Source organism: bacterium, from assembly GCA_035308905.1.
Taxonomy (GTDB): Bacteria; Sysuimicrobiota; Sysuimicrobiia; order Sysuimicrobiales; family Segetimicrobiaceae; genus DASSJF01.
In genome coordinates this window covers 170,837-214,734 of the sequence record DATGFS010000022.1, presented here as the reverse complement: position 1 = coordinate 214,734, position 43,898 = coordinate 170,837, and the positions used below count along the sequence as shown (strand labels likewise).

Below are 43,898 nucleotides of genomic sequence, written 5' to 3'. Positions count from 1 at the left end.
TCCACGCGCTGAGCGCCGACCTGAGACTCCGAGCGCGGTCCTGCCCGTCCAACCCCGCGGTGCGCCGGGCGTCGGTCCGTGTTGACGTCGGTTTACGAGAGGTTTGGCGCACGATTGCGGAAGGAACGGCGGTGGGAGCTTCGCATGGTGCGCTGCATGACCCGTTTATACACGATTACCCGGGTTCGCAGACACTTGATGCAGAAATCCTTAACGTGTCGCGCCGCGACGGGCGCTCCGGCAGGCGGCTAGGCGCGAGGCGCGCCGTCGGCGGGCGCGGCGCCGGGACCCCGCCGCACGAACTCGCGGATCCGGCGCTCGAGCTTGGAGCGGGGCATCAGTACCTTCCGGTCGCAGCGGAGGCAGCGGAGTCCGATGTCGGCGCCGAGGCGCACGATTTCCCATTGGTCGCCGCCGCAGGGATGCGTCTTGCGCGTGCGGACCACATCGCCGAGCACCAGCTTGAGGACCGGCATGGGTCGTTCAGCGGGCCGGCGCGGCCAGCACGTCCGTCGGGGCGAAATCGTCGGTGAGGAGCGGCACGTCCCCGGTCTCGATCGGCCGCTCGACGAGCGTCGCCGCATCCTCCGCGAAGTGCGTGATCGTCACCCGGCCCGCCGCCGCCGCGTCCTGCGCGCGCGCGTGGACCGTGCGGGCGTCGAGGCGCGGTCCCGCGGTGCCGACGACGATGATGTTCTGCAGCGATTCGCCGGCGTCGCCGTCGACGGGGAAGATGTAGACGGCCGGGAACACGGACGCGAAGGTTTTGTCGATCGCGCGGAAGAGCCGGCTCTCCGGGCCGCGCAGCGCGCCGATCACGTTCGCGGCGACGGCGCCTCCCGGGGCGAGCCGCCCGGCCGCCTCCTCGTAGAACTCGCGGGTGGCGAGGTGAAACGGAATGGTGTCGATGAGGTACGCGTCGAGGACGATCAGGTCGTAGCGATCCGTGGTGCGCCGCAGCCACAGCCGCCCGTCCTGTACGTGCACGGTGAGCCGCGGCGACCGCGGCAGGCCGAAGTAGCGCCTCGCCGTGTCGGCCACGGCCGGATCGATCTCGACCACGTCGATGGCGACATCCGGATAGTCGTGAAAGAACCGCGACGGCGCGGTCCCGCCGCCCATGCCGACGAAGAGGACGCGCTTCGGGTGCGGGATCAGCGCGAGCGGCAGATGCAGGTAGTCGGTGTATGAGAACACCGTGCGCAGCGGCGCGGCGCGGTCGCGCCCGCTCTGCCAGTAGCGGTCGAGGCGGAGGTAGCGGATCACGCCCTCGTCGCTTACGGTGATCCGGTGGTAGACCGTGTCGCGGGCGTACACGACGTCCGGGCCGTCCGGCGGGACGGCCGACGTCGCCACGGCGAGGAGGACGAGCGTGGCGGCGGCCGCGGCGGCCGGCACCGCCCGCCGCGCCCAGAGGAACCCGAGGACCGCGAGCGCCATCTCCACCGTGCCGAGGAGCTGGATGATCGAGCGGACGCCGAGCCACGAGATCAGCACGAACGTCGCAAGCAGCGTTCCCGCGATGCTGCCGAGCGTGCTGAGCGCGTAGAGCATGCCGGCGACGTTGCCGATGCCCTCGACCGTGCGGGCCTTGAGACGCACCGCGTACGGCGAGACCGTCGCCATCAGCACCGCCGGCACGAAGAACAGGGTCGCGCTGCCGAGGAGCGGCCCCCAGCGAGGTCCCAGGTCGCGGCCGGCGATCTCGCCGAGGACCGCGCCGGCGACGTGGGGGATCGGAAAGGTCGCGGCGCCGCCCGCCAGCACCAGGGCGAGAAACGGACCCGGCTGCGGCCACCGCGTCGCGATGCGGCCGCCGAGGTAGTAGCCGAGGCTCAGCGCGGCGAGAAAGACGCCGATCAGGCTGCCCCACACGTAGACGGAGTTGCCGAAAAACGGAGCGACGACGCGGCTCGCGACGATTTCGAGCGCGAGCAGCACGCCGCCGCTCACAAACACGATGAGTTCGAGGATCGAGGCCCTCCCTGTCTCCCTGCCGGGGCCGGCTTTAGCGTTTGGCCGGAGCCGGAGTGGCCTTCCTCAACACAATCTCCGCCCCCTGCGCGTCGGCGAGGACCGTGTCGCCGTCGCGAAAGTCGCCGGCGAGCAGGTGCCGGCTGAGCGGGTTCTCGATGCTGCGCTGAATCAGCCGCTTGAGCGGCCGCGCGCCAAAGTCGGGGTTGTATCCCTCCTGCGCCAGCAGCGCGCGCGCCGCGGGCGTCACGTCGAGCGTGATCTTGAGGCCGGCGAGGCGCTTCACCAGCGTCGCCAACTGAAGCCCCACGATCTGCTCGAGATCGCGGCGGCTCAGCGGACGGAACACGATCGTCTCGTCGATCCGGTTCAGGAACTCGGGCCGGAACGTGCGCCGCAGCTCCTCCTGGATCTGCACCCGCACGAGCTCGAACGCGGCCAGGTCGTCCGGATCCAGGTTTCGGAGATAATGGCCGCCGAGGTTGCTCGTCATGATGACGATCGTCTGCCGGAAGTCCACGGTCCGGCCGTGGCCGTCGGTCAGCCGCCCGTCGTCGAGCAGCTGCAGCAGCACGTTGAAGACGTCCGGATGCGCCTTTTCGATCTCGTCGAAGAGGATGACCCGATACGGCCGGCGGCGGACGGCCTCGGTCAGCTGCCCGCCCTCGTCGTACCCGACGTACCCGGGCGGCGCCCCGAGGAGGCGGCTTACGGTATGCTTCTCCATGTACTCGGACATGTCGATGCGCACCATGGCGTCCTCGCTGTCGAAGAGCAGCGCCGCGAGCGCCCGCGCGAGCTCGGTCTTCCCGACGCCGGTCGGGCCGAGGAACAGGAACGAGCCCATCGGCCGGCGCGGATCGGCGAGTCCGGCGCGGGACCGGCGGATCGCGTCGGCCACGGCGCGGACGGCTTCCTCCTGGTCCACCAGCCGCTCGTGCAGCCGGTCCTCGAGGTGGACGAGCTTCTGCATTTCGCCTTCCATGAGGCGGGTCACCGGGACGCCCGTCCAGCGGCTCACGACCTCCGCGATGTCTTCCGCGTCGACTTCCTCTTTGAGCAGCCGGCCCTCGCCGAGCTCCGCGAGCTTGGCCTCCTGCGCCTTGAGCCTGTCTTCGAGCTCGCGCAGCGTGCCGTAGCGCAGCCGCGCGGCGCGCTCGAGATCGGCGGCCCGCTCCGCCTGCTCGATCTGCGTGCGGGTCTCGTCGATCTTCTGCTTGATGGCGCGGAGCTCGGCGATCAGGGTCTTTTCCTGATCCCACCGGGCGCGAAGCGCCTGGCTCTGCTCCCGCAGGGCGGCGATCTCCCGCTCGATGCCCTGGAGCCGCTCGCGCGAGGCGGGGTCGGTCTCCTTGCGCAGGGCCTCGCGCTCGATCTCCAGCTGCATGATCCGCCGGTCGGCCTCGTCGAGCGCGGCCGGCTTGCTGTCGATCTGCATCTTGAGCCGGCTCGCCGCCTCGTCGATCAGGTCGATCGCCTTGTCGGGCAGGAACCGCTCGGTGATGTAGCGCTTGGAGAGCGTCGCCGCGGCGATCACGGCGCTGTCGGTGATGCGCACGCCGTGATGCGCCTCGTACTTCTCTTTCAGGCCGCGAAGGATCGAGATCGTGTCTTCGACGCTCGGCTCGTCGACGAACACCGGCTGGAACCGCCGCTCCAGGGCGGGGTCCTTCTCGATGTGCTTGCGGTACTCGTCGAGGGTCGTCGCCCCCACCGCGTGCAGCTCGCCGCGCGCCAGCATCGGCTTCAACATGTTGCTGGCGTCCATCGCGCCCTCGGCGCCGCCGGCGCCGACCACCGTGTGCAGCTCGTCGATGAAGAGGATGATGTCGCCGGCGCTCTCCGTCACCTCGCGGAGCACCGCCTTCAGCCGGTCTTCGAACTCGCCGCGGTATTTCGCGCCCGCGATCAGGGCGCCCAGGTCGAGCTGGACGACGCGCTTCTTCTTCAGCGTATCCGGGACGTCGCCGCGCAGGATGCGCTGGGCCAGCCCCTCGACGATCGCCGTCTTGCCGACGCCGGGATCCCCGATCAGCACCGGGTTGTTCTTCGTGCGGCGGGCCAGCACCTGAATGACGCGGCGGATCTCCTCGTCGCGCCCGATCACCGGATCCAGCTTGCCCTCACGGGCCATCTTGGTCAAATCGCGCCCGTAGCGCTCCAGCGCCTGATACTTTGATTCCGGAGACGCGTCGGTCACGCGCTGTCCGCCGCGGATCGCCGCGAGCGCGGTGTAGATCTTCTCGCGGTCCACGCCGGACTGCGCCAGGAGGCGGCCGGCGCCGGTGTTGCGGTCCCCCACGACACCGAGCAGCAGGTGCTCCGTGCTCACGTACTCGTCGGTCAGGCGCTGCGCCTCTTGCTGCGCGGACTCGAGCGCGCGCCGCAGCGACGCTCCGATCCCCGGCTCGCCGCCCTGCCCGTAGACTTTCGGCGTTTGCGCGAGCGCCTGCTCGGCGGCGGTGCGAAGCGCGTTCGGATTCGCGCCGAGGCGCGTCAGGATCGCGACGGGCACGCCGTCGGTCTGCCGCAGCAGCGCGAGCAGCAGGTGCTCCGCCTCCACCTGGCCGTGCTGGTGCTCCTGCGCGATGGTCAACGCGCCTTGAATTGCCTCCTGCGCCTTCTCTGTGAACTTGTCAAACCGCATCGCCATGATTGGTCGCCTCGCTAGGTCTTGGTCGCGTCTTCATGCAGCCGCCGCATCTCTTCGAACAACTCCCGGTCGCGGTCCGTGAGCGGCTGCGGCAGCACGAGCCGCACGCGCGCCAGCTCGTCGCCGGCGCCCCCGCCCCGGACGTGGGGCATGCCCCGTCCGCGCAGGCGGAAGATCTGGCCGTCGCGCGTCCCCGCGGGGATCGTGAGGGTGACCGGCCCGCCGAGCGTGGGGGCTTCGACCGCGCCGCCGAGCGCCGCGGTCCACACGGGCACGTCGACCGCGGCGGCGATGTCGTCGCCGTCGCGCGTGAAGACCGGGTGGGGCTGGACCTCCACGCGGAGGTACAGGTCGCCGCCGTGCCCCGCGCCTGCCCCGCGGATGCGCTGGCCGCCGCGGACCCCCGCCGGGATAGAGACGTCGAGCGTGCGCGCGGGCTGCCCGTCGGCGGCGGGAATCGTCACCGTCCGCTTGGTGCCGCGGAACGCTTCTTCGAGCGTGACCTCGACGGCGCCCTCGACGTCCCCGGCCGGCGCCTGCTGGGCCTGCGGCGCGGACCAAGGATGCGCCTGCTGCTGCCGGAGCAGCTCCTCGAGATCCACGCCCGCGGCGCCGCCCCTCGTCCGCGGGCGGCCGCGGCGCGCGCCGGTGCCGAAGATCCCCTCGCCGAACCCGCCGCCGCCGAGCCCGCCGAAGAGCTGCTCGAAGAACTCGCTGAATTCTCCCGGGTCGCCGCTCGTGTACACGCGAAACGCGCCGCCGTCCCGGCCGCCGCCTGCGCGCGCGCCTGCGCCGCGCAGGATATCTTCCCACCCGCCGCCACGTTCGCGCAGTTCCAGGACCTGGTCGTACTTCGCCCGGCGCTGGGCGTCGTTCAGAACCTGGTACGCCTCGTTGATCTCCTTGAAGCGCGACTCGGCGTTCTTCTTGTCGCCGGGGTTGACGTCAGGATGGTGCTGCCGCGCCAGCCGCCGGAACGCCTGGCGGATCGCCTTCTCGTCCGCGTTCCGCGGCACGCCGAGGATCTTGTAGTAGTCCTTGAACTCCATCGTGAACGCTCCCGGCGCTGGATCCTACCGGCCGCTCTGCTCCCGGTCCGGCTCGCCGACGACGGCGACCTTGGCGGGGCGCAAGACCTCATCGTTGAGGAGGTAGCCCCTGAGCACCTCACCGGCGATCGTCCCGGCCGGCTGGTGGGCCTGCTCCGCGGGCACCACCGCGACCGCCTCGTGCAGCCGCGGGTCGAACGGCGCGCCCGCCGCTTCGATCGGCCGGACACCGATCGCCCGCAGCTGGTCGAGGATCTGGCGGTGCGTCATCCGGAGGCCGTCGAGCAGCGACTTGGCCGGGCCGTCCGGCACGCCCGCGAACGCCATCGCGCGCTCGAGGTTGTCGAGCACGCCGAGCACGAGGCTCAGCATCTGCCGCCGCGTCCGCTCGATCGCGTCCTGCCGGTCGCGCGCGGCCTGCTTCTTGTAGTTTTCGAGATCCGCGGCGGAATGGAGAAACTGCTGCCAGTTCCGCCGCGCCTCATCGCCCGCCTGCCGGGCCCGGGCGCGAAGGTCCTCCATCGAGAGCCCCTCGAGATCGTCCGCACCGTTCGGGCGCGAGGAGTCCGGCCGTGCCTGATCGGCCTCGCGGGCCGGATCCTCGCGCCGCGCTTCGTGTTCCATCGTCATCGCTCCGTTCGCGCCGCGGCGTCGGTTACGATTTGTCGGACGGCTTGAACTCCGCGTCGATCACGTCGTCGCCGCCGCCCTGTCCGCCACCCTGCCCGCCGCCGCCCGTGCCGGCCCCGGCCCCGGCGCCCGCCCCGGCCGTCTGGCGCTTGTACATCTCTTCGCCCAGCTTGTAGCTGGCCTGCTGCAGCGCCTCGGTCGCCCGCTTGATGCGGTCGGTGTCGCCGCTCTTGACCGCCTCTTTGAGCTCGGTGAGCGCGGCGTCCACCTTCGCGCGGTCCTCCGCCGGTACTTTATCGCCGACTTCCTTCAACATGCGCTCGGTCTGGTAGGCCAGCGAGTCGCCGCGGTTCTTGACCTCGGCCTCGTCCTTCCGGCGTTGATCCTCCGACGCGTGGGCCTCGGCGTCCTTGACGAGGCGGTCGACCTCCGTCTTGTCCAGCGTGCCGGTCCCGGTGATCTTGATCGACTGCTCCCGCCCGGTAGCCTTGTCCTTGGCCGACACGTTCAGGATGCCGTTGGCGTCGATGTCGAACGTCACCTCGATCTGCGGCAGGCCGCGCGGCGCCGGCGCGATCCCGTCGAGCTGGAACTTGCCGAGGGTCCGGTTGTCGCGGGCCATCGGCCGCTCGCCCTGCACGACGTGGATGTCCACGGCCGTCTGGCCGTCCTCCGCCGTGCTGAACGTCTCCGTCTTCCGCGTCGGGATCGTCGTGTTCCGCGGGATCAGAATCGTGTTCACCCCGCCGAGCGTCTCGATGCCGAGCGAGAGCGGCGTGACGTCGAGCAGCACGACCTCGCGCACGTCCCCGGCGAGCACGCCGGCCTGAATCGCCGCGCCGACCGCGACGACCTCATCCGGGTGCACTTCCTTGTTGGGCTCCCTGCCGGTGAGCCGGCGCACCAGCTCCTGCACGCTCGGCATCCGGGTCGCCCCGCCGACGAGGATGACCTCGTTGAGGTCCTTCTCGGTCAGCTTGGCGTCGGAGAGCGCCTGCTTGAACGGCCCGATGCACCGCTCCACCAGGTCCGCGGTCAGCTCGTCGAACTTGGCGCGCGACAGCGTCATGTCGAGGTGCTTGGGGCCGGTCGCGTCCGCGGTGATGAACGGCAGGTTGATCGACGTCTGCACGACCGTGCTGACCTCGATCTTCGCCCGCTCCGCCGCCTCGCGCAGCCGCTGCAGCGCCTGGCGGTCCTGCCGGAGATCGATGCCCTGCTGCTTCTTGAACTCGTCCGCCAGCCAGTTGACGATCCGCTCGTCGAAGTCGTCGCCGCCGAGGTGGGTGTCGCCGTTTGTGGCCTTCACCTCGTAGACGCCCTCGCCGATCTCCAAGATCGAGACGTCGAAGGTGCCGCCGCCGAGGTCGAACACCAGGATCGTCTTGGCGTGCTTCTCCTCGAGCGCGCGGCCGTAGGCCAGCGCGGATGCCGTTGGCTCGTTGATGATGCGCAGGACCTTGAGGCCGGCGATCTCGCCGGCGTTGCGCGTCGCGGTGCGCTGCGCGTCGTTGAAGTACGCGGGTACGGTGATGACGGCGCCCTCGATCTTCTCGCCGAGGTAGCTCTCCGCGTCCGTCTTGAGCTTTTGGAGAATCATCGCGGAGATCTCTTCGGGCGTGAAGGTTTTGCCGGCGGCCGGGATGTTCACGACCGCGGCGCCGCTCTTGCCTTCCTCGACCTTGTACGAGACGATCCGGCGCTCCGATTCAACCTCGCTGTAGCGGCGACCCACGAAGCGCTTGATCGAGTACACCGTGTTTTCGGGGTTGAGGATCGCCTGCCGGCGCGCCATCTGGCCGACCAGCCGCTCCCCGGCCTTCGTGAAGCCGACCACCGAGGGCGTGAGCCGGCTGCCCTCCGCGTTCGGGATGACCGTCGGCTCGCCGCCGATGATCGCCGCGATCACGGAGTTGGTGGTACCGAGATCGATCCCCACTACCTTTGCCATGTGACTGCTCCTCCTGTGCGGGCGGGGCGGGCGCCGGCGTGTCTTGGTGTACGCCGCAGGCGCGGCCCCGCCGCCGCCGCGTTTACTGCGCGACCTGGACTTTCACCGTGGTCGGCTTGGCCCGCTCCGACTTCGGGATCTTCACTTCGAGAACGCCGTCCTTGTACGTCGCCTTGGCGTCGCCGCCCGTGACCTCCGTCGGGAGCGCCAGCGTGCGGACGTACGAGCCGTACCGCAGCTCGCGCCGGTAGTAGGCGCGGTCCTGCTTCTCCTCGTCCCGGCGCACCGTGCCCTTGATCGTGATCGCCTCGTTGGTCACGGTGACGTCCACGTTCGACGGATCGACAGCCGGCATCTCCGCCCGCACGACGACCTCATCGCCCGTCTCATACATCTCGACGGCCGGCTTCCACGCCGCCGCCGGCAGGCCGTTGGTCGATGTCCGCGGGCCGCGTTCCACCAGCAGCACGTCATCGAACAGGCGGTCCACCGCACGCCGCAGCGTGCCAACCTCTTCAAACGGATCCCAACGCATGATGCTGCTCATTTCGATCGCTCTCCTTTGCCGCGCGCCCTATGCGCCGCTGATTGAGATGTGCCGTGGTCTTCCACTTGATCCGGCGACTCGTCGTCGCTCCACACCCATGTCATCTCCTCGTGGGTGCGCTCCTGGATTTCCAGGACCAGCCGCACGCCCGCGAGGTTGAGACCGCGCTCCTCGATCAGGTAGCGGATCAGCCGGCCGCGCTGGATGTCGCGCTCGGAGTACAGGCGAATGCGGTGCCGCCGAGACGGCGACATGAGGCCGTGCTCCTCGTAGATCCGCAGCGTCCGCGGATGGCAGCCGAGGAGATCGGCCGCGATGCTGATCACGTACACCGGCATGTCCGGCCTACGCTCTTTCACACCCGGTACGCTCCTCTGCGCGTTCTTCCGATCTGCCTTTAGTGACAATGGATTGAATCCGAAGCCAGCATAGCAATTGCCGATCTAAATGTCAATAAACATGACAATCATATTGTCAACTTTGGCTCCATAAAAAACCGCGACGGCCGGGTCCATTGGACCCGGCCGCGCAGACGCGAAGCGTCGATTTTCGTTCGGCGACCGCGCCCGGCGCGGCCCCGTGTGGACCGTCCTAGACGCGGGACGACAATGCCGCGTCGATCCGCCGCTTGAGCTGCTCTTTCGGCATGTAGCCGACGATCCGCTCGATCAGCTCGCCGCCGCGGAAGATCCCCAGCGTCGGGATGCTCATGATGCTGTAGCGCGCTGCAATCGTGCCGTTCTCGTCCACGTCGAGCTTGCGCACGCTCAGCTTACCCTCGTACTCGCCGGCCAGGTCCTCGACGATCGGGGCGATCATCTTGCACGGTCCGCACCACGTCGCCCAGAAGTCCACGAGGACCGGGACCTGCGACTTCAGTACATCCGCGTCGAAATTCTGTTCGGTGACTGCCTCAGTCTTGCCCGCCATTAACGGCTCCTTTCACTCCTAAAGGGGTGATCCGCCAGGATAGAACCCCGTCGGGATTCGATTTATTCCCACCTATCGCCGCGTGACCGCCATCAGGACCAGCACCAGCATGAGCATCGCGCCCCCCGACCCGAGGCATCCCGCCCGCCGCGCCCGGGCGCCCCGCGGGCCCGCCCCCGGCTCGCTGCGTGCCGGCGCCCGCAGCGACAGCCGCGTCGCCGTTTTGAATTCGCGGACCGCGTCGCCGATCCGTCCCTGCTGCTTGAACACCACCCCGAGGTTTTGGTGCGCGACCCAGTATTCCGGGTCCATCGCGATCGCGCGCTGGTAGCAGGCGACCGCTTCGTCGAGCCGGCCGCGCTCCCGGTAGACGTTGCCGAGATTGCTGTGGGCCGGGGCGTAGCGGGGATCCAGCTGCGCCGCCTTGGAGAACTCGGAGAACGCGTCGTCCCACCGATGCAGATCGACGTAGACCGTGCCAAGCTTGTTATGCGCGTGCGCGGACGACGGCGCCGCGGCGACCGCCAGCGTGAACGCGTCCAGCGCGCCGTCGAGATCGCCCGATGCGCGGCGTTCCTCGCCCTGTGCGATGTGAGGAGACGGGTCCTTGACGCTCATTCCAAGGCACGATCATAGCATACGGCCGCGAGATCGATGGACGGGGAGGTGGTACGTCGTGCGGTCAGTTGCTCGAGGACTCCGCGGCCGGCTTGTCCGACCAGAGCGGGAGATCATCTTCGACGACGTCGTCGGTGTTGTGCTGGAGGGCCACGGCGGCGATCGCCGCTGCTTCGCGGCCCCAGGCCGAACCGTCGGCGAGCACCCGGGCCTGCCGGTAGGCGTGCAATAGCGCACGGACCTCGAGGTACGGACCCACGAGGCTGTCATCGACCTGACGGTCGCCGTTGACCTGGGCCACCACGACGGGGCGGTCACAGTGGACGACGACGTGGCGGACGCCGAAGCGCCGCGAATTCCACAGCGCGTAGAGGATCCCGCGGAACGCCGCGAGGTCATGGGACCGTACACCCGGCAGCGACCGGCCGATGCGCTTGAGCACGCGACCCTGCGAGTCCACGAAGACGACGCCCATGCCGCTCCGGTCATCCACCGGATCCGCGGCCGCCACATAGGCGTGGATGACTTTGAGTTTCGGTGAAATCCGTGGTTCGCTGACCTGCAACATGGCCATCGCCTTGAGCCCCCTACCCCTACACTACCCGTTCCAGGAGCGCCGTAAGCACGAGCAGCGCGGCAAGCAGGAGCAGCTTCGCGCCGAGGAGGTCGCGGTCGTCCATCAACCGGTGCCACCAGGTGCGGTCGACCCGCGCCGCGGACAGCCGCGAGTGACCGAGGCGGACGCCCGCATGGTGGTACACCGCGGGAGGCCGGACGGATGCCCGGATGCCGAGCGTAAGCCCGTGGTGGCCGGCGGCTCTGCCGGCACGGGACGCAACGCGCAGCATCATCCCCGCACCCCCTGGTAGGCGCGCATCAACCCGATGACGCGGCCCGCGATCTCGAACTCGCCGCGAATCGGCTGGTAGGCGGCATTCTCCGGTCTCAAAATTGGGGTGCCGTCCAGCGTTGCCAGCCGCTTCACCGTGGCGTCCTCTCCCATTACGGCGACGACGATGTCACCCGCCGACGCCGCCCGCTGCCGCCGCACGATCACGATGTCGCCGGGCATGATGCCCGCGCCGATCATGCTGTCGCCCCGCACGCGGAGCAGAAAGCAGTCGCGCACGTCGCCGACGAGACGCCGGGGCACCTCGATGCGGTCTTCCACCTGCTCGTCCGCGAGCACCGGCGTGCCGGCGGAGACGCGGCCGACCAGCGGGAGCCGTACGGAGTCGGCGTCGTGGATGAGCGTCTTGTCGACGACCTCGAGGGCCCGCATCCGGTCGCCGTGGCGACGCACGAACCCCTTTTCTTCCAGCGCGGTCAGGTGCTGGTGGACCGTCGACGGCGAGCTGAGGCCGAGGGCGTCCCCGATCTCACGGACGGACGGAGCGTACCCCTTCTCCTGGATCGCTCTGACAAGATAATCCAGGATTTGCTGCTGCCGCGGGGTCAGGCCGCCCTGGCGCTTCATCTAACACCTCCCAACGATGGGTGGCTTCCACAATGAGAATAGCGAACTAATGTACGGTATGCAATCCGGTCTGAATACGAACATTTGTACGATATAAGCCCTACGGCCATTTTGGCTGCCCGGACGCCGCGATATCGCGCAATTTCGCGCCGTGGCTCGCTCGTGCCCGACGATGCGGGAGACCCGGCCTGCCGCATCGAAGGCCGGACCAAGCCACGCGGTGCCCCGGTCACTCCGCCCCGTTTCCGCTTTCCCTGTTCCGGAGCCGCGAAGGGAGGATGCGATGAAGATCACCTATCTCGGCCATGCCACGTTCCTCATCGAGGGAGACGGAACCAAGATCCTGATCGATCCCTACGACGAGAAAGTCGGCTACCCGGTCCCGTCGGTCGACGCGGACGCCGTATTGATCAGCCACGAGCACGCCGACCACACGAACGTCGCGATGGCCAAAGGCAAGCCGCCCGTTGTGCGGGGACTCACGGACGGCGATTGGCGGAAGATCGTCAAGCAGCCGGTCGGCAAGGTCTTGGTGTCGTCGGTTGCGACCTATCACGACGACACCCAGGGCTCCCAGCGCGGCCGCAACACCGTGTTCATCCTCGAGACCGAAGGACTGCGCATCGTCCACCTCGCCGACCTCGGCCATCTCCTCGACGACTCGCAGGTCAAAGCGATCGGCCATCCTGACGTGGTGATGATCCCGGTCGGCGGGTACTACACGATCGACGCGGCGCAGGCCAAGCAGGTGCTCGACAGGCTGCAGCCCAAAGTCGTGATCCCGATGCACTACAAGACCGAACCGAGCGCCAAGCTGCCCATCGAAGACCTCAAGGTCTTCCTCGGCGTCATGGGCGCGACCAAGGACGTCGGCCGCACGGTGACCGTGGACCGCGCGAAGCTGCCCGCGAGCCGCGAAGTCTGGGTGATGTCCTGGAAGTAGCGGTGCCGTGAAGCTCGACTGCGCGCTCGCGATGGACGCCCTCACCGAGGTGCCCGCGGTGGCGCGCGCCGCGGAGGACGCCGGCTTCGCCGGCATCTGGGCCAACGATACGAAGCACAATCCGTTTGTGGCGCTCACGAGCGCGGCGCTGCACACCTCCCGGCTCGAGCTCGGCACCGGCATCGCCGTCGCGTTCTCCCGCAGCCCGATGCTCACCGCGCAGACGGCGTGGGATCTCGCGCGCCTCTCCGGCGGCCGGTTTCTGCTGGGGCTCGGCACGCAGGTCCGGGCGCACATCGAGCGGCGGTTCGGCATGCCGTGGGATCCGCCGGCGCCCAAACTCCGCGAGTACGTGCACGCCGTGCGGGCGATCTGGCGGTCGTGGCAGGAGGGCGCGCCGCTGCGGGTCAACGGCAAGTACTACAACCTGAACCTGATGGGCCCGTTCTTCAATCCGGGCCCGAACCCCCAGCCCGCAATCCCGATCTTGATCGCCGGCGTGAACGAAGTGCTCTGCCGGCTGGCGGGCGAGGTGGCCGACGGCTTCATCCTCCACCCGATTCATTCGGTGACCTACCTGCGCGAGTTCGTGCTCCCGCACCTCGCCGAGGGGCTCCAGCGGGCCGGCCGGTCACGCGCGGATCTTCAATTATATGCGCCGGTGATCATCGCCCCGGGCGAGACCCCGGACGCGCGGGCCGCGGCGCTCGCGCGGGCGCGCGGCCGGATCGCCTTCTACGGCTCGACGCCGACGTACCGGCTGCTCCTCGAGATTCTCGGCTACGGCGACGTCGCCGACCGCCTGAGGCAGATGGTCAGCCAGGGCCGCATGGGCGAGATCGCCGGACAGGTGCCGGACGGTCTCCTCGATGCGATCGTCATCCGCGGCGCGTACGATGAGATCGGCCATCAACTGCGAGAACGCTACGCCGGCCTCGCCGACCGCGTCGCCTCGTACTGGCCGTTCACGCTCGAGGAGCAGGCGGGGTGGGCGCGTATGGCGCGTGCCTTCCAGGAGGGATGAGATGATGAGCGACCTCGAGGCCATCAAGCGGCGGCAGCAGGAGGCCTGGGCGGACGGCGATTTCTCCGTACTCGCGACCGGACTCATCCTCGTCGGCGAACTGCTCTGCGAGGCGGTGGATATTCATCCCGGGCAGACGGTGCTCGACGTCGCGACCGGCAGCGGCAATACGGCGCTCGCGGCGGCCCGGCGCGGCGGCCGGGTCACCGGCCTCGACTTCGTCCCCGCGCTGCTCGCGCGCGGCGAGGAGCGGGCGGCGGCGGAACGGCTGTCGATCACGTTTCGAGAGGGAGACGCCGAGCAACTGCCGTTCGATGACGGGACGTTCGATGTCGTGCTCTCCACGTTCGGCGTGATGTTCGCGCCGGACCAGGAGCGCGCGGCGCGGGAACTGCTGCGCGTCTGCCGGCCGGGCGGCACGATCGGCCTCGCGTGCTGGACGCCCGGGTCCTTCATGGGGCAGATCTTCTCCGTCACCTCCGGGTACGCGCCGCCGCCGCCGGGTCTTCGGCCGCCCGCGCGGTGGGGAACCGAGGAGTGTCTTGCGGAGCTGCTGGGCGCCGGGGTCGCATCGCTGCGCGCGGAGGCACGGCGCGCGGCGATGCGCGCTCTGTCCGAGGAGAAGTGGCTGGAGGGCCGCCGGAAGTACTTCGGGCCCACCCGCAAGATGTTCGCGGCCCTGGACGCCGCGCAGCGGGACGCCTACGAGCGGGATCTTGTGGCGCTGCTCCGCCGTCACAACCGCGCCGAGGACGGCACCGTCAAGGTGCTGTCGGAGTACCTCGAAGTGGTGGCGGTGCGGCGCTAGCGGGTCGCCTCGCGGAAGCGCGTGATCGCGTCGATGTGCGCCCGCGGGTTCGGGAGGCCCGCCTGCATCGTGTTGACGCTGAGGTGGGTGGCGCCGAGCTTCTGCCACTGTTCGATCTGCAGGCGCCACTGGTCGGGTCCGCCGTCGGCGATCGCGGCGCGGCCCTCGATGCCGAACGTCTTGGGGCTCCGCCCGGCGGCCGCCAAATGCTCCCGGAGCCGCTCGACCTGATGCTCGCGGGCCGGCTCCCCGGCCGGCTGCTTGCCCGCCGGCCGGATGGGACGGCTCGACATCCAGCCGTCGGCGATGCGCGCCGCCCGGCGCAGCGCGATCTCGGACTCTCCGCCGATCCAGAGCGGAATAGGCCGCTGCACCGGCAGCGGGTTGATGCCGGCGTCCGGAATGCGGTGCCATTTGCCCTCGAACGTCACGGTCTCCTGAGTCCATAGGGCGCGCATGACCTTCATCTGCTCCACGCAGCGCGCGCCGCGGTCGTGGAAATTCGTGCCGAGCGCGTCGAACTCGACGTCGTTCCAGCCGACGCCGATCCCGAGCCGGAGCCGCCCGCCGCTCAGGACGTCGACCTCGGCCGCCTGCTTGGCCACGAGCACGGCCTGCCGCTGCGGCAGGATGATCACGCCCGTCGCCAGTTCGATGCGCTGCGTGCACGCCGCCATGTAGCCGAAGACGACGAAAGGCTCATGGAACGTGTTCTTGCTCGTGTAGGGCCCGCTCCACTTGGGTCGGCTCGCGGTGTTCGCCCCCACCACGTGGTCGTAGATCAGGATGTGATCGTACCCGAGCGATTCCGCGGTCTGCGCGTAGTCGCGGATGAAGCCGGGGTCCGTGCCGCTCTCGATCTGCGGGAAGACGACGCCGATTTTCATGCGATGGCTGTTCGGAGCGTGCGGGTCGGATTTCCTCCGTCATCGAAGGCAGCCGCTGTGCCGGACCGGTCGGGGCCCGAGTCGTTGGAGGCGTTTCGCGACTTGCCTTACCTGTATCTCACGACGACCGGACGCGTCTCGAACCGCCCGCATGAAATCGAGATCTGGTTCGTCGTTCACCACGGCAGCTTCTATATCTTCGCGGAAACATTCCACCGGGCAGACTGGGTCAAGAACATCGCCCGCAACCCGCGTGTGAGGGTCCGCGTCGGCGACCGCACCTTCGACGCGACGGCCGCGGTTCTGGATCAGACCCGGGATGCGGACACGTGGAACACGGTCCAGGACTTGGCGCGCGGCAAGTTCGGCTGGGGCGACGGTCTGCCGGTCCGGATCACGCCGGCCCCGCCCGCGGCCGCGGGTTGAAACTCTGTCTCCACCCCGATCTCCATGTGAGCAAGTTCACACAGGTGGTGTAAGCCGAATCACGGCACTCACGTCTCCGCGGCCTCACAATGAGATCGGCAAAACGGAGGGAGGTGGGGGCGATGGCTTGGTTCCGATGCGCGTGCGGGGCGCTTAAGGAAGCCACGCCGCGATTCGGCGATTCAATCGTGTCCATCTATCATCTGCATCGATCCGAGCGACTGGACGGCGGCAGCACGCTCGTGCAAATGGAAGAGGTGGCCCTGCTCGCGGCAGACCGGGAAACGGCCGCGGTCAGTGGCGGAGGGGACGACTGACCGTGTGACGCGCCAATTGGAAGGTGACTCGAGCGGCGCACGAAAGGATCGGCCGGCCATGCGTCGAACGCTCGATCATCAAATTTCATTTGATATTGGCACCCGGAGGTTTAACATGTCCCAACAGCCGTCCGGGGCGATCACACTGCTTTTCACCGACATCGAGCGTTCAACGGATCTCGTCCGGCACCTGGGGGACAGCCGCTACGCCCGCGTGCTCACGGATCACCGCCGCCTGCTTCTGACGATCTGCCGCCGCGGAGGAGGCAGAGAGATCGGACACCAGGGGGACGGCTTGTTCGTGGCATTCGCGCAGGCCGAGGACGCGGTCGCCGCGGCCGTCACGTCGCAACTCGCCATCCTTGAACATCCCTGGCCGGAGGGCATTATCCCGCGCGTGCGGATGGGCATTCATGCCGGCGAACCGGCGGCGGAGGCCGGCGAGCTCGTCGGATTCGATCTGCACCGGGCGGCCCGCATCTGCGAGGCCGGCCACGGGGGGCAGATTCTCGTGTCGGCGGCGGCGGCGACGTTGATTCAGGGCCGTCCGGCGCGGATTGCGTTGCGGGGCCTCGGCTCGCACCGCCTTCGAGACCTTCCGCAGCCGGAGAAGATCTTTCAGGTTCTTCACCCGGATCTGCCCGAGCAGTTCCCGCCGCTGCGGTCGCTCGATGCCGCCCCCAATAACCTCCCGGCCCGCCAGTCCAGTTTTGTCGGACGGGAGCAGGAACTCGGCGAGATCCGGCGTCTCCTGTTCACGACGAGCGTCCTTACCCTTACGGGGATCGGCGGCGCCGGCAAAACGCGTCTGGCTATCGAGGCCGCCGCGGGGCTGGCCGAGCGGTTTCCGGACGGCGTGTGGTTTGTGGAGCTCGGCGGGCTTGCGGAGGCCGGTCTCGTCTTCAATACCGTCGCATCGGCGCTGAACGTGCGGGCCGGGCCGGCTTCGACGATCGAGGAAACGCTGCTGGACTACCTGCGTTCGCGCTCGCTTCTGCTCATCCTCGACAATTGTGAGCATCTTGCCGCGGCGTGCGCCGTCTTGGTAGGAACGCTGACACGGTCGTGTCCCGGCGCGCGCGTCCTTGCCACCAGCCGCGAGGCGCTCAGTGTGCCCGGGGAAGTGGTCTGGCCGGTGCCGTCACTCTCCGTTCCCGCCTCCGAGGACGGCGTGTCACCCGCGGATCTGATGGAATACGAGGCGCCGAGATTGTTCATCGAACGCGCCGCGGCGCTCCGGCCCGGCTTTGCCCCTGCCGGGCAGGACGCGCAGGCCGTGGCGGCAATCTGCCGCCGGCTGGACGGCATTCCGCTCGCGATCGAACTGGCGGCGGCGCGCGTCCACGTGCTGTCCGTGGAGCAGATCGCCGCAAGGCTGGACGAACGATTCCGTCTGCTCACCGGGGGCAGTCGGACTGCGGCGCCGAGGCAGCGCACGCTTCGCGGCGCGCTCGACTGGAGTCATGATCTCCTGTCTCCGAAGGAGCGGGCGTTGATGAGGCGTCTCGCCGTCTTCGCCGGCGGCTGGACGCTGGAAGGCTCCGAGGCCGTCTGCGCGGGCGACGGCATCGACGTCTCCGACGTCCTCGACCTTCTGACGCAGCTGATCTCCAAGTCGCTCGTCGTGATGGACGCGCAGACGGACCAGGTCCGGTATCGCATGCTCGAGACCGTCCGGGAGTACGGCGCCGAGCGGCTGGTCGAGGCGAACGAATCTGCCGCGGTTCGCAGCCGGCACCGCGACTGGTATCTTGGGCTGGCAGAGCAGGCGGAAACGGAATTGGGCGGCGCCGACCAGGTGGCGTGGCTCCGGCGGCTGCGGGCCGAGTACGACAACCTGCGGGCCGCGCTTGAATGGAGCACAGCCGACGAGCACAGCGCGGACGCGGGAATGCGTCTGGCATTGGGGCTGTGGCAGTTTTGGTACGTGCGGGGCGACTTCAGCGAGGGCCGCATGTGGCTCGAAACCATGCTTCGCCGGTACCCCGCCCGAGACGCTCTCCGGGCGAAGGTTCTGCGCGAGGCGGGGTTTCTCGCCTGGCGGCAGGGAGACTACCGGGCCGCGGCCGCACTCGGCGCGGAAGGCCTGGCAATATTTCGAGACCTCGGCGACGCGGCGGGAATGGGCGGTGCCCTGTACCTGTTGGGGAGCGTCGCCTTCTATCAGGGCGAGCTTGATCGGGCAAAGGGGCTTCATATCGACAGCCTCGCGCTGCGGCGGCAGGTGGGGGACAAGCGCCGTATCGCGATATCGCTGAATTTTTTGGGCGAGGTGGCCCGAGCCGAAGGCGACTACGGAGCCGCCCGTGCCGTGTACGAGGAAAGCCTCGAGCTCGCCCGCGAGGCCGGAGACCAACGGGGTGTCGCAACGGCGACGGGGAATCTCGGCTACGTTGCGCTGCGGGAAGGCGATCCCGACACCGCCGCCAGGCTCCTGAAGGAGGGGCTGGCGGCGGCAAAGCAGCTGGTCCATAAGCTTGGAATCGCCGGGTACCTAAGCGGACTCGCAGGAGCCGCCGTGCTGGCGGGAGACTACCGGCGCGCGGCCCGCATACTTGGCGCTGCTCGAACCCTGCTCAGCGCGCTGGGCGCATCTCTCACCACTCCCGATCGCCGCCAATACGAGTCCAGCACCCAGGCCACGCGCGCCGCGCTCGGCGATGAGACGTTCGCACAACTCGTGGACGAAGGAGCCGCCATGACGTTGGAACAGGCCATCGACTACGCGCTGAACGGCGACCCTGAGGGCGATGGCCAAGAACGGTAGGGTAGATCGAGCAACGAAAGGGGGAGGACAGCATGGCAAAGCGCAAAGCGCCGACGTATGGGCCCCTCACGAAGGAGTTGCTGAAACTCGCGAGGCGTTTTCGAGCATCCGGACACGCCAGTGTGACACACCTTCACGCCGGGAAGCGCGATAGTTATACGGTGGACCAGAAACCCGGGCAGGTCCACGTGCTGCTCCACAGAGGGCGGAAGGAAAAGCGGTGGAAGCGCGTCATCATGTTTCACATCGACAACGGACCCTAGCCGACCACATCGCCGTTTCGTAAGGCCGGCGGCGCCGGCTGTTGGCGCCGTGTTCAGCAGCGCATGCTCGTGTGTCGTATTGTCCGCAGCTCCCTCGAGGGAGGTGCCTCAATGCCGGTGACGCAAATCGGGATCATCGACCCCAGGGGTGAATTCGATGCCCACCTGGTAGCGGACGCCGCGGCCGCGATCAACATTCAGGTGGCGCGCGACGTGGCCCGATTCTGGAACGTCCAGGCGAACGTCCGGCACGTACGGAATGTCCGCCAAGCGCCGGCCGGTGTGTGGCCCGTGTGGCTCGTCGCGAGACTGGCCCCCGGCGAACGCGACGGATTTCATCGCGACGAACGTCACCAGCCGTACGCCAGAGTGATGGCGAATCCCGCCGATGTTGCCTATTGGACGAGGACGGTCAGCCACGAAATCGTCGAGATGCTTGTCGACCCGTTCGGCAACCGCATGTGTCACTCGACGTCGATCAAGCTCAACGGCGGCAAAATCGTCAATGGATCCGGCACGGTCGACTACCTCGTTGAAGCGTGCGATCCATGTGAGGCGAAGGTCTACGCCTACCGGATTCACGGGATTGCCGTGTCGGACTTTGTCACCCCGCAGTTCTACGAACCTGTCGGGACGCGAGGGGCGCGCTACAGCTTCAAGGACGCCATACCGGCGCCCAGACGCGTCTTGCCCGGCGGCTACATCACCTGGCTGAACCCGCAAACCGGCAATTGGCACCAGTGCCACCACCACTGGGGGGTGCCCCGGCCGACGATCAACAACCTGCCGCAACCAACCGGCGGCAGCGTGCGCGAATGGGTAGACGTCGCGGTGCGTAACTCCCGCGCCGGGAATCTATAAGGCGAGCTTCCACTCGACGATCCGCGTTAGCGCGATGAAGCCGAGCCGTTCCAGGATCGGCCGGCTCGTCGCGCGCGCGTCGACTCTGAGATAGCGGTATCCGAGGCGCCGGGCTTCGTCGGCGCGAGTGTGGACGAGCGCGCGGTAGAGGCCGCGGCCGCGGTGTTCGGCGATGGTGGCGCCGCCCCACAGGCCGGCAAAGGACCGTCCCGCGGGAAATTCCCCGCGGGCGCTCGCAACAGGCTGTCCGTCCGCGTAAGCTACATAGAGGCGCATCGCGGAGTCGGTGAGGCGCGGGGCAAATTCTTTCATGCGCGCCGCCTGCCACGACTCATCGCGGCCGAATGCGACCCGGGCGGCATCGAGGAAATCGGTGAGCCCGCGCAAGTCCGTCACGCGGCGGATCTCGATGGCCGCTGAACGCAGGGCGCCGTCGCGAGTTTCTCTTGGGATTTCGCCCGCGAGGTCGAAGACCATCAATGTCTCAGGTTCCTCGGGTTCAAAGCCCGCGGCGGCAAGCCGGGATCCGAGATCGGCCGGCAGGTCGTGGCCATAGACCTTCCACTCGAGTGTTCGCCCGGTTTCGGGCGTGAGGGAGCGAAAGAACGCCACCTCCTCAGCGATCACCGCATCCGCCGTAGCGGCCGTGAGCCGTGAAGCGACGACGGCGTTCCAGGTACCGATAGCTCGGATAATGCTTCCAGCTCGCTCGTACCGGACGCCGGGCTCGGGCGGTGGATCGGCGCGTTCCGCATCGAAGCGCGCGAGTATCTCTGGCGGCGTGGCGCGCGGGCGGTTAGCGAGTATCCGCGTGTCCCGTCAGGCGCGCCGGAGCGACGCGGTGAGCACGAACGCGACCGCCATGGGAAGCCACAGCCACGGCACGATCGCCGCGTGGACGAGCGCCGCGGAGATGGCGAGCGCGACGACGACGCCGGCGGCGAGGGTCCAGTCGTCGCCGATGAGCAGATCTTTCCAGAAGGCCAGAAAGGACGCGAGGTAGCTCATTGCGGCGCCCCTCCGGCCGAACCGGCCATTGCGAGCCGGCGGGCCCGGCCGCGGCTCAGCAATCTCACCTGTGTCAGACTGTACAGCGTCAAGAACGCCAGGATCGCCAAAATCGCGGCGTCCGAGCCGGGCCAGTCGATGCCGATGCCTTCGCCGGCCCAGAAGATGCCGAACGTCGTGAGCATGAGGCCGACCGCGAATTTCATCGCGTTCTCGGGGACGCGGGCGAGTGGCTGGTGGACAAGGAACCCCGCGCCCGAGACCACCGCGACCGCGGCCGCCGCGCCGCCGATCGCCAGCGGCAGGTTGCCGTGCGCGCTCCCGAACGTCAGGACGATGAAGACGACCTCGACCCCTTCGAGAAACACGCCCTTGAACGAGACCGTGAAAGAGTACCAGTCCATGCCCGTCCGCGGCGCCTGCCCGGCCGCCATCGCCTCGTGGACCTGCCGTTTGTATACCTGGTCCTCGTCGTGCAGCGCCTTGAAGCCGGAGGCGCGGAGGATCGCTTTGCGCAGCCACTGTAGACCGAACACCAAGAGGAACGCGCCGACCACGAGGCGCAGCGTGTCGATCGGAATCATTCGGAGGCCGGGCCCCAGCACCGCGATGAGGACCGCGAGCGCGGCCCCCGCCGCGACGATGCCGAGCCGCACCGACGGCCACCCGCGGGTGACCCCGAGCGCCAGCACGATCGTGAGCGCTTCGACGGCCTCGACGGCGGACGCGAGGAACGTCGCCAGCACCAAGAAGATCCACGTCATGGTCGCGTTCTCTCCCGCCTAACCGTCGTTGCGGGCGAACTGTCCGGTCTCGCGCGACCGCGCCCACATTAAATAGAAGGCCCAGATGCCAGCCCCAAGATACAGCATATTCTCGCCGAACGCGATGCCGGCCGCGGTCCAGTCGACCGCCGGGTTGACGAGCGCGCGGCGCGCGCCTTCGAAGACCCACGTCGCCGGGATGCCGTACGCGATCGTCCGCACCGCCGGCGGCAGCACGCGGAGCGGAAAGAACGCGGCGCTCAGCGGCTGAAAGATGAACACCGCGCCCCACGCCAGCGCCTGGATCCGCGTGCCGATCAGGAAGACGACGCCCAGCAGCACGAGCCCGATCGCCCACGCGAAGATCGTCAGGTTGGTAAAGAAGAGCGCCAGGTTGATGACGCCCACCCGCCAGATCTGGAAGTGAAACCACGCCGCGGCGATCGTCGAGATCATCCCGAAGATCACCAGCGTCTTGAGCAGGCCCGACAGCATATGCGCGGCGACGTACTCGGCGAGCGACAGCGGCGCCACGAACATGTTGCTGAGATTGTGCGACCAGATGTTCCACAGGCTCCCGACCGTGATGGAGTACTGGTTCACGCGGATGACGTCCCACAAGAGCATGCCGAGGATCAGGTACGATCCGGTGTTGGGGTTCATCACGCCGGTGAGGAAGCCGGACACGAATCCGAAGACCACCACGGTGATCAGCGACGTGTAGAAGAGATCGACGACGATCTCCAGCGACCCCCGTGTGATGTACAGCTCTTGCAGCAGGACCGCCCGAATCCGCTCAAACATTGGTCTCACCCCGCGCGATCTTCAGGAACACATCCTCGAGCGTCGGCTTTTCGACCTCGATGTCGGTGATCCACACGCCCCGCTCGCTCAGTCCGAAGATCAGTGCCGGAATCTGCTGCTCCGTCGTATCGATCACCACGGTGTGGTCCTGCGTGAACCGGAAGCTCTGCTCCCGTTCATGAAGGAAGGCGGCGACCGTGTCGCGTTCGCCCTCCACGGTGAGACGCAGCTGCGCCGAGCGGATCCGCTTGGTGAGGCCGAGCGGCGTGTCCTGGGCGAAGATCCGCCCGCGGTCGAGGAAGATGACCTCGTCGCAGATCCGCGTGACCTCGTTCATGCGGTGGCTCGTGTATAGGATCGACACGCCGGCATCGCGCCGGATCTCCTCGATGAGCGACAGCGTCTTGTCGGCGATGTCGGGATCGAGCGCCGCGGTCGGCTCGTCCATCAGGATCAGTTCCGGATCGTTCAGGAGCGCCTTGATCAAATTCACCCGCGTGCGCTGGCCGGTAGAGAGATCCCAGTACCGCCGGTTGAGCAGCGGCGTGACCTCGAAGTAATCGGCCCACTTGCGGATCTTCGCGTCCGGCCGCCGGATGCCGTAGAGGTGTCCGAAGACGATCAGGTTCTGCGCGACGGTGATCCGGCCCTGGAGCGTGTTGTACGATGACGCGAAGTTGATCCGCTGGAGACACACCTGCCGGTGTGTGGCGAAGTCTTGACCGAAATAGGTGATCCGTCCCGCCGTCGGCGTCGTGATGCCGAGCAGCATGTGGATCGTCGTCGTCTTGCCGGCGCCGTTGGGTCCCAGGAGGCCGATAATGCGCCCCTTCGGGATCGCGAACGAGACCTGATCGACCGCGCGAAAACCGTCGAAATCCTTGACGAGGTTCTCCACCTGAAGCAATGGGGCGGACATAGGTGTCACCCTTCCTTGGTCGAGCCGGCGAAGCCGCGCGCGCGTTGGAGCAGTGCTGCCGCGCGAACGGCAGTACGACAGAGCCACGGTATTATCCGCGGCCGGACGCGCTATAGGTGGCGGACGAAGGAGTTAGCGGTGAAAGGCGTCCGGGCGGATGACGGTGGGTTGTGGTCGGATGAGCAGCATAGTGCACCGCCTCCCTTCCGGACGTAACTGAAGCGGGTTCGCGAGCGGATTATGTCACTGTCGCGGCAGGCTTGTCAAACGCTTCACGAGCGTAGCCAAACTGGTGTTTGGGAGGAGAAGGCTCTCCGGTTTGGCTAAACACGACACGACTCTCGTTCGCATGACCGTCTTCGCTTCCGGAATGCCTGCTTCGTAAAGGAGGTGTTCGGCACGATCAATCCGGCTCCGAACCGCCATTGACGGAGGTTCCGACAATGCCGACCTACCGTTTCGGTAAGCAGCCGAAGAAGTCCGATTATCGTACGCTGCGGTTCGCCAGCTACCTGGCCCCCACCATTCCGCCGCCTCCCTCCGCCTACAGTGTGCTGAATCGGGTCTACAAAGGCACCAACATGACGAACCCGGTGACTCTGTTCCCGTTGGACGGCAACGACACGCTCGGAGACTGCACGATCGCTGCGGCCGCGCACGCCGTGACCGTCTATGAGGGACTCGACAACAAGACGAACATCCCGGCGAGCCAGGCCGTGGTCGCGCAGTACAAGCAACTGAGCGGCGGCCAGGATAACGGGCTCAACGAGTTAGATGTCCTGAAGCACTGGGGCAAGAACGCGATGTTCGGCGACACGATCTTGGCGTTTACGGCCATCGATCCAAAGAACCATGCGCACGTGGAGCAGGCGCTGTCGCTGTTCGGCGGCGTCTACCTCGGGTTCCAAGTAACCAGGGATTGCCAACAACAGTTTAACGATCACGAGCCGTGGACGCCGGGACCGCTGCTTAACGACGGCCACGCCGTCTATGCAGTTGAGTACGACCAGAACGGCCTCACGGTGCTTACCTGGGGCAATACCCAGAAGGGGACATGGGCCTGGTGGGACCAGTGCGTTGACGAAGCTTACGCCATCGTTCCGTCGGAGGCCAAGGATCCGGCGTTCGCCCCCCGGTTCGACGTGAAACAATTGTTGACCGACTTGGCCGCGGTGCGCGGCGCCTGACTATAAACATCAAACATCGGGTGGTGGAGATCAAAGCCGCGTCGCTTCGGTAGAGTAGGCGAACTGCCGGCGTTTAGCCCGGCGGAGTCACCCCATACGCCTTGGCGAGGTCGGCGGGCATCATGTGCGACGGCTCCGCCTTGAAGATCGCTCGCGTTCTTTCCAGCGCTCGTGCGACCAGTCCGGAGCAGATCGTTTGCCCCTCGAATCCAAAACTGAATCGCGTTCCCGTCAGCAACGAAAGGGCGATGCTGACGACCGTCAGCGCTCCGTACGGCTCCGCGAGGCACGAACGGGCGAAATCCACCGCTTCGCCCCGGTCCTCGGGCGACGCCGTGACACGCACCACCGTGTACTCGCCGGGCGCGTACTTGGACAGGTTTTGCTGCACGACGCCGGGATTCGCCGCCAGCGCCTCGATGATGTCTCCGTTCGCGCCGACGATCAGCGCCGCGTGATTCCAGTACGCGTACTTGCGGTCGGCGCCGCGGAATCGGAGCGCCTGCCCGAAGCTGATCAAATGATTCATCCAATGACTGCCGTGGGTGAGTACGAAATCGCCGGGTCGATTCCATTCCGGGGCCAAACGCGCGGAAGACGTTCTGGGGTGCATCGCGCCGAAATGCTCGAACCCTTCGGACTCGAATCGTTCCTTCAAGAGCTCCGCCTCCCGAGGATGGGCGCCGGCGATTCCTCGTGGCGTCGGTGTTTGGCGGACGAGGTGGGTTCATCCTGCGATAAGCGGGATCGACGCCAGGGCGGCCACGATCCCTACTGTCTGCGTTGGAGATACGCGCTCGTTGAGAATGAGGCGTGCCAGCACGACCGTCGACGCCGGATAGAGCGACGCGAGCACTGCCGCGACGTCCAACCGGCCGGCGTGTTCCGCGAGTAAGAAGAACGCATTGCCGCCCGCGTCGAGCAGCCCGGCGAGCAGCATCATCGGGATGACCTGAATCGGGAGTTCGAAGATGCCGCGCCTCTGCGCGAGAATCATCGCACAGACGGCCACCAGAATGGTCACGAGCGTGATGAACTGAGAGGCGGCGAGAGGCCAGAACACAGCGGCCCCTCGAGCCTCGCTGATGAAGATGTAAAAGCCCCCGAAGCCGATCCCGGCGAGGGTGGCGAGTCTCAGTCCGCGGGTCTGCCGCGAACCGCCGGCAATCGCCGCCTCAGCCGGCCGCGAGATGAACCACACCGCGACCAGGGCGAGGGCGAATCCGGCTAACTGCCAGCCTGTGGGCAATCCCTCTGAAAAGGCGGCGAAGACCACCGGCATCGCCGCGGCGATGATCGCCGACACCGGTGCGGCCACGCCCATGACGCCCACTGCCAGCGCCTGGTAGAGTGCCATGAGTCCCACCGCCCCGCCGACACCCGCGGCGCCGGCCCAGGCGAGCACGTGCAGCGAGGGGATCTGCTCCGCGCGGAGCCACGCGAAGAACAACATCGTCGCAAGCGACGCGAGCTTCGAAACGGCCGCGACCGTGTAGACCGGCGCCCGCTTGGTGGCGAGGCCTCCGCTGAAATCCCCCGCGCCCCACGACGTCGCGGACGCGAGACCGAAGACCCCGGTGGCCAGGGGCGAAGTCAATGCGGGGTCAGCGGCGTGCGGCGGGCCGGTGCAGTCGTCGTACGGCTAATCGCCCGACGACTCGCCGGAGGAAGGACCGGACGCGTCGGACGGGGGACGCCACCTCAAATTCGGATGGCGCGCCGCCGTTACCTCATCGAGCCGGGTGACCGGCGTCTCGTGCGGGGCGGTGCGCACCAGCTCCGAATCCGTTTCCGCCTCGGCCGCGATCGCGAGCATCGCGTCGACGAACGAGTCCAGCGTCTGCAGGCTTTCGGTCTCCGTCGGCTCGATCATGATCGCTTCCTCGACGATCAACGGGAAGTAGATCGTCGGCGCGTGGAAGCCGTAGTCGAGCAGGCGCTTGGCCATGTCCTTCGTCGAGACGTGGTAGCGGTCGCGCTGCCGGCGTCCGGAGAGCACGAACTCGTGTTTGCACACGCGGTCGTACGGCAGGTCGAACGCGCCGCGCAGCCGGCTCAAGAGATAGTTGGCATTGAGGACCGCCATCTCCGCCGCCTCGCGCAGGCCCGCGGCGCCCATCGTCCGCATGTACGTGTACGCGCGCACCAGGTTGCCGAAATTGCCGTAGAACGCGCGCATCTTGCCGATCGTCTTCGGCCGGTTATAGTCGAGGACGAAGCGCTGGCCGTCGCGCTCGACGGTCGGCACCGGCAGATACGGCGCGAGGTGCGCCCGCACGCCGACCGCGCCGGCTCCGGGCCCGCCGCCGCCGTGCGGCGTGGTGAACGTCTTGTGCAAATTCAGATGCATCACGTCGAAGCCTTGATCGCCGGGCCTCGTCACGCCGAGGATCGCGTTGAAGTTGGCGCCGTCGAGGTACAGTTGCGCGCCGACGCCGTGCACCGCGCGTGCGACTTCCTGGATCTGCTCCTCGAAGAGGCCGAGCGTGTTCGGATTGGTGAGCATGAGCGCCGCGACGTCGGGTGACAGCACGCTCTTGAGGGCCTCCAGGTCGATGTTGCCGCGCGCGTCGCTCTTGACCTCGACGACCCGGTAGCCGCACTGCGCCGCGGACGCCGGGTTGGTCCCGTGGGCGGAGTCGGGCACGACGACGGTCGTGCGCCGCTCGCCCTTCTCCTCGAAATACTTGCTGATCATGAGGAGCGAGGTCAGCTCGCCGTGCGCGCCGGCCGCCGGCTGGAACGTCACCCGGTCCATGCCCGTGATCTCGGCCGTCATCCGCTCGAGCTCCCAGAGGAGCGCGAGGGCACCCTGCGCCAGCTCTTCCGGCGCGTACGGGTGCAGGCGCGCGAAGCCGGCCTGCCGCGCGGTGTCCTCGTTGATCTTCGGGTTGTACTTCATCGTGCACGAGCCGAGCGGATAGAATCCCTCGTCGATCGAGAAGTTCCGGCGGCCGAGCGCGGTGTAGTGGCGCACCACGTCCAGTTCGCTGACTTCCGGCAGCGCGGGCTCGGCCGTCCGCCGCACGGCGTCGGGGGCGATCTGGTCGATCGGCACGTCCGGCACGTCGCTCGCCGGAAGGCTGTAGCCGACGCGGCCCCGGGCTCCGCGCTCGAAAATCACCGGCAGGGGCTGGCGGCGAAGGTCCCGCCGCGTCGCGGTTGCGGTCTGGCCCTCTCCGCGGTCGCGCGGGGTCATTGGACCGTCTCCAGATGCCCGACCAGCCGGTCGATCTCTTCCCGCGACCGCCGTTCCGTGACGCAGAGGAGCCAGCAGTCGGCAAGATCCGGATAGAAGCGGCCGAGCGGCAGCCCGCCCAGGATGCCGTGCTCGAGGAGGCGCTTGTTGATCTCCGCCGGCGCCACCGGGCAGCGCACGACGAACTCGTTGAACACCGGTGCCGCAAACGGCAGGCTGTAGCCGGGCACCTGCGCGATGCGCTCGCGCAGGTAGTGGGCCTTGCGCGCGTTCAGTTCGGCGACGTCGCGGACGCCCTGCCGGCCGAGCGTGGCGAGGTACACCGAGGCGACGAGCGCGTTGAGCGCCTCGTTCGTGCAGATGTTGCTCGTGGCCTTGGCGCGGCGGATGTGCTGCTCCCGCGTCTGCAGCGTCAGCACGTACCCGGGCCGACCCTCGGTGTCGACGGTGCGGCCGACGAGCCGGCCCGGGATCCGGCGCACGAACTCCTGCCGGGTCGCCATGATGCCGAGATACGGGCCGCCGTAGTTGAGCGCGTTGCCGAGCGGCTGGCCTTCGCCGGTCACGATGTCCGCGCCGTACTCGCCCGGCGGCTTGATCAGGCCGAGGCTCAGCGGCTCCGCGATCGCCACGACGAGCAGGGCCCCGCGGTCGTGGGCGGCCTGGGCAAGCGCCTGCCCGTCCTCGATGCACCCGAAGAAGTTCGGCGACTGCACGATCACCGCCGCGGTGTCGTCGGTGACCGCCTCGCGCACGGCGTCGGGCGAGGTCACGCCGTCCCGCGCCGGGAGATCCCGCACCGTGATCGGCAGATGGGTTGTGTAGGTGCGCAGGACCTGGCGGTACTCCGGGTGGAGCGCGCTCGAGATCAGGACCTCGCTGCGCTTGGTCACGTCCGCGGCCATCGCCGCGGCCTCGCCGGTCGCGCTCGCGCCGTCGTACATCGAGGCGTTCGCGACGTCCATCGCGAGCAATTCGCACATCATCGTCTGGTACTCGTAGATCGCCTGCAGCTCGCCCTGCATCAGCTCGGCCTGGTAGGGCGTGTAGGCGGTGAGAAACTCCGGCTTCAGCGCAAGATGCGCCACCGTGCTCGGCACGAAGTGGTCGTAGGCGCCGGCGCCGAGGAAGCACGCAAGCCGGTCGCAGTCCACGTTCCGGCCGGCGAGGGCGCTCATGTGGGCCAGCAGGTCGGGATCCGGCATCGCCGGCGGCAGGTCGAGCGGCCGGGTGAGCCGCACGTCGGCAGGAATGTCGGCGAACAGGTCCTCCACGCGGCGCACGCCGGCGCTGCGCAGCATGCGTTCCCGCTCGGCGGGGGTGGCCGGGATGTACTTCACGACGTGGCCTCACCCACCATTGCGGCGTAAGCGGCGGCATCCATCAACTGGTCCAGCTCCTTGGGGTCTTTCGGCTCGACGACGATCATCCACGCCTGGCCGTACGGATCGGTGTTGATCAGCTCGGGCTTCTCGGCGAGGCCCTGGTTGATCTCGACGACCTTCCCGGAGACCGGCGCGTACAGATCGCTCACGGCCTTGACCGACTCGACGACGCCGAACGTCTGCATGAAGGACACCGAGGCGCCCACCTGGGGCAGCTCGACGTAGACGACGTCCGAAAGCTTGTCGGCGGCGAACTTAGTGATGCCGACCCGGACGCCCTTGCCCTCCACTTTGGCCCACTCGTGTTCCTTTGAATAGCGCAGGTCCTTCGGGTACATGCGCGCCCCCTTATGCCGCGCCGCTCTTCGGGCGCGTGTAAAACGGTGTCTTGACGATGGCGGCCGGCACCGCGCGGCCGCGAATCTCGACGGCGATCCGGCTGCCCGGCGCCGCGTGCGACGGCGGCACGAACGCGAGGCCGATGTTCTTCTCCACGGTGGGGCCAAAGCTCCCGCTGGTCACGACCCCCGCGGGCTTGCCGTCGATCGCGACCGGAAACCCGTGGCGCGCGATGGCGCGGTCCTCGAGGACGAAGCCGCACAGGCGGCGCGCGGTGCCTTCGGCTTTCTGCCGCCGCAGCACGTCCGCGCCGGTGAACTCGCCTTTCTGCAGCTTGACGGTCCAGGCGAGCCCCACTTCCATCGGCGTCGTAGTCGTGTCCATGTCGTTGCCGTGGAGCAGGAGCCCGGCCTCGAGCCGGAGCGTGTCCCGTGCGCCCAGCCCGGCCGGCATGATCCCGTCCAGCCTGCCGGCCTCGAGGATCGCTTGCCATAGGTGCACCGCGTCGTTAGCGGCGACGTACAGTTCGAACCCGTCCTCCCCGGTGTAGCCGGTGCGCGAGACGATCGCGCGCCGTCCCGCGACCTCGACGCCTTCCCGGAACCAATAGTACTTGATCAGATCGACCGGCTCGCGGGTGAGCCGCGCCAGGATCGCCGGGGCCCGCGGCCCCTGCAGCGCGAGCAGCGCCGTCTCGGCGGAGACGTCAGCGAGCGTCACGCCGCTCCCGGGCAGGTGCGAGCGCATCCACGCCAGGTCGCCGTCCGTGTTCGCGGCGTTGACGACCGCCATGTACCGCCCGCCGCCCAGGTGATAGACCAGCAGGTCGTCGATGATGCCGCCCTCCGGCGTGCACATCGGCGTGTACATCGCCTGGCCCACCGCGGTGCGGGCGAGATCGTTTGTGACGAGGCGCTGGACGAAGGCGACGGCACCCGGGCCGGAGAGGTTCACCTCTCCCATATGCGAAACGTCGAAAAGCCCCGCGCGCGTCCTGACCGCCCGGTGCTCCTCGATGATCCCGGCGTACTGGACCGGCATGTCCCAGCCGCCGAACGGCACCATGCGGGCGCCGGCGGCGACGTGCACCGCGTGCAGCGGCGTGCGTTTGAGCGTTTCGTCTGCCATCACGACACCTGCGTCCGGGCCCAGGCCCGCTGGAGTGCGTCCACCACTTCCTCGTCGGTCGTCTGGCGGAAGTCCTCGTAAAACTCGCCCACCGCGGCAAACGACGGCGGCCGCAGCGCGCATACCACCCGATCCGCCTCGCGCTCGATCCGCCGGATCGCGTCCGGCGCCCCGACCGGGATCGCGACGATCACCTCGCGGGCGAGCGCGTGGCGCAGCATCCGCACGGTCACGATCACGGTGGCGCCGGTCGCCACCCCGTCGTCGACCACGATCGCGGTCCGGCCGCGGACGTCCGGGTCGGGCCGCGCCCCGCCGTAGGCGATGCGGCGCCGCTCGATCTCGCCGATCTGTGTGTCGATTTCATCGCGCAGGTACGCGTCGGTGATCCTCAGCGCGCGGGCGAGCGCGGCGTCCACGTACACGGTGCCGTCCCCGGTCACCGCGCCGAACGCCAATTCGGGGTTCTGCGGCGCGCGCAGCTTGCGGGGGATCGCCACGTCGAGCGGCCAGTCGTGCGCGCGCACGAGCGCCTCGGCGACCAGCACGCCGCCCCGCGGAATCGCGAGCACCGCTGCGGGACCGAGGGCGAGCGCCCCCAGTTCCCGCGCGAGGTGTTCCCCGGCGTCCCGCCGGTCGCGAAACCGCATCGGCGTCCGGATCCGCTCAAGCCTTGCGTCCGCGCGCAAGGCCGATCGCCTTCTGCTCCTCGTCCGAGAGCTTCTGGGGCGAGATCCCGCCCTCCACCGGCTTGCCGTAGATGCGCGATCCCTGGCGGTCGTTCAGCACGCTGATCACGACGCCGTTCGCCCGCGCGTCGAGGAGCGCCATGCTGAAGCTCATGTTGCCGCCCATCTCCGGGAACGGGTTGAACCGCACGATGCTGACGCTCTGAACCGTGGACGGCAGCGCCGCGGTCACCTGGGCGGCGCCCCGCTCGAGCGCCTCCAGCCGGCGCGCCACCGCGGCGAACTGCTGCTGGATCACCTCGTCCGGCGAGAGCACCTCGGCCGGTTGCTTCGCCCGTCCTCGGGCGAGCAGGACGATAAGCAGAATGGCGGCCGCGCACGCGGCCGCGAGAAGGACATATGCGAGTGTGTCCGGCGAGATGTTCCGGAGGATGTCCAGTCCGTCATCCTCCCTTTAAGAGAGGTCCGGACCGTTTCGTTCGATCCCGCGCGAGGCCTTCCCTTCGGTGCTCTCACGCCTATCGTGTGGAAATGGCGGATCCCATGGAGGCGGATGAAGGACACACGGGCGTCTACGTTCCGTTGGACCCGTTCGTCAACAGAAGGATGCTACTCAGACTACTAAGCTGGAAAATCGTCAAAAGCCCAAGCGATAACCGCCTTCACAACTGGCAACTCGGTACGGGGCCAGTGATCGGCCGCGCGATATGGGGGGAATTCGTGAACCTCTTCAGCCGCTGCCCTAGCGCTTTCGAAGCGCTCCAGCACAATCCTGTCCAAGAACGCTCTGAACTCAGGAATGCGACAAATGATTGCAGCTGGATCACGCTTAGCCGCCAAGTAGCTTAACGCGACACGGCCAATCCAATCCATCATCTCGTCAACGAGATTGTCAGTCCACGGATGAGATCTACCTGCCCCGAAGACACGTTCGACTATGGCTTGCTCGTCCGGGCCTAGCATCAGTTCGGCGACCAAACGGTCGCTCACGGGACACTCTCCAGTCAGTAAAGGATCACTTGACTGTTATAAAAACTGGCCGTTCGGTCACTCAACTTCCATTGGGGGTGCTGCAGTGACACGATTTCTGGCCCTCGTCTCTACGGTTCTAGTGATTGCGATCTTCTCGCTCACCGGGCACACGGTTTCGATGCTGGGAAATGGTACCTCGCTCCACTCTATGGGGGATGACAACGCTGGCGCACACTAGCAAGGATAGCTCAACCGTTCTAATTGGTCGGCTGCAAATCCAATAGACAATAAGCGGGCCGAACGGCCATCTTCTTGTCGCCCGCGCATATTCCAAAGCTGAGACGGGCTCAGTCAGGATTTGAAGCCTCCCCGAAGTATGTTCCTTCAAATCTTGGACTCTCGTACGAGCGAGATTGGACGGTAACGGATGCCGACCCAGGCCGTCCAAAACGGTACATGCTATTGCCGTTGAGATGAGGAACGATCTCGCGCCTCGCAATTCGCTGGCCGGCCGTGGCGCCTTCGGCCCTGAGAGTGCGGATGCCGCTCACTGTAGTGCGCCCAGAACTGAACGCCCTGTCCGCCGGTCGAACTGGCGCCAGCGGACGAGTCTGTTGAACGCTACCGGGCGGCGATGACGCCGGACGAACGTGTTGTGCCTTAAATGGGTCTTGGCAACGTTATGCCTTAGGTGGTTGGGACGCCCGCGGAGCTATTTGACCTTATGATTTCGAGCTCCAATGAACGTCGCGCCCTTCCAAGGACCGCCGTGGCATGTGCGTCCCGACTTGTGGTTTGCGCTGCTGTCTCCTTATCAAGATCAGAGATCACCTTCCGATGAAGATCCACAAGCGCACAGCCGCGGCGACGGTCCACCGATGGATAAAGTGCACTGCCGGCACCACCACAATCCCGGCAACGACCGCCACGACGATCGCATACCACTCAGGGTTGTGTCCTCCCCAAGCCAGGAACGAACCTAAGCACCGACCAACCCACTGAGGCGCCGGCGTATAGCAGACGACGACCGGTGCGATAATCCCCAGCACAACCGCCAGCACGATCATGAGAGCTGCTTGTCACGCTTGTGGATACAGCAATCGCACTGCCTCACCCGGATGATGCTTTGGCCGCCACCGATCGGCTTGAGCGCTCGAACGGCTTTCGAGGATCGGGTTAGGGAGCGTATTTGTCACGTACAATAACCTCGCCGGGTCATTTCGTATTCGACCATCCGGCGTAATTCTGGCTCGGCAAAATATGATGTTAGGATATTCCTGTCCGCCCGGAGAGCATCGTCCCAACTTCCTGCGCTTATGACAGTCTTCCCCGCTACCTTTCGGACGAGCATCTTCCGCAGCCGGTAAGCAAGTAAATCGGCAGCGTGAAGTTGGAGATACTGGTCTTTCGCCGCAAACATAACGGCTCCGAGACGTTGGTGCGGATCGCGCTCCCGCCGAAACTGATTGTAAAGCGCGAACGCAATGTCTTGAAATTCATCCTGTTGCTCGAAAACGAAAAGAGCGTTCTGGCCGGGCGGCATCGGCGGTTTAACATCCTCGTTCAGTACCTGCAACGCTTTCGCAAGGAATACCTGAAAGGAGAAATAGTACGGATGTTGGATATCTGCCCGAAGCCGCGCGGGGACAATTTCGTTGTAGTGCTGAACTTGAAGCAGGCCGGCAGCGCCAAACAGTGCAGTCTCTCGTGTGATTTCAATGAGCCTGAAGACAAAGGCGTCAATGCGCTTCTGCGTCCAGTCGGAGCTAAGAGACAACCCACGCGGCCCAAGTAGGTTCGATGCATGAAACGCCTTGAGTCCTTCATCATCGAGCGCCTTGCGCCACAGGCGACTTAACTCGCCCCAGCGTTCTTGTTCGGCAACGTATCCGGCAACGACAGCCACTTCGGCACCGGGTTGTAGTCCGGTCTCGTCATGCGTGCCGCTCTCATCCGCGTAAGTGTGCAACGCCACGGATACCAACTCCTGAATTAGCGCCAAAGGCCCTGCGGGACCGGCCCTGGAGCCGCCCCGATCATTGTAGACTTTCACGGGTTGGTGGTGCGAGGCTGCACTCGTTGCTGTGCGCATCGTAGGCCGATCTCCGCGAAAGGCGTACCCGTAACATCCAGACGCACCGGCTTCATCGAAAGAGTTCTTCGTCCTGCCCGACAAGCTCTCAGGTAGACTTCTAATTTCTACCTCACGTCAATAATTGTCGAAGGAGCGCACCCGCCGAATCGCCAACAGCAGTAATCAATGGCCGACGCGGCAGCCATTGCGAAATTCGGGAAAGCAGTCAAATCCTATGCACGAGACATCAGCGCCCTTTTTGCGGCTGGTTCGACGACTGAGGCCACGTACTATCCCGCCGTTAAATCTCTGCTCGGCGCGGCTCTTGAGGTTGAAAACCTGCCGTTCGACGTTCGGATTAACACCAGTGAGCAGAAAATCGACGGGGGTGTCAATCTCCCCGATGTTGCGCTCTATGATGGCAGCGGAGAATTTCTTGTCGTTAGCGGTGAGGTGAAACTGCCGGACACCGACCTTCAGCATCTAGCGGTATCAACCGAGAACCAGAATCAGATTGGCCGATACTTGGCGGCCACACGCGCCGTTGTAATCTGTAATCTGCGTTCGTTTGGTCTTGTGACTGTCGCCCCGGAATGGAAGGGCAGCGGTCCCGTTCCACCGGACGGTCGACGTCTGGAACAAGTGGTTGAATTCTGGTCGTCAGTGACGGCATTAAGTCAAGGGAAGCCCATTGAGCCAGCATCGCTCGATTCGCTTATTGACCTGGTTGAAACAGCTGTTACGCGCTACGCGCCCATCGCGGAGCCGCAGTCGCTCGCCCGCATCATGGCGCGTCAAGCGAGACGAGCGAAGGCAGACCTGCCGGACAAATTCACGTCCGCTGTCCGAGATCTACTTGACGACTTCGGCAAGGCCCTCGGTGTGACGTTTGTCGGCCCCGAAGGCGAGGAGTTTTTCAGATCCTCCTTGATCCAGACGGCATTTTACGGACTCTTTGCCGGCTGGGCCCTTTGGTCGCAGGGCAAGCGGACCACGCCTTTCAAATGGGAGGACCTGGCCGACTACCTAAAGATTCCGTTCCTAGGCAGTCTCTTTCACGAATTCCGGCATCCTTCGCGCATCAAGGAACTTCGTCTTGCGAAGCACCTCGACATCGCGACAGAGACATTGGCGCGCGTGGACCATGAGCTTTTCTTCAAACGTTTCCGTCTCCCGACGCTGAAGCACGAGGAACAGCCTGCCGCCACAGCAATCACATACTTTTACGAGCCGTTCCTTGAGGCATTCGACCCCGACCTGCGCAAAGAACTCGGCGTGTGGTATACGCCCACATCAATAATTCGGTACCAAGTCGGCAAAATTGATCGCATCCTTCGCGAGAAATTGGGTTGCACCCGCGGGTTCGCAGACGACAGGGTGGTTGTTCTTGATCCCGCGTGCGGGACGGGAGCCTATCTTGTCGAGGTATTGCGCTATACAGCCGAACAATTAGAAAGAGACGGCGCGGGCGCGACCATTCCGGCACGGCTCTTGGATGCCGTCTGCCGGCGTTTCATCGGCTTCGAGATTCTGACAGCGCCGTTCGTCGTCGCCCAGTTGCAACTGTATCTTCTGCTCGCACGGCTGGGTTCCGCGCCTGACGAAACACATCGCCCTGCGGTGTTCCTAACGAATGCCCTAACCGGCTGGCATGGCCCCGATCAATTGAAGCTGAATTTTCCGGAGCTCCAGGACGAGCATGATGCCGCCAGTCACGTGAAGCGCGACGCAAAGATCATCGTGGTTCTTGGGAACCCACCATATAATCGCTTTGCCGGTGTTCCGTTAGAAGAGGAGGCCGACTTGGTCGATTACTACAAAGGGATTACGAGAAACAATGCAGGCAAACAGATCGGCCAGACTCTCCTCTATTCGCGCTGGGGTGTGCGCAAACATTTGCTGGACGATCTCTACATTCGCTTCTTTCGCCTCGCCGACATTCGAATTGGCGAGAACGCGGAATTTGGGATTGTGAGTTTCATCTCAAACAGCTCCTATCTGGTTGGACGGTCGCATCCAATCATGCGCGAGTCCCTCCTGAGTCACTTTAATGCGATCTGGATTGACAACCTTCACGGCAACCGTCGAGCCAGTGAGCGCACTCCATGGGGCGATTCGTGCGAGACGATTTTCAGCACGGACGAAGTCGGTCCAGGGATCAAGGTCGGGACATGCGTCTCGACAGTGTTGAAGTGCAGCAACGAGCATACCGAACGCGCAAGAGTCTTCATCCGCGATTTTTGGGGGCGTGCCGCAAAAAAGCGAGAAGCGCTGCTGGCCTCTCTCGACATGGAACTCTGGCCTGCCGCTCAACAAGGGGCAGCGGCCAAGAAACCAGAGGGACCGCGCCCTTATGTGGAATTCGCCCCGTCGGAGTCGACAGGCTGGAAGTTTGCTCCTCGGTCACAAGCGGGCTTCGAAGACTGGCCCTCGCTCGAAGACCTCTTCCCAAGGTGGTTTCAAGGCGTCAATCCGAATCGCGGACTCGATGGTAGTGTCATCGACGCGGACCCCAGCGCGCTTGCCGAGCGGATGCTCGACTACTTTTCTGATCTGAGCTTCGACGAACTCCAAAAACGCTACCCCGCCCTCTGCGAGGAACGGGCCGACTACGATCCCAAGCAAACTCGGGAGCGCCTCCGAAAGACTGTAGGCTTCCAGAAGCAGAGGATCGTTCCGTACGTCCTTTTTCCATTCGACGCGCGATGGATCTATTATGAAACGGAAGCGAAATTGTTGAACCGGCCCCGCCCGGAACTTGGTGACAGTCTCGGCGGTAATGAATTTCTCGTCGCCGCGCCACAGCCGCGGCGTGTTTCGGAAAGCCGCCCGCTGATCCTCCGAAGCCTCTTCGATCTGCACCTGCACGATTGGGGCTCCGTGGGCTTCCCTGCTGAGATACGCTCGAATGAGGAAGTCGGCGAGCTGTTCAAGCCGGATGCACAAACTCTCGGACCGGTTGCGAATATGGCTGAGAGCGTGTGGACTGCTCTTCGTGCAAGATGGAAGCTGAAGGGTGATCTGAAAGGCTGGAACGCGAAAACACTGTGCCGGGCTCTCTTTCGCTATTGCTGTGCTATCGCCCACTCACCTCAGTACGAAACTGATAACAAGGACTCTCTGTCGCAGGGCTGGCCGCGCATCCCTATTTCCAAGAACCAGGCTGAATTCGACCACGTGGTGAGCCTCGGAGACCACCTTGCGATCTTGCTCGATCCGTTGTCTGAGGCCGCGACCGCTATCACGGCCCTTATCGGTAAAGAAGCGAAGACGTTCGGTGTTGTTCGTCGGATCGGCGGCGGCGTTGTTAAGCAAGCGGAATTGTTGGTCGAGTATAGCTACTATGGTGCAGCCACGGGACGCTGGGATGAGCGACCGCCGACTGACTCGGAACCCCTTCGCGCCGAATGGGGCACCACGACTGGCGATCTGTACCTTAATGAGAGCGTCTATCTCGCGAATGTTCCCCGTGAGGTCTGGCGATATGAATTGGGCGGTTATCCCGTACTTAAGAAATGGTTAGGTTATCGGCAGGCCAACCGACGCAACAATTCGGCACTGTCGTTGCGGGAGTTGGACGAGTTTCGTGGCATCGTTCTGCGCATTGCCGCTCTCCTATGCCTACGGCCAGCGCTCGATGCGGCCTACGAACGCGTTGCGGCAGACGCGTGGTTACTTGAGGACTTTCAGTTGGCTGGCGACGAACCTGAGCAGCTTCCGGCTAAAGCGTAGGACAAGCTGCGGCGGCCCCCACAATTCCTGATGCCGGAATCCGGTCTCCAACGATTAGCGCCGAGATACTGGCACAGTCCCGCAAAATTGTGATGCATTTCGCGCAACCGGAGAAACATCGGGGACGTTGGCACATCGATTTATCACGATCGATTTAGCTATTAGCGAAGTCAGTTCTTGTCGCTGGGTTCACCTATGCTCGCTGTAAGCTTCGTATCAAGATATCGAAAGCCGGTTCCAACCTAAGCACAAAAGAGCCTTTGGCGTTGGGAAGACCTGTGAGCATTTTGATACGTTCCCATCGTGCCCCAGCCGGAGGATGAGTTTTCGGCAGGGGTGCATTGAGGCGTTGCGCCACGCATTCGCAAAGTTCCAGAAATTTCAATACAAGACCCGGTGCAAAGGCGAGATCGTGCGGTTGCACTCGTCCGACAACCTTGGATGAAAGCCTATCAATGGCATACTGATCGGCCTCGAACTCTTGCCGCTGGGACTTCGTGTATTGGTGCATATTCGGCAACTTGCCAGCAAACGCCGGAGACACCTTGTCAGGCGAGAGGTGGTCCTTCACAACATGTCCGTACTCATGGAGCAGAATGAAGATCTCCATGAGAAGACTAAACAAGATTGTGCTGTTTTCATAACTCTTGAGGCTTGGGAACACGAGCCCCGCCCTATGGTGCAACACATGAGAGAAATCGCCGGTAACCGCGTATTGCGCTAGCCCGATCAGCGCTCCACCGTAAGCCTGCTGTGGGGCATCACGGCAAAACGGTTCCTCGTCCTTCCAAGTCATAAACGCGAGGGCGCAGCGGTAAATGAGAGTGACGTGACGGATGATACCTTGGTTCAAGATGATAACCACTCCGCCTCTCGGGGTTTGAATCGCGCAGGCATTTAATTCCCAACTTGGCAGTAATCCCACGGGTATGCCACGGAGTCGATTTCGGTCGTCTCCAGTGAAGGACAGGGTCTTGTCCTTCAAAAACTGGACAAACCGTCCACGAAACGCTTTATCGAGTGCTCCGGTCTCCTCGGCAATCACCCTAAAGTCTTCGAACTTGTCAGATTCTAAGATGCCAGCTTCTACCAGCTCACGGAATTCGGCCTCGAGATTCGGCAGACTCGCCTGGTGCAATCCCCAGGTTTCAGCTATATATAAGTCGTCCTTAGAGCAAGAGTAAATTTGATCCAAGCACTCATCGTCGGTAGGAAGGTCTCTAACCATTCGCGGTCTCCATTTGGTGGTACGCGCCGTTCACAGCCTCATTCTAAGCCCGGCACGCAAGCAGTCGATCTCTGGCGCCCGGCGTCCCGTTGGTCCTACGCTGCAAGGCCGCAGGATCGGCTGCGGAGTTGACGGCATGCGGCGTCAATCGCGAGCCCCCATTCCGTGGCGCGCCTGATCGCGGCGGTTCGAGTCCGCATGGTCCTTTATTACACCCGACGATAGTGCCCAGGGCTTTCACCTTGCAAAGGAGAACGCAAATCCCCTTGCCATGTATGTCTGTCCGAACTGTTTCGGGGATGAAGAGCTACGCAACTTCATCGAGGGCGCGGCCGCTGCGCTCGAATGCGATTTCTGCGGCGCGCGTAGCGATGTCCCTATCGCCGCGTCGCTGGATGTGGTTGCTGACCATATCGCCGAATATCTACATTTGGAGTACACGGATCCAGCAGATTCCGGGCTGCCCTTTGACTCTGGGGAGGGCGGGTACCAGGGGACCACTTACTCTACGGAGGAGCTGCTGCGTGACGAAATCTCGTTGGAGTTACCTCGCGATCGCGATGGACGCCTCCTCGACGCCCTTGTGCAAGAGATAGATCGCACGCCGGCAAGTGTGGGGTTCTGGGCCGAAGAGGATCCGTTCGGTCTCCCGGAACAGGAGCAACTCCGTCTGAGTTGGGAATCGTTTGCCGAATTTGTGATGCACCAACGGAGATTTTTCTTCCGCCACACGGACCTTCCCGAGCCGGAGTGGTGGGAGACCGAACTGCTGACCCCCGACAAACTGCTCCAGCAGATCGGTGAACGCGCCATCGATGTGGGGCTGATCGCGAAGCTGTCTGCCGGAACCCTGGTTTACCGTGCACGACATCAGCCGGATGGCGCCGTGTATGACACCGAGGAGGCGTTGGGGCCGCCGCCTGCCGAGAGGGCTAGGCAGAATCGGATGAGTCCGGCAGGTATCCCAATGTTCCACGCGGCCGAGGACATCGAGACAGCGGTGGCGGAAGTGTACCGCGAGCCGGGCGATTACGCAGTAGGCGGGTTTGTGACGACGCGTGCAGCTTGGATCCTCGATCTGCATGATGTCCCGGCTGTGCCGAGCTACTTTAGCGAGACTCATGGCTGGGAACGGAAAGCGTTGATGTTCTTGCGTGCGTTCGCCACAGATATCTCCAAACCGATCACCCAAGATGGCCGGGAGCACATCGAATACGCACCGACCCAAGTACTGACCGAGTACTTTAGGACACAGGTCAGGTACGCAGACGCCAGATTAGAAGGCGTCAGCTTTACGAGTTCACGGACCGGCAGGCGGAACTACACGCTCTTTCTATTGAAGGATGATGAGATGAGACCAGAACCGACGGGAACCGATCGGCGAGAAGCATTACTTCGATTCGAGGATCTAAGTGTCGTGCGTCGTCTCGACCGTTAGCGGTACTGCATGATTTTCCGCGTTCCTGTTCTACGGCTGTGGCCGCTGTCTTAGTCCCAGTAGCGCTCGCCCGGCGACGTATGAACTAATGAAGGCGTCGGGATTCGCGAGTGCCATGTCGAGCATCGTCTCGTATCCCGAGTAGCCCGCGTCATCAAGTACATGCGCCATGAATTCCCTGGCGACCGCCGCGTTCGCTATCCCAGCATCGACCTCCGCATCGTGTATGACGCGTTGCCCAGCGCTGCCCTCCTCCAGTTGTGGCGTGAGGCCGGTCACTCCGATGGACGTCCAGCCGTTCAAAGCGAGCGTTACTGTTCCCTCCCGCACAACCGGGTAGACAGCTCCGGCGTCGTTGCCTCGGAGGCTCCGCAATGCGACAAGGGTTTCGCCGAGCACCCAGTCCCACTCCGCGACCGTGGCCGCTAACTTACGGATTTTGACAACCGCCATGCCGACCGCGTAGAACAGGGCGGTATCTCTGCTCGGACCATGGCGAAACTCAATCTGCCGATAGCGGGACGACACGCGGAGTTCGTGGTAAGCACCGAGGCACCATGCTGCTGCTTTCCGCAACGCTTCTCGTTCGGGCGCGCCGAACCCATTCGCCGGCGCTGGGTACCGCATGGCGGCAGTCAACGTTATGACACCATCCGTCGACAAGGCCATGTCAAGGTCGGCACGTAGCGGCTCATACAAACCTTCGAGGTCTGATGCCCGCTGGGGCCTGTGAATTAGGAGTTCCTCGAGCTGCTCGATGGTCGCAGGGATATTCTGATCTCCGACCCGCATCAGCACACCTTTCTCATCGTGACGTAGAATTCGGGGTCGGGTGTGCCTGTCAATTCGAATAAACAGGACGTACCTGCCGGCGTGGTCAGGAATCGCCAGCGGTTTGATCTTAGGAAGGTAGTCTCCCCCGTACGCCGCCCGGCACATGCTCATAAACGCGTCTTCTGCCGACGCTTGCACACCGGTCGGCGGCCATCCCATGCCCTTGGTCCGTTGGCCTGCCACGACCTCTTCCGGCACACCAACGAGGATCAGGCCGCCGTCAGTATTGACCATGGCGACCACGGTTTCTACCACGCGCTGGTCCATAGGTTGCTTGAAGTCTAGCCGCGGACTTTCGCGCGGCTGCGTTCGGCGGAACGCTTCCAGATCTTCGAATTCGATCTGGTCCATCGGCTTTGTGTATAAGTCCAAGTTCCGGTCGTCTGGCACGGATTGTCCCTTTCAGCGGTCCGACGTCGCCCGGAGAACGATGCCGTATACGATACTAGAGCCAGGCGAACTTCACAACGACGGCCTCGTGCTTGCCCAAACGCGGCCGTTGCACGGTGCACCCCGCCGGGCTGTCCGCTGAGAAACCGTCCGCCGTTTGTATCGCCTAGCCAGGCGGCGTCAAGCCGTTTCGATTTGCGCGGAGAGTGCCGCGACAGTCTCGGGCCCCAACCATCGAGTATTAATTAATCGGACAATTGTTTGCGCCGCAAGAGATAGTTGTTGGCGTACCTCAAGATCACTCATCCTAGGCGAAACCACTATGAGGCGGAGACTCTTATTTCGGTTACATGCATCGCTCACCACACTGACGATTGCCTCGTCTCTTAAGGAACATCCGACAATGATAAGGACATCCGATTCCATTAACCGGTCAGAAAAGGAACTAATGAGCGAGAAAAACGGCTGCCTGTACCACTGCTTCGTCGCTACCGGGTAGACGACTAACGTCTCCGGGGGCACTCGCCCCTTCGTCGCGGTAGCGATAGGTTGTCGATGCTCATCAAGTGTCCAGTCGAGGGAGCCATGCATCTTACCGAGGATAAGTTTCGGTCTTCCACTGCCATTTAAGTCTAGTCCTCTCCATCTGCCAGTGTGATCAAAGCCGCGCTCAAGGACCCACTGTGACCCGTTTAGAGCATCTTCGAGGACCAGATCGTAATTCAGCGAGAAACAGTAAGCTCTTGATTCGTCATCCAAGAGCAAGTGAAGGAACTCAAGGAACATGTTACGCGCTTGGTCAGAGTCAACAGTGGCCAAGCGAGTAAGCATGAATTCCTTCAGATCGTTGAAAATCGCGCGGGCTTCATTGGGTACGTATTTCCAAGTCCACTCCTTATTGCTCTCGTGGCTGAGAACGAAGTCTATGAGCGGATTATCGGATGTGTACCACTCACGAAAACGTCCTGCAGAGTGGCCCTGTGTCTTGAAGCCGACCTGCTCATCCAAGTAGTGCCTCGCCCTCACCCACGGATAGTGTAAGGATCCAACGCCCAGTTCGATACCAAATGACGTTCCGGTCGGTCGCTCTTGTTCGGACAGGTCTTGGAGTATCGTAAGCAGTCCCTCAAGATCGTGTTGAGGAGTCGCGTGCCCTGGATGGCCCCAACCTCGGAGAATCCAGTGTGCCAACGGAAGCTGCGATTGTTCGTCTTTACGGTCCAACCATTCGTCTACAAATGCCCACATCGTCGGCAAACCACAACTAGCTGATGCGCCGGCTCCCAACAGGGCGGTCAGATTCTTGTGCATTAGCTTTCACCTCTTGAGAGTTCTCAACACGAGACACGCCAGCGGAATCAGACAGACTTTGGCACGCGTGACCTATTCAAGGGTTTCTTTCCGCTTCATCAACCCCGGGTAGATCGCTTCCACATCATTCACTGCGCCCAGGTGTTCCGGGGGTGGAGAGGGTCAAGATGGTTCCCTGCTGGGCGGGGGAGCTCCTGTTCTATCTCGGGCTTTCAATTGTCGTGTTTCTCTTGGGACGGACCGGCGTCACCTCCGCAGAGGAGTCGAACTGCGGTAGTTCTTGAAATCACAAAACGAAGAGGCGAGCCGAATGGGTCGGGTGCCCACGCAGAAATGGTACGAACTGGATGGAACGGGAAAACGACTCGTCAC

The 43,898-nt window shown here is 65.1% G+C and carries 43 protein-coding genes; 10 read left to right on the top strand and 33 right to left on the bottom strand.

Going from position 1 to position 43,898, the window contains the following annotated elements:
* Positions 1-248 precede the first annotated feature (248 nt).
* The 13 genes from VKT83_06330 to lexA all read right to left on the bottom strand — a co-directional run bounded on the left by VKT83_06330 (position 249) and on the right by lexA (position 11,829).
* Positions 249-476, bottom strand: a complete 228-nt coding sequence (locus VKT83_06330; GenBank protein HLY22069.1) for a DUF951 domain-containing protein — start codon at positions 474-476, stop codon at positions 249-251.
* A gap of 7 nt (positions 477-483) precedes the next feature.
* Positions 484-1,953 carry a fused MFS/spermidine synthase gene (locus VKT83_06325; GenBank protein ID HLY22068.1) on the bottom strand — a complete coding sequence of 490 codons (1,470 nt, stop codon included), beginning with the start codon at positions 1,951-1,953 and terminating at the stop codon, positions 484-486.
* 55 nt (positions 1,954-2,008) lie between these two features.
* On the bottom strand, positions 2,009-4,621 hold the full coding sequence (gene clpB, locus VKT83_06320; GenBank protein ID HLY22067.1) for an ATP-dependent chaperone ClpB: 2,613 nt from the start codon (positions 4,619-4,621) through the stop codon (positions 2,009-2,011).
* 20 nt (positions 4,622-4,641) lie between these two features.
* A complete protein-coding gene (locus VKT83_06315) occupies positions 4,642-5,676 on the bottom strand; it encodes a DnaJ C-terminal domain-containing protein (GenBank protein ID HLY22066.1) in 1,035 nt (344 codons plus the stop codon).
* 24 nt (positions 5,677-5,700) lie between these two features.
* Positions 5,701-6,300, bottom strand: a complete 600-nt coding sequence (locus VKT83_06310; protein ID HLY22065.1) for a nucleotide exchange factor GrpE — start codon at positions 6,298-6,300, stop codon at positions 5,701-5,703.
* A gap of 31 nt (positions 6,301-6,331) precedes the next feature.
* Positions 6,332-8,257, bottom strand: coding sequence for a molecular chaperone DnaK (dnaK, locus tag VKT83_06305; GenBank protein ID HLY22064.1), 1,926 nt, complete (start codon positions 8,255-8,257; stop codon positions 6,332-6,334).
* 82 nt (positions 8,258-8,339) lie between these two features.
* The gene (locus VKT83_06300; protein HLY22063.1) at positions 8,340-8,804 is read right to left on the bottom strand and encodes an Hsp20/alpha crystallin family protein; all 465 of its coding nucleotides are present in this window, start codon (positions 8,802-8,804) and stop codon (positions 8,340-8,342) included.
* The gene (locus tag VKT83_06295) at positions 8,801-9,163 is read right to left on the bottom strand and encodes a MerR family transcriptional regulator (GenBank protein HLY22062.1); all 363 of its coding nucleotides are present in this window, start codon (positions 9,161-9,163) and stop codon (positions 8,801-8,803) included. Before VKT83_06295 ends, VKT83_06300 begins: the two co-directional genes overlap by 4 nt.
* Positions 9,164-9,395: 232 nt before the next feature.
* A complete protein-coding gene (trxA, locus tag VKT83_06290) occupies positions 9,396-9,734 on the bottom strand; it encodes a thioredoxin (protein ID HLY22061.1) in 339 nt (112 codons plus the stop codon).
* A gap of 72 nt (positions 9,735-9,806) precedes the next feature.
* The gene (locus tag VKT83_06285) at positions 9,807-10,352 is read right to left on the bottom strand and encodes a tetratricopeptide repeat protein (GenBank protein ID HLY22060.1); all 546 of its coding nucleotides are present in this window, start codon (positions 10,350-10,352) and stop codon (positions 9,807-9,809) included.
* 64 nt (positions 10,353-10,416) lie between these two features.
* Entirely contained in the window at positions 10,417-10,926 is a 510-nt protein-coding gene (locus VKT83_06280) for a reverse transcriptase-like protein (GenBank protein ID HLY22059.1), read from the bottom strand.
* A gap of 19 nt (positions 10,927-10,945) precedes the next feature.
* Positions 10,946-11,203 carry a hypothetical protein gene (locus VKT83_06275; GenBank protein ID HLY22058.1) on the bottom strand — a complete coding sequence of 86 codons (258 nt, stop codon included), beginning with the start codon at positions 11,201-11,203 and terminating at the stop codon, positions 10,946-10,948.
* Positions 11,200-11,829, bottom strand: a complete 630-nt coding sequence (lexA, locus tag VKT83_06270; protein HLY22057.1) for a transcriptional repressor LexA — start codon at positions 11,827-11,829, stop codon at positions 11,200-11,202. The genes VKT83_06275 and lexA overlap by 4 nt, the downstream gene beginning before the upstream one ends.
* Positions 11,830-12,112: 283 nt before the next feature.
* Here lexA and VKT83_06265 point away from each other — a divergent pair, with 283 nt between their 5' ends.
* From VKT83_06265 to VKT83_06255, 3 genes are read left to right on the top strand one after another with little or no spacing between them, the layout of a single operon-like run.
* A complete protein-coding gene (locus VKT83_06265) occupies positions 12,113-12,772 on the top strand; it encodes an MBL fold metallo-hydrolase (GenBank protein HLY22056.1) in 660 nt (219 codons plus the stop codon).
* A gap of 7 nt (positions 12,773-12,779) precedes the next feature.
* Entirely contained in the window at positions 12,780-13,796 is a 1,017-nt protein-coding gene (locus VKT83_06260) for a TIGR03617 family F420-dependent LLM class oxidoreductase (GenBank protein HLY22055.1), read from the top strand.
* A 1-nt stretch (position 13,797) separates the two neighbouring features.
* Positions 13,798-14,604 (top strand): class I SAM-dependent methyltransferase, encoded by an 807-nt coding sequence (locus VKT83_06255; GenBank protein HLY22054.1) that lies wholly within the window; start codon positions 13,798-13,800, stop codon positions 14,602-14,604.
* Here VKT83_06255 and VKT83_06250 read toward each other — a convergent pair.
* On the bottom strand, positions 14,601-15,491 hold the full coding sequence (locus VKT83_06250) for an LLM class F420-dependent oxidoreductase (protein HLY22053.1): 891 nt from the start codon (positions 15,489-15,491) through the stop codon (positions 14,601-14,603). The genes VKT83_06255 and VKT83_06250 overlap by 4 nt on opposite strands.
* A gap of 57 nt (positions 15,492-15,548) precedes the next feature.
* Here VKT83_06250 and VKT83_06245 point away from each other — a divergent pair, with 57 nt between their 5' ends.
* From VKT83_06245 to VKT83_06230, 4 genes are all read left to right on the top strand, one after another.
* Complete coding sequence (locus tag VKT83_06245) at positions 15,549-15,917, top strand: nitroreductase family deazaflavin-dependent oxidoreductase (GenBank protein HLY22052.1); 369 nt, start codon at positions 15,549-15,551, stop codon at positions 15,915-15,917.
* A gap of 122 nt (positions 15,918-16,039) precedes the next feature.
* Complete coding sequence (locus tag VKT83_06240) at positions 16,040-16,234, top strand: hypothetical protein (GenBank protein HLY22051.1); 195 nt, start codon at positions 16,040-16,042, stop codon at positions 16,232-16,234.
* Between the two features lie 115 nt (positions 16,235-16,349).
* Entirely contained in the window at positions 16,350-19,001 is a 2,652-nt protein-coding gene (locus VKT83_06235; GenBank protein ID HLY22050.1) for a tetratricopeptide repeat protein, read from the top strand.
* 374 nt (positions 19,002-19,375) lie between these two features.
* Entirely contained in the window at positions 19,376-20,125 is a 750-nt protein-coding gene (locus VKT83_06230; protein ID HLY22049.1) for a hypothetical protein, read from the top strand.
* Here the strand turns inward: VKT83_06230 and VKT83_06225 are convergent.
* The 5 genes from VKT83_06225 to VKT83_06205 form a co-directional block, all read right to left on the bottom strand.
* Positions 20,120-20,752, bottom strand: a complete 633-nt coding sequence (locus VKT83_06225) for a GNAT family N-acetyltransferase (GenBank protein HLY22048.1) — start codon at positions 20,750-20,752, stop codon at positions 20,120-20,122. The two genes, VKT83_06230 and VKT83_06225, sit on opposite strands and share 6 nt — an antisense overlap.
* A 192-nt stretch (positions 20,753-20,944) precedes the next feature.
* Positions 20,945-21,133, bottom strand: coding sequence for a hypothetical protein (locus VKT83_06220; GenBank protein ID HLY22047.1), 189 nt, complete (start codon positions 21,131-21,133; stop codon positions 20,945-20,947).
* A complete protein-coding gene (locus tag VKT83_06215) occupies positions 21,130-21,897 on the bottom strand; it encodes a hypothetical protein (protein ID HLY22046.1) in 768 nt (255 codons plus the stop codon). Before VKT83_06215 ends, VKT83_06220 begins: the two co-directional genes overlap by 4 nt.
* Before the next feature lie 18 nt (positions 21,898-21,915).
* Entirely contained in the window at positions 21,916-22,701 is a 786-nt protein-coding gene (locus tag VKT83_06210; protein HLY22045.1) for an ABC transporter permease, read from the bottom strand.
* Positions 22,694-23,620 carry an ABC transporter ATP-binding protein gene (locus VKT83_06205; GenBank protein ID HLY22044.1) on the bottom strand — a complete coding sequence of 309 codons (927 nt, stop codon included), beginning with the start codon at positions 23,618-23,620 and terminating at the stop codon, positions 22,694-22,696. Before VKT83_06205 ends, VKT83_06210 begins: the two co-directional genes overlap by 8 nt.
* Before the next feature lie 443 nt (positions 23,621-24,063).
* Between VKT83_06205 and VKT83_06200 the strand changes: the two genes are divergently transcribed.
* Positions 24,064-24,807, top strand: coding sequence for a hypothetical protein (locus VKT83_06200; GenBank protein ID HLY22043.1), 744 nt, complete (start codon positions 24,064-24,066; stop codon positions 24,805-24,807).
* A gap of 73 nt (positions 24,808-24,880) precedes the next feature.
* On the opposite strand, the gene VKT83_06195 is transcribed toward VKT83_06200, so the two are convergent.
* The 11 genes from VKT83_06195 to VKT83_06145 all read right to left on the bottom strand — a co-directional run bounded on the left by VKT83_06195 (position 24,881) and on the right by VKT83_06145 (position 34,494).
* A complete protein-coding gene (locus tag VKT83_06195) occupies positions 24,881-25,336 on the bottom strand; it encodes a hypothetical protein (GenBank protein HLY22042.1) in 456 nt (151 codons plus the stop codon).
* 198 nt (positions 25,337-25,534) lie between these two features.
* Complete coding sequence (locus VKT83_06190; GenBank protein HLY22041.1) at positions 25,535-26,404, bottom strand: DMT family transporter; 870 nt, start codon at positions 26,402-26,404, stop codon at positions 25,535-25,537.
* Positions 26,405-26,449: 45 nt separating this feature from the next.
* Positions 26,450-28,006, bottom strand: coding sequence for an aminomethyl-transferring glycine dehydrogenase subunit GcvPB (gene gcvPB / locus VKT83_06185; GenBank protein ID HLY22040.1), 1,557 nt, complete (start codon positions 28,004-28,006; stop codon positions 26,450-26,452).
* Entirely contained in the window at positions 28,003-29,346 is a 1,344-nt protein-coding gene (gene gcvPA, locus VKT83_06180; protein ID HLY22039.1) for an aminomethyl-transferring glycine dehydrogenase subunit GcvPA, read from the bottom strand. Before gcvPA ends, gcvPB begins: the two co-directional genes overlap by 4 nt.
* Positions 29,343-29,729, bottom strand: coding sequence for a glycine cleavage system protein GcvH (gene gcvH, locus VKT83_06175; protein ID HLY22038.1), 387 nt, complete (start codon positions 29,727-29,729; stop codon positions 29,343-29,345). The genes gcvPA and gcvH overlap by 4 nt, the downstream gene beginning before the upstream one ends.
* Positions 29,730-29,739: 10 nt before the next feature.
* Positions 29,740-30,858, bottom strand: a complete 1,119-nt coding sequence (gene gcvT / locus VKT83_06170; protein ID HLY22037.1) for a glycine cleavage system aminomethyltransferase GcvT — start codon at positions 30,856-30,858, stop codon at positions 29,740-29,742.
* A complete protein-coding gene (locus VKT83_06165; GenBank protein ID HLY22036.1) occupies positions 30,858-31,508 on the bottom strand; it encodes a phosphoribosyltransferase family protein in 651 nt (216 codons plus the stop codon). Before VKT83_06165 ends, gcvT begins: the two co-directional genes overlap by 1 nt.
* Positions 31,509-31,524: 16 nt before the next feature.
* On the bottom strand, positions 31,525-31,863 hold the full coding sequence (locus VKT83_06160; protein HLY22035.1) for a DUF4446 family protein: 339 nt from the start codon (positions 31,861-31,863) through the stop codon (positions 31,525-31,527).
* A 305-nt stretch (positions 31,864-32,168) separates the two neighbouring features.
* Positions 32,169-32,537 carry a hypothetical protein gene (locus VKT83_06155; protein ID HLY22034.1) on the bottom strand — a complete coding sequence of 123 codons (369 nt, stop codon included), beginning with the start codon at positions 32,535-32,537 and terminating at the stop codon, positions 32,169-32,171.
* A gap of 809 nt (positions 32,538-33,346) precedes the next feature.
* Positions 33,347-33,586 carry a hypothetical protein gene (locus VKT83_06150; GenBank protein HLY22033.1) on the bottom strand — a complete coding sequence of 80 codons (240 nt, stop codon included), beginning with the start codon at positions 33,584-33,586 and terminating at the stop codon, positions 33,347-33,349.
* 125 nt (positions 33,587-33,711) lie between these two features.
* Complete coding sequence (locus VKT83_06145; GenBank protein ID HLY22032.1) at positions 33,712-34,494, bottom strand: hypothetical protein; 783 nt, start codon at positions 34,492-34,494, stop codon at positions 33,712-33,714.
* A gap of 285 nt (positions 34,495-34,779) precedes the next feature.
* Between VKT83_06145 and VKT83_06140 the strand changes: the two genes are divergently transcribed.
* A complete protein-coding gene (locus tag VKT83_06140) occupies positions 34,780-38,325 on the top strand; it encodes a type ISP restriction/modification enzyme (GenBank protein ID HLY22031.1) in 3,546 nt (1,181 codons plus the stop codon).
* Positions 38,326-38,518: 193 nt separating this feature from the next.
* Here VKT83_06140 and VKT83_06135 read toward each other — a convergent pair whose 3' ends face one another.
* The gene (locus VKT83_06135; GenBank protein HLY22030.1) at positions 38,519-39,553 is read right to left on the bottom strand and encodes a hypothetical protein; all 1,035 of its coding nucleotides are present in this window, start codon (positions 39,551-39,553) and stop codon (positions 38,519-38,521) included.
* Between the two features lie 271 nt (positions 39,554-39,824).
* Here VKT83_06135 and VKT83_06130 point away from each other — a divergent pair, with 271 nt between their 5' ends.
* Positions 39,825-40,991, top strand: coding sequence for a HEPN-associated N-terminal domain-containing protein (locus tag VKT83_06130; GenBank protein HLY22029.1), 1,167 nt, complete (start codon positions 39,825-39,827; stop codon positions 40,989-40,991).
* Between the two features lie 30 nt (positions 40,992-41,021).
* Here the strand turns inward: VKT83_06130 and VKT83_06125 are convergent, their stop codons facing one another.
* Positions 41,022-42,176 (bottom strand): ATP-binding protein, encoded by a 1,155-nt coding sequence (locus tag VKT83_06125; protein HLY22028.1) that lies wholly within the window; start codon positions 42,174-42,176, stop codon positions 41,022-41,024.
* 219 nt (positions 42,177-42,395) lie between these two features.
* Positions 42,396-43,223, bottom strand: coding sequence for an SIR2 family protein (locus tag VKT83_06120; protein HLY22027.1), 828 nt, complete (start codon positions 43,221-43,223; stop codon positions 42,396-42,398).
* Positions 43,224-43,898 lie beyond the last annotated feature (675 nt).

Excerpts from the sequence above, each read along its gene's own strand:
- VKT83_06330 (HLY22069.1), bottom strand. The coding sequence starts at position 476 with ATGCCGGTCCTCAAGCTGGTGCTCGGCGATGTGGTCCGCACGCGCAAG.
- clpB (HLY22067.1), bottom strand. The coding sequence starts at position 4,621 with ATGCGGTTTGACAAGTTCACAGAGAAGGCGCAGGAGGCAATTCAAGGC.
- VKT83_06315 (HLY22066.1), bottom strand. The coding sequence starts at position 5,676 with ATGGAGTTCAAGGACTACTACAAGATCCTCGGCGTGCCGCGGAACGCG.
- VKT83_06310 (HLY22065.1), bottom strand. The coding sequence starts at position 6,300 with ATGGAACACGAAGCGCGGCGCGAGGATCCGGCCCGCGAGGCCGATCAG.
- dnaK (HLY22064.1), bottom strand. The coding sequence starts at position 8,257 with ATGGCAAAGGTAGTGGGGATCGATCTCGGTACCACCAACTCCGTGATC.
- VKT83_06300 (HLY22063.1), bottom strand. The coding sequence starts at position 8,804 with ATGAGCAGCATCATGCGTTGGGATCCGTTTGAAGAGGTTGGCACGCTG.
- trxA (HLY22061.1), bottom strand. The coding sequence starts at position 9,734 with ATGGCGGGCAAGACTGAGGCAGTCACCGAACAGAATTTCGACGCGGAT.
- VKT83_06285 (HLY22060.1), bottom strand. The coding sequence starts at position 10,352 with ATGAGCGTCAAGGACCCGTCTCCTCACATCGCACAGGGCGAGGAACGC.
- VKT83_06280 (HLY22059.1), bottom strand. The coding sequence starts at position 10,926 with ATGGCCATGTTGCAGGTCAGCGAACCACGGATTTCACCGAAACTCAAA.
- VKT83_06275 (HLY22058.1), bottom strand. The coding sequence starts at position 11,203 with ATGATGCTGCGCGTTGCGTCCCGTGCCGGCAGAGCCGCCGGCCACCAC.
- lexA (HLY22057.1), bottom strand. The coding sequence starts at position 11,829 with ATGAAGCGCCAGGGCGGCCTGACCCCGCGGCAGCAGCAAATCCTGGAT.
- VKT83_06265 (HLY22056.1), top strand. The coding sequence starts at position 12,113 with ATGAAGATCACCTATCTCGGCCATGCCACGTTCCTCATCGAGGGAGAC.
- VKT83_06255 (HLY22054.1), top strand. The coding sequence starts at position 13,798 with ATGATGAGCGACCTCGAGGCCATCAAGCGGCGGCAGCAGGAGGCCTGG.
- VKT83_06250 (HLY22053.1), bottom strand. The coding sequence starts at position 15,491 with ATGAAAATCGGCGTCGTCTTCCCGCAGATCGAGAGCGGCACGGACCCC.
- VKT83_06240 (HLY22051.1), top strand. The coding sequence starts at position 16,040 with ATGGCTTGGTTCCGATGCGCGTGCGGGGCGCTTAAGGAAGCCACGCCG.
- VKT83_06235 (HLY22050.1), top strand. The coding sequence starts at position 16,350 with ATGTCCCAACAGCCGTCCGGGGCGATCACACTGCTTTTCACCGACATC.
- VKT83_06230 (HLY22049.1), top strand. The coding sequence starts at position 19,376 with ATGCCGGTGACGCAAATCGGGATCATCGACCCCAGGGGTGAATTCGAT.
- VKT83_06220 (HLY22047.1), bottom strand. The coding sequence starts at position 21,133 with ATGAGCTACCTCGCGTCCTTTCTGGCCTTCTGGAAAGATCTGCTCATC.
- VKT83_06215 (HLY22046.1), bottom strand. The coding sequence starts at position 21,897 with ATGACGTGGATCTTCTTGGTGCTGGCGACGTTCCTCGCGTCCGCCGTC.
- VKT83_06210 (HLY22045.1), bottom strand. The coding sequence starts at position 22,701 with ATGTTTGAGCGGATTCGGGCGGTCCTGCTGCAAGAGCTGTACATCACA.
- VKT83_06205 (HLY22044.1), bottom strand. The coding sequence starts at position 23,620 with ATGTCCGCCCCATTGCTTCAGGTGGAGAACCTCGTCAAGGATTTCGAC.
- VKT83_06200 (HLY22043.1), top strand. The coding sequence starts at position 24,064 with ATGCCGACCTACCGTTTCGGTAAGCAGCCGAAGAAGTCCGATTATCGT.
- VKT83_06195 (HLY22042.1), bottom strand. The coding sequence starts at position 25,336 with ATGAATCATTTGATCAGCTTCGGGCAGGCGCTCCGATTCCGCGGCGCC.
- gcvPB (HLY22040.1), bottom strand. The coding sequence starts at position 28,006 with ATGACCCCGCGCGACCGCGGAGAGGGCCAGACCGCAACCGCGACGCGG.
- gcvH (HLY22038.1), bottom strand. The coding sequence starts at position 29,729 with ATGTACCCGAAGGACCTGCGCTATTCAAAGGAACACGAGTGGGCCAAA.
- gcvT (HLY22037.1), bottom strand. The coding sequence starts at position 30,858 with ATGGCAGACGAAACGCTCAAACGCACGCCGCTGCACGCGGTGCACGTC.
- VKT83_06165 (HLY22036.1), bottom strand. The coding sequence starts at position 31,508 with ATGCGGTTTCGCGACCGGCGGGACGCCGGGGAACACCTCGCGCGGGAA.
- VKT83_06150 (HLY22033.1), bottom strand. The coding sequence starts at position 33,586 with ATGATCGTGCTGGCGGTTGTGCTGGGGATTATCGCACCGGTCGTCGTC.
- VKT83_06140 (HLY22031.1), top strand. The coding sequence starts at position 34,780 with ATGGCCGACGCGGCAGCCATTGCGAAATTCGGGAAAGCAGTCAAATCC.
- VKT83_06135 (HLY22030.1), bottom strand. The coding sequence starts at position 39,553 with ATGGTTAGAGACCTTCCTACCGACGATGAGTGCTTGGATCAAATTTAC.
- VKT83_06130 (HLY22029.1), top strand. The coding sequence starts at position 39,825 with ATGTATGTCTGTCCGAACTGTTTCGGGGATGAAGAGCTACGCAACTTC.
- VKT83_06125 (HLY22028.1), bottom strand. The coding sequence starts at position 42,176 with ATGGACCAGATCGAATTCGAAGATCTGGAAGCGTTCCGCCGAACGCAG.